The organism is Parabacteroides sp. AF19-14, assembly GCF_003635485.1.
GTDB classification, from domain to species: domain Bacteria; phylum Bacteroidota; class Bacteroidia; order Bacteroidales; family Tannerellaceae; genus Parabacteroides; species Parabacteroides distasonis.
Genome location: NZ_QTMJ01000012.1, coordinates 1 through 57,671, shown reverse-complemented (window position 1 = coordinate 57,671; position 57,671 = coordinate 1). Strand labels below are relative to the sequence as shown.

Sequence of the window (57,671 nt, the reverse complement as noted above, 5' to 3'; positions counted from 1 at the left end):
CATCTATGCCTCGCACTTTTTTTAGTAAAGATTTAAGTCTTTGGTTATATAGGTAGAGTTGGCAGGGGCAACTAGCAAGTACAATAAATAACAAAAATAGAAATATAATATGAAGAAATATTCCATGCGTTTTTTGAATGGACCTGCTTTTCATTTCAGCTCCTCTTATTGAGTAGATTTTATTGGATGTTGCTTACGAAAAAGGTATCTTAGGCTTATTGACCGGCAAAGTTAAGATACTTCGCCAATGAACCTAAGATACTTTACCAATGAGCCTAAGATACTTTTTATATTTGGAATAGCCGGAATCTGCGTACCCCCCAGATGCGGAAAAGGATAAGAAGCGTCTCTGACATGACTACCATCATGGCTACTGTAATGGGAGAAATGGCTCCGTAAATGTATAGAACCACTAATCCTGTGATGTGTACAACTGAGGTTGTCATGACAGTATAGTTCGTATATAGAGGGTGCCCCATGGCCGCAAGGAATGGATAGCCTAACAACATGGATGGGATGGTTACAAAGCAAGCGGTTACGAGTATACGGAATACTTCCAGTATATTAGGATCCGCTGTCCCATAAACGATATCCAGCACATAGGATGCTAATAGGAGTGCGGCTGCCACACAAAATAGGTTGGTGAACGTGATCCTATAGAATATCTTCTTGAAGAACAATACATCCCGACTTTTCGCTATATGAGGGAATAAAACCCCTGTGAATGGAGATAATAATTGATTGTAAGCTTGATATAGTTTCTCGGCTGCCGAATAATATCCGACCATCGTATTCCCACAAACAAGTCCTAATAGAAAAGAATTGCTTGTCGTGAATAAGGAAGTGGAAGCTCTGGCTAAAAAATAGGCTGAGCTGTCTTTTAAGGAACTGCTTATCTGACTGATCGAGGTGAAGTACCATTTCATCCCCATCTTGAAATAGACGATGAATAGGCTGACGATTCCTGCGAGAACAAAACCAATGCTATAAAAGATGGGTACATATATATAATCTTCTGGTTTTCGTATGAAAATAAAGAAGGGAATGAAGCTTAATGATTTCGCTACTATATTAAAAACCGTAATGTATTTCATGTTCTCCATCCCTTGAAAAAACCACATCGGAAACATCACATTTCCTAAGATTATGCCGAAATACAGCAAGTAAAAGATGGACTCTGTGCTGAATTTGTCAAAATAAGAAATCAAAGCCAATAGTATGGCTAAGCTGATACCACATAGGATAAAGCGACCTATCATGGCACTATTCAAGTAGGAATTGATTTTCTGTAAATCATTCCTATGTTCGGATATGTATTTCGTGGCAGAGAGATTAAAACCAAAATCTGTAAACATCACGAAATACTGCATCAGAGAGTAACCGAAAGTAACTAGTCCCCACCTCTCGACACCTAATACTCTAAATAGAAATGGAAAGGATAATAGAGGTAATAAATAATTAACTCCTTGGAGCAATGCCAAGGAGATAAAATTTATAGCCATAGGGCTTTTCAGCTTACTCTTGATTCTCATTTGTCGTTGTATTTAGAGATTATATAGATCTTCGATCGTATTTATACCAAAATTCTGAACGATACCTGATTCTCGGATATCTTTTCCTGTTAGTTTATTATCGTTTGCTAAATAGCATTTTCCCATCTTTTTTTGCATCCAGAGAATAACTCTGTCTATCATGGGAGTTTCTTCTTCAAGAAGAAGCCCTAAAGATTTAATGATTAATAAGCCGTATGGGACATCTTCCGTAAAATATCGGTTTGTATAATCTACCTTGAATTTATTTCCGTGAGCTACCATTGTCATTTTTATCCCTTTAAAAGCCTCAATTGAGCGAATCTTTCTTGTCAAGGAAACTGCGTCTGTTGACTCGTAATACTGAAGTAGTGAAGGAATCTCCTCTTGCTGAATGGCTAATCGGGATAATATATTTTGAAACTCTTGATCGCATTGGATTAGCACTTCGGAGCTTGTATTATCCCATTCCTCATAAAAAAGAAACTCTTTCTCGTATATATCTGCTTGGATAGATGATAGCATACCATAGATACGAGACGGGTGCAAAATAGGGTTGCTATTTGTCAATGTTGCTTCTAGATAATGCCCTAAGGTAACAGTGGGTGTGCTTAACGCTTTTGTGAAGAAAGCGGCGAGTCCTTCCAAGTCACTATCTTTGTTGCCTCCGATCTTGAGTTTTGATTTATATCCTTTTAGCTCGGCACTTTTGCCATATTCTTTCACTCTGCTGATATAAGGTACCCGTTGGAATCCAAACAACCGATGTTCCTTACCCAGCTCATGACGAGCCATCCAGAAAAAACCACCACTGCTAATGACTGTACCGATCTCAATATTGTTATTAACATATGGGGCGATTGCATGCAGAGTTTTTTGGATGAGATAACCGGGCACACATAATAATATAATATCAGAAAAGGGTATAACCTCTTCCGGATACTTTGATATTTTTGCGATTTCTCCAGTTATGATGGTGCCGTTACAATCTGTTACATGGATATGATTAGACCATTGCTCAGGATGTCCTGTCAGCAAATTTACTTGATAGCCATTATGATTCAGACTTGCGGCTATAGTATGTCCCAGACCTCCGCCTCCGCAGATACATATAGTACGATAATTATACATATTCTTACTTTCCTAATTGTAATAAAGCTTCTGTTAACTTGTCATTATCATCTCTGTCACGGATAGCGAGCCGAATATATTGCTTGCCATTAAATCCTGCCTTTGGCGAGCAATTCTTTATTAAGATATTACTTTGCGACAATAATGAGCTGCAAAGTTCCTCTGCCGTATATGTGTCAGTGACCTCGCATAAGAAATAATTGGCGGCCGAAGGTATAACCCTTAAAAAAGAAACTTGTCGCAAGTTAGAGAAAAAACGATCTCTTTCCCTCAAGAATTTGAGACAAGCTTTTTCGTAATCATCTTTATACTTTATAAAGATTTGCATATAAAACTCAGCGAAGGAGTTTATGTTCCAAATTGATATGTCTTTTTTCAATAAACGGATCAACTCTTTATTTCCGGACGCTAGGAATCCTAATCGCAATCCCGGTACTCCATATGATTTGGATATACTTTTAATCACGATTAAGTGTGGATTCAAGTTCAGAAGGTCTTCGTCCAATAAAGAGATACTATTGCCGGATTGGGCGAAATCAAGAAAAGACTCATCAACAACCAACTTGATCTCTTTTGATTTGCTCCATTCCAACAAAGACATCAATTCTGCTTTGGATAATAAATTTCCGGAAGGGTTGTCCGGGTTAATTATTAAAAGCTGTTTGATAGGCTTGTCCTTGAAATAAGCCATGATATCAGATCCGGTATAAGAGAAATCCGGATTGTCTGGGATAAAGTATTCCAATGCTTCTTGATTTAATCTATTGGGATATTCCTCGAAAGTGGGCAAAATAACCCCAGTCTTACAGGAAGGCAAGATTCGCATATAGCTATTGATAAGTTCCGCCGCTCCATTTCCTACAATGATCTGGTCTGCGGAAATCCCTGCGTATCGAGCGGCTAATTGGGCATTTACTTGCATTCCTGAAGGATATTCTGTTAAAAGCGTATCAAAATTGGCTTTCATCTCCTCTTTTAAGCGAGGATTTGGAAAATAAGGATTTACTAAATAGCAGAAATCCAGCAGCATAGGAAAACGCCAATATCCACCAAACCGTTTACCATAGAGAGACAATGCCTGCTTCTCTTCTGCGAATAATGCTTCCGCATTATTTAAGTCCTGCTGATCATCGATCTCATACCATTTTTCCGAGTCTATTTTTAATGCTTTAAGATCCGGTTTATTTAATAATGAGATTACTTTCAAGACTTGTTCGTAATATTCGTTGTTACCTAAGGCTTTGCAATAAGCCTCAAGGAAAGGAACGTATTTGTTCATTGAGAATTCCTTACTAAATTTATAAATATTCACAGTTTTATAATAGGAATCTTTAAGGCTGAACATGAATGCCTTCTTAGAAATAAAGTTTAAGATGTTGTTTTCCTCATCTAATGTCACGACTGTTCCATCCATCCAACTTTGGTATTTGGCGACTACGGCAAGGTTGGGGTTCGGATCTGCAATTAATTTTTGAAGAATTATGTCTGAGAATATTAGATCAGACTCTAGCAAAAGCGTCTCGTCCTCAACAAGGTACTTCTTGGCTAGGTATAAAGAGTATATGTTATTTGTTTTATCGTAAATAGAATTTTCGATATATAAAATGGGTATGTTGCCAATTTTATTGCCTATCAGTGATTTGACTTTATCTCCTTTATATCCGATAACAAGGATAATACGGTCCAGCTGTAAGTTTCCAAGCTGTTTGATCATACGCTCAATTAAAGTTTGTTGATGTACTTTAATCATGCACTTTGTATTCTCTCGGGTAAGTTCACCTAGACGTTTACCCATTCCTGCTGCTAATATAATCGCTTGCATAAAATCTTTTTTATTAATTATCTTGATGGACTTTTTTAAGTAAAAGCTGCAAGGGTGCATTTTTTATTTTGCCACAAGATGTTTTTTGTTAATAGAAACGATTAAACTATGGTTTCATTGTATAGGATATCGTTCTTTTGCTTTTTGTTTTTGAAAAAGCTTCCAAAGTTATGTATAATTCTTGAAATAGTCTTACTTTTGTATCTTTTTTAAATGCACTATAAACATAAGTAATAGATATATATGAAAATAGCGATTGTAGGTACAGGCTATGTCGGGCTGGTAACGGGTACTTGTTTTGCGGAAATGGGGACTGAGGTCTTTTGTGTGGACGTGGATAAGGTAAAGATTGAGAATCTAAAGAAAGGCATAGTTCCTATCTATGAACCGGGGCTAGACGATATGGTGGCACGCAATTCCCAAGCTGGTCGTCTTCATTTTATGACTGATTTAAAAGAATGTTTGAATGAGGTCGAGGTACTGTTTTGTGCGGTTGGTACACCTCCCGATGAGGATGGTAGCGCAGACTTGAAGTATGTGCTTGAGGTTGCCCGTACGGTAGGACGCTATATGAATAAATATATCTTGGTTGTTACGAAAAGTACGGTTCCGGTAGGCACTGCCCAGAAAATCAAGAAAGCGATCAAGGAGGAACAAGCCTTGCGAGATGTGAGTATTGAATTTGATATCGCTTCTAATCCTGAATTCTTGAAAGAAGGTGCGGCTATCAAGGATTTTATGAGTCCAGACCGGGTTGTTGTTGGGGTTGAGTCTGATCGTGCTCAGAAGTTGATGGCGAAATTGTATCGTCCTTTTTTGTTAAATAATTTCCGTGTAATCTTCATGGATGTACCATCTGCGGAGATGACAAAATATGCGGCGAACGCTATGTTGGCTACTCGCATCAGTTTTATGAATGATATTGCCAATTTGTGTGAGAAAGTTGGGGCGGATGTCAATATGGTACGTAAAGGAATCGGTACGGATGCCCGTATAGGTAGTCGTTTCTTATATGCGGGTTGTGGATACGGTGGGTCTTGTTTTCCTAAAGACGTTAAGGCGCTTGTGAAGACCGCAGCCAACAGTGGTTACCAAATGCGTATCCTAGAAGCGGTGGAAGCCGTAAACGAGGAGCAGAAATCGATATTGTTCCGTAAATTAATGAAACATTTTAGAGGAGATATACAAGGTAAGCGAATTGCTTTATGGGGATTGGCATTTAAGCCGGAAACGGATGATATGCGAGAGGCTCCTTCGCTAGTCTTAATCAAAAAGTTGAAAGAAGCCGGATGTGTAATTTCCGCCTATGATCCGGTTGCAATGCCCGAGGCTCAAAGACGTTTACCTGTGGGGGTGATTTCATATGGTAAAGATATTTATGAGACCGTGATAGATGCAGACGCTTTGTTGCTTGTTACGGAATGGAAAGAATTTCGTATGCCCTCTTGGTCTGTTATCAAGAAATTGATGTCTACGCCTTTAATTTTAGACGGACGTAATATTTATGACAAGACAGAGTTAGAGGAAGCCGGTTTTATCTATCATTGTATAGGTCGGTAAATTTTAATTATACGAGATTGTATGAATCTCCGGATAGTTACGATCATTAGAAGGTTTATAGGCACCGAAATAGGTGATGTAAATCTTCTTTTCTTTTGTATCTACAGCATAGATACAAAAACTGTTACTTGATAGGCTATCCTCTTCACGTATGACCCTGTTGTATACCACGCCTTTTTCACTTGGAGCTTGATTGGTACAAAGGATCATTTTTTGTGGAACGAGTTCCGTGCTTTCATTTTCTAATCCAGTCACGTCAAAATAGGCGTTGCAGTGGATATGTCCACCTAGATAGCAGACAAATTCTCCTTTGCGGTCACTGAAATCTGCTTTGACATTGATGGGGTCTAGGTTGAATTGATTTGGATATACTTTTTCTAATGAGGAACGAGTACGAAAGGCTTCAATGATTTCGGGAATCATATTCCACGAATGGACATAATCCCCATCACATAAATAGGTATCGTTATTTACACTACGGCGTTGAAATGGGTAATGAGTTAAGATAATGACGCTATGATGGTCTGTCATGCCATTTTTTAATGCGGTGTTTATAAGCCAGTCTATTTGTTTCTGGGAGAAATATGCGTAAGATAAAGTATTATATTGGGATGCTGGTTGGTCTAACATATCAAGGGCGATGAAACGGATCGTACCTCCTTGAGGGTTTGCTACATCCGAATAGTAATAATTCTCGGCACTATTTCGATTCTTCGAATAATTACTGTTGGCGAATAATATTTCGTTGATCTCGTTTTTATAAAAGAAGGTACTGCCTATCTCTTCCTCGGAATTGCTGTCATGATTTCCTGTACAAATAAAGGTGGGGACATGATTTTCATCATAAAGGTAATGAATAAATGAGTGCATATATTCTTTCGCCTTCTTTTTCTTATCAATAGAGATAAAATCACCCGTAGCGGTTATCGCATTGATCCGCAGTTCTTGTTGATTGGCGAATTGGATGGATTGTCGTAGATTTATAGGTAACTCGTAATTATTGCTCGGAGACCAAGAGGATAAATGAGAATCCGAAATATGGACGATCTTAAAACGTTCATAACTTCCACTATCTGTTTTATTGTACATGATTTTCGCTAGTCTCTGAGCTGCGAGCTTATTGTTTTCCCAATAAAAAGGTTCATTCTCTCCGCTACGCAAGTTGAGGTTTTTCCAATCATCTTTACAGCCCGCTGACAAGATCAGCAGGATAAAAAGAGCATATATTTGTAAGGCCGTGTTATTCATAACCTATGGTGTATTAGAATAACGCAAATATAAAAAATATTTTGTTATTCCTTCATTCTAAACTCTTTTTTCAACGAACACCCACTACACCCGCAGCAAGGATCACTGGATTTCGGTTTCGTAAGCATTCGATAAACCTTATATGCGATATATCCGATAACCGAGATACCAATAACGCAAACTGCTATATCTTGCCACATACCTATAAATTTACCTCCTATATATAACTAAATAAAACATAGGAAAGTTCTTGGCTGAATAAACCCACAAAGAAATTTCCCGTTTGATAAACAATGAAAGAAACGATCCATGCTAGGACACAAGTATAAATGATAACGAATATACCCCATTTCCATGAGCCAGACTCGTTGACAATAGCCGATATAGTTGCTATGCACGGAAAATAAATCAAGACGAAAAGCATTAAGCTAATCGCTATGAGCGGTGTGAATACCAAATTATCTTCTGCGTTACGGTCTTGCTTCAAACGCTCCGACAGGGCTTGGCTGTTATCATCGGCATTCCCCGTGTATAATACGCTTAACGTGCTGACAACAACTTCTTTCGCCGCCATACCGGTAAGTAAGCTTACACTCATTTTCCAGTCGAATCCTAAGGGAGCCAAGACCGGTTGAATCGTCTGGCCGATACGCCCGATGTACGAATTTTGTTGGTGGTCGATTGCCTTCAAGCGTTCTAACTCCTCTATCGTATCTGTTTTTTCTTGAGAATCCAACTCCGTATTTTCGATCTCCGCTATCTGGCGATCAAACTGATCTCCGCTCTCCGAATGTCTGGGGAAATACCCAAGGAACCAGATGACGATAGAAGCGACCAAGATGATACCTCCCATCTTGTGCAAGTATTGTTTCGCTTTCTCCCACATATGGATCATGATGGATTTGCCGGTAGGCATCCGGTAGGGGGGGAGTTCCATTACGAAAGGAACATCCTCCTCGTTAAACAGGAAGCGTTTGAAAAGACGGGCCATGATAACTGCCAGCAAGATTCCGGATACATATAAAGCTAATAACACAAAGCTGGCGTTCTTCGGGAAAAACGCCCCGGTCAGCAATACATAAACCGGCAGGCGGGCGCTACAGCTCATCAACGGATTTACCAACATCGTTATCATCCGGCTATTACGGCTCTCTATCGTACGGGAGGCCATGATAGCAGGAACGTTACAACCGAATCCCATCACTAAAGGGATGAACGACTTTCCATGCAGTCCCATCTTATGCATGATCTTATCCATGATAAAAGCCGCACGTGCCATATATCCGGAGTCTTCCATGAACGATATGAACATATACAGAATCAAGATATTCGGCAGGAACACGATAACACCTCCCACGCCACCGATGATACCATCCACGAGAAGATCCTTCAAAGGTCCTTCCGACATATGGCCGCGCACGAAATTACCGATCACCTCGACCAATGCCTCTATCCATTCCATCGGATAGCCTCCCAAACGGAAAGTGGCCTCGAACATGATCCACATGAATAGGATAAAGATAGGGAAGCCTAAGACTTTATGCGTGACGAATAGATCGATGATCTGCGTATTCGTTGCCTCTTTGATCGTATTTTGCTCGTAAGTCTCACGCAACGCTCCGGAAATAAAGCCATAGCGTGCGTTCGTGAATGCGGTCTCACAATCCTCTTGCAATAACTTTTCTATTAGGGCTGTATTACGGTCTCTTTCTTGGAAGATCGTTTCAGCACCGGGCAGCGTTTTTATAAATGTCTCTATCTCCCGGTCTCCCTCTAATAGCTTGATAGATAGATAGCGCTTTGACAAGCTTTTGGGTATATCCACGCTATTTTTCAAGGTCTTCCTAACATTGCTGATCCCTTTCTCTAAAGACTCTCCGTAATTAATATGGATATGACGGATGACAGGATCTTCTTCTTCGTATACCTTGATTACACGGTTGAACAAATCTTCTATGCCAAAGCCTGTTTTACTTACGGTCGGGATAATCGGTGCCCCGATCATTTTCGCTAAGGACTCATGATCGAATTTATTACCATGGCGTTCCAGCTCATCATACATGTTTAAGGCGATTACCATGCGAACGTCCATATCGATCAGTTGGGTGGTCAAATATAGGTTTCGCTCCAGATTGGATGCGTCGATAACATTGATCACCACGTCTGGTTGCTCTTCATTCAAATGCTTGCGCACGTATAATTCTTCCGGCGTGTAAGCGGATAGGGAGTAAGTACCCGGTAAATCTACGATGCGGAATGTATAGCCATTCTGTTGGAAGGTTCCTTCCTTGGCATCTACGGTCACGCCGCTATAATTACCCACATGCTCATGTGCTCCAGACGCAAAATTGAAAAGAGAGGTCTTTCCGCAGTTCGGATTACCAACCAAGGCTACGTTAATTGTTTTTCCTTTATGTAATGCGATGGCTTGCAATTCATTGCCGGAAGGCAGGATAAAAGAGTCTGCGCTCCTGTTCGTATCTTGTACCGAGGTAGCTTGTTCCTTTTCGAAATCCGCCGCGCTAACGACTTCGATCAATGCGGCGTCCGAGCGTCGCAATGAGACATCATATCCCATTACACGATAGTGAATAGGGTCTTTGAGCGGAGCGTTTTGTATAACGATCACTTCTTTCCCTCTGATAAATCCCATCTCGATAATGCGTTTGCGGAAAGCTCCGCGACCCATTACCTTTACTATAACACCTTTATCGCCTGTGCGAAGTTCTGATAATCTCATGTCCTATTAAATGTTACGCGAAGGTAGCTTGAAAACTTCGTACCACCAATACCAACTAATAGGTATTTTTTTATTTCTATGGGTTGTTTTTCGAGTATTTTATGTATGTTTGTGCCACAAATTTCAACTTTAGACAAATGAAACTACGAATTACTTTGTTCGCCACCTTATTGGTTCTTCTGTCTGCTTGTTTTACAGGCTGTAAAAAAGAATTGAAGGATTTCTCTTTTAGTTATAGTATGGAAAGTGTAGATAACTACAAACTAATGGTTCTGTTTGATAGTGACAAGACATTCCGTATCGAGGAGTATAATTATTATATGGATAATTTCGCCAAGAAACGAGATCCTAAAATTATGGAGGGGACATTGACTGACGAGGAGTTTGCTTCTTTAAAACCGATTCTGCAAAAATGTAATTTCTTTAAGATGAAAGACTCTTATGGCTTTGAGGAGGAGACGAACCGGGATTTAGGGGATATCATGTATCAGGTTTCATTTACCACGGAAGGTAAGGAGAAATTTATCTCTATCCGTAATAGCGATACCGGACAATTTTCCGCTTCTTTCGTGAAGTTGATCGGTTTTATCAATACATTCTTGAATAATCATAAGAATGACTAAACGCTTTTAGCCGGAGATGGAGAATAAACGAAACCGGGTTCTATTGTGCTTAGGCTCTAATTGGGATAAAGAGAAAAATATGGAGCGCGCGGCGGAGATGCTGCGTGCTCATTTTGTTTTTATACAGTTTTCTCAGCCAGTTTATACGGAACCGATCGATTGTCCATTATCAACTACATTTTTGAATCAAGTGGCTGTTTTGTATAGCGAGGAGAGTCCGGCGCGAATAAAGGATGTCTTGAAAGATATAGAATGCTGCATCGGCCGTAAGCCGGAAGATAAATCTTGTGGGCGTGTGCCGATAGATATTGATTTATTGCAGTGGAACGACCAAATCTTGAAAGCTGAGGACTTGACCCGTGAATATGTTCTAGATGGCATCTGCTCGCTCCTTGCCGCAGGAGAGAATGATGAATGGTGCCAATAGAAAACCAAAGGAGCCGCTGTTGCGGATCAATGCGTTGATACCTTTGCATATCAAGGAAAGAACTGGGTTGTTTCGGTCTGCGTTATAAAATCCTTTCTCTACTTTAAGCTTGAACTGGTAGGGTGCCAATAAGTCCTCATAAGTCTGTATGGGAAGGATTCGTTCGGCCCAATTACCTGTAGCCGGGTCGCAAGTATTGTATGGGTCTTCCGGGCTTGGTAAGCTCTTTTTCTCGATCGCTTTTTGAATATCGGGATAGGTCAAGCCTCTAGTCTGCCGGGCCCATGTCTCTACTTCTTTTGGGGAGAAATCCGGGCAAAGTTTCGTTATGAATTGCTCTCGTAATGTATAATAGTTGGGGGATTCCAAAGATCCACTTTCGCATCCGACCATCATCTTATGTAACCGTTGTTGGACATACGGGTTGAATGGTGTAGAGGCTGTCGTGAATAGTAGATACATGGAATCGTTTATATGGATTAAATCCTTGAAGAACAAAGATAAATCATAGACATGCTCTATCAGGTCCGTAGCGATTAAAAGTTGGGGGTAGACTTTGTTCCTTGCGCACCAGTCCGCAAGAACATCTGAATCTCCATGGAGTATGATATCGGGGCCTATTCCTATTATTTGTTTCAATAGCTGGATCGTCTCCACGGAAGATGGGTTAAGATCAATATAAATAACTTGTCCTATTCCTATGGATTTCGCCAGAATACTAAGGAAGCCGGTTCCTCCTCCATAATCGATTAGCGTGACATCGGAGATAGGGGTTTGTATCGCTTGAAGTCCTCTTTGTAGGCAATCTGCGTATATATGCATGAAATAGCTTAACGCCGGCTTTAAGTTGCCGATGTATCGCTTATTATAATCGCTGATCGGTAATTTATTATAGTCGATCGCTTTCAAACGTTCGGTTAATGTATGTAATAAATCACTTCTATTCTCTTTCATCATATATCATCTTGTATAAACGTATCCCCTGATCTTCATTAGAAAAAGCAGGGAACAATAATTGTTTTCGTTTATCTATCGCCTCTTTATCTATAGGTAGGGCTATTAATTGTTCGCAAGCCCGTATCATCTCATCCGGCGTATCGGCGATATGGCATAAAGGATCTAATCCGCTACCCGCTAGCATGAGATGATTGACAATCGTATGCCTTCCGGCGAATAAGCTGTTCAAAAGCTTTAGTTTTAGGCCGGTATCTTGAAATGTGATTAGCATATGAATTTGTGCGTTGTGGATCAATGCGTCCATACGTTCCTTACTGGGATTTGCTTCTACTTTTATATGTGGGTAAGGAGCGGCTGCCTCTCGTATCAAACGGGTCGGGTTCATGCCCGCTATTATGCAGGTATGTTTTAATTGGCTGAAAACATGCTTGGTGAGAAATAACACGGCTCGCTCATTCTCGATAACGGATAACTTGCCATGATATAAAATATAATCGGATTTTCCCGGTTCGGCCGTAATCCGGTTATTCTCGTGGAAACAAGGAACGAACTCGATCCTTTGATTGGGAAATTGTTTTCGTAAATAGTCTGCGTCTGTCGTGGATACGGCGATTATCAGATTTGCGCACCGTGCTATTTTTTGATAGGCTTGGAAACGCATGGCCTCGATCCTGAAAAAGGCATTGCGAACCAATCCTTTGCCCGACTTTGCCAAGTGGCGATAATAATCGTGCTCGATATTGCACTCCCGGAATATCTTCATCCGGTTTCTTAAACGGGGATCGTTCATATAATAACAGGAGTGGAGGCCCTCAAATAAGATCGGGTAATCATTTTGTAAAAGATTCTCGATCAAGCGATGATCTTTCCGGCTATATACATTGTAAGGGAGCCATGTTAAATTAGCGATTACCCCGGTACGGCGTTTATAATAGAAAACCTTGTCGCAAATGCTTTCTAATTCCGGTGCATGCGGACGTTCATATTCGAAACAATGTAATATGAGTTTCACGCCGCAAGCACGCAAGGCTTCCAGTTTATAATACACATCAATAACCCCTCCGTAATTGGCGGGATAAGGTATATTGAACGATACTATGTTGAGGTATTTATCCATCTGCTTAAATCTCCTCAAATATACGCGCAAATTGGCTAGCTTGCTCTTTCCGGGAATAATTCGATAGCTTATCCCGATTGACGGGCGAGGTCGTATATCCTTTTTCCTGCCATTCCTCATAGTAATGTTTCAAGAAATCGTACACCTCGTCTACCCGGGTTGCGGCCAGTCCGGAATGGGTCTCCTTGATGGCTTCGGCGAGGTAAGCCTCGTCACTCTGTACGCATAAGATGGGTTTTTCTACCGCAAGCGATTCAAAGAACTTAGTTGTCATGAAGCCTTTTGGACCAGACGTGTCAAACTTATTCGTCAAGGAAAGCAGCACCGAGCTTTTGTTCAAGATGAGGGGAATATCGGATGCCGGTACATACTCATGGTAATCCATGAAAGATTGCACCCCATGTCGTTCGGCCTCTTGGCGGATGATGGAGCGGGACTCTTGATCGGTATACCATACAACTCGAAAAGTTTCGGGGATAATGACCTTGTCCTCCGTAAGACGGGCGATGGCCGCAAATAATAACTCCGGATTTCGGATCGCTAAACTTAACAACCGTCCGGTATAGGTAATGATAAACCGGGAGGTCTTGATTTGTTGCGGATAGAACAACTCAGGATCGAATCCGTTATAAATCAGTCTTACGTTGGGATTATATTGTTTGAGTACCTCCACATGCCAAGGCGATACGGTCGTGACACAATCCGCTACCTCCAAAGCGTTATTTCGCTTTCTAAGTAACCGTTTGCGAAATCGCTTTGTGATGAATGCGTCTAACCATGAAAATGTATGGAATTTATGCGATATATATTCGTTGGAGGCGTATTGCTCGATAATATCTCGTAAATCCACGACGAAAGGGAGGTTGGTATGGATCGCTAACGTCTTGGCGGCGGTTAAAGGAAAGGTGCGGTATGTGCTACACAATATTCCTTTGTACTGGTTGGTCTTTATTAAGGGAATACATGCGTTGATTATTTTCATGTCTTTATAACCAAACAAGATGTCTAGAAACATGACCCACATCCATTCGATATGCTTTGAGATCTTTCCTGATGCTTTGTAGTAGCGGACGCAATACACGTCCGCATACCCCGTAAGGAATTCGAATGTATTGTCTTCTATGTATTCTGTCACTACGGTAACTTCCCATCCCATGCGTGTCAAATATTTGCATAGATATCCCATTCTGGGGGCGAAAGCGGGTGGGAACATATCACATATGATAAGGAGTTTATTCATGGATTCAATCAGTGTTATAAGAATAGACGAACGACTTCAAACGCTTCCGCATAGGTACATCCCGCTTGGACGCCCCGTGCTCTCGCTAATGAATAGATAAAGTCCTTGGATAGATAATCTCTCGCTCCTTGCGATTTATAGGCTTTCAATGATTCTACCTTTGCGTCGATATGGCGCTCTTCCAGCCTTACAAAACATTGTGTATTGAATGTCAAGTTGTTCCAGATTAACTCATAACCTAATATATTCGTGTTTTTGAACGCTCGTAGACCCTCTTGGGCGATCGTCGTATGATCTTGGTGGATGTCGTGCAAGCTAGGGATGAAGACTAGGTCAAAATCGGATACTTTTTTCAGGCGTATTAACTCCTCTAATATCTCTTGTCTTGCGTATCCTAGTTTTCTTACTTCGTAATTGTATATGATTAGGTTTTCCGGTTCTATACCTAAGGTCTGGGTCGCTTGCTTGACCTCTGTCTTCAAGATATCTTTCGGAAAACCCTCGGGAACCGATTGCTGTGCGGTGGAGAAAGCCACATAGGTCACTTTTTTACCATCTTCTATCAGGCGTGAGATAGTTCCCCCCAACCCAAGTTCCCCATCATCCGTATGAGGGGCGAGGACTAAAATATTTTTACAATTAGTAATCATTCTTTCTGATTTATTTGAATACAGGGATTTTATTGTTTTCACTGCTTCGCTAATTCTTTTAATAGCTGGGCGTATAATTTACGTAAATAACTTCCGGACCCTTCTTGTACGGAGTCATTATGCCATAGTAAAACCAATTCACCTCCTACATTATTTACTTGTTCCACTAAATTCCGGCAATAGGTTAAAGCCCTGTCAAAATCCAGTCCCATATATTTCTCCTCCTCTAGGGTACAATCCATTATAATAAGCGGATGTAGTCGGAGAGGAGATAGCCGGCGGGTGATCGGATTGATCCAACGAACCGGGTAGCAAGTCCCTAACCGGAATCCGGAGACATCGGCGTACCCCATGGTGAAATCGTCCGTAACCCCAGCAGCCTCTATTTGGTCCATATCTTCCGGTTCCCGGATTGCCAAGAAATGATGACGGTTGAACCGAACATTTTTACCGATATGATCTTCCAGACCGGTTTTCTCTTTCCGGATAAGGCTGGGAGTCGTACCCGCTTGGTAGCTACTATGCAAACCAATAGTTACATTATGCTCTAAAGCACTTTTTATCAATTTACGAATATCTTTATTCCTCAAATCGTAATGAGGTTTGTCGTGCTTGGCTTTCCCCCCGTTCCGGATAAATAGGATAGGGTGACATTGTTCCTTCCCGATCAAGTCCTGAAGGATACTATTCTGGCGGAAAAACCAAGGGAAGGTATAAAACGGGTCTTTCTCAAGGGAACCGAATTTACCTTGAAAGGATTTATATAAACCTCTTCTATCTCTAATAGACCGTATCAAACCTTTCCACGAACGATATAGAGTCGGAGAATCTACGTCGTGCGTGAGGTAGATCTTCCGGATTTGCTTTTTTACCTCGGGTACACGTAACCGGGATTGGCGCAGCCAACGATGAAGCAGCATGCGATATTCATCCACGATCGGACGATGCAGGAAACCGGCCCGGTAGGGCAAGGACTCTTTACCGGGAAATCTTCCATGCTCATCCCGAAGTCCACGCCGTACCATCTCCTCGTATCTGGAAATGAGAAAATAAGTACTTGCGATGATATCGGCATGAACCACCCATGTATCTCTTATCCATTCCTCTTTCGGCGAGCCGAATAACAAGGGGATACCTTGAACCTCTTGCAAGGGGAGTTCCGGTAAGGAAGCGGGAGTCCCGTATGTTTGTCCATCAAAGAAGCCGGATGGAATGATAACGACGTTATATCGGTCGAATTTATTGGGATCAGCCGTGTACCCGATCGTTTCCACCAGTTCGCTAGGGACATCATCTCCTACAAGAAAACGTATTATATAATGTAAAGTGCGATTTTTCATACCCATTTGCTTAGTTTAATGCGTGCTCTGTCTAATAAACTCAATTTCCCCCTAGATATTGTGAAAAATGGGGTTTGGATAGCTCCGAACTCGCGGAAGAAACGTTCTACTCCGGGTAGCATAGACCCTTCGAAATCAAATACCGTCGTAAATTGAGAAACGAAATGAAGACATTCCCACAGGACGTAGCTTTGCGCTCCGGAACCTCTATAGGCCGGATTTCCTCCTCCTGCGAGATAGTAAGCCGATCGATCTTGCCATACGATGAAAGCGGCCGCATGTAAATGGCCTTGCTCGTCATAACCTCCCCATAAATCACCTTGTCCTCTTTGCCGGCAAGTGGCGATCAAGTCTTTCAGTACATTCGTGTCTTCCTTGATTCGTACATGCTGGCGGTCAAATGTTTGGGTTTGTACAGCTAGGAACTCATTCAAAGGAATCCCTTTTTTTACGGATATATGGTATTTATTCTGCGCTTTCGTAATATTTCGCCGGATATTGGGGCTCATATTCTCCCATACCGCTTGATGATCCCGGATATTTTTTAATAAATAGGTATAACGTGTCGTTTGGTTATATCCCGCCCAATAAAACGGAAGCCAATCCGTAATGTCATAATTGAAATTTTGCAGGAAGTGCGGATAGCGTTTTAGTTCTTCCGTGAATTGTTTGCATAGTTCTTGACGTCGTCCTAACTCGGTCGTATATTTCGTGTCGGAGGAACTTGCGGCGAACCAAGGGCCCATCGTTTGGGTGTAAGAAGGCATTGAGACAATATCGGAATGGGGGACGTAAAGGGGGAGGGTTGCCTGTATCCTTCCCTTTTGTTCTATAAGCAAGACATCCCATTTTTTTTCTCCGCAAACCGTATCCAACCACCAGTCATGTGAGAAGATCGGTATATTTTTTTCAGTATTGCAAAGTAAACGATATTTGTCTTTATTACTCATTACAATTTCGTATAGGGGCGGGGTTTGCCCGCCCCCGCAAATTACTTGTTGGCTTTTAATGCCTCAAATATTAATTCGGATAATTCGTCTGCCAATTCGGGATTGTCCTCGACACATTGTTTTGCCGCATCACGACCCTGTCCCAATTTGGTATCGTTGTAGCTGTACCATGAACCGCTCTTCTTGATGATATTCAGTTCAGAACCAAGATCGATGATCTCTCCGGAACGGGAGATACCTTGACCGAACATGATATCGAACTCTGCCTTGCGGAATGGAGGAGCCACCTTGTTTTTTATAACTTTCACACGCACTTGGTTTCCCTTGATCTCGTCACCATCTTTCAGCTTTCCAATACTACGGATATCCAAACGGACAGAAGCATAGAATTTCAATGCGTTACCACCTGTCGTCGTTTCAGGGTTTCCGAACATTACACCGATCTTATCACGCAATTGGTTGATGAAGATACAGGTCGTATTCGTCTTATTGATCGCGGCCGTCAACTTACGAAGGGCTTGCGACATTAGACGAGCTTGCAGACCCATCTTGCTGTCTCCCATATCGCCCTCAATCTCGGCTTTAGGAGTCAATGCGGCTACGGAGTCGATAACAATGATATCTACGGCGGATGAACGGATCAATTGCTCGGCTATTTCCAAGGCCTGCTCACCGTTATCCGGCTGGGAGATCCATAGGTTCTCTACATCAACGCCTAGCTTCTCGGCATAGAAACGGTCAAAAGCATGCTCCGCATCGATAAATGCGGCGATACCTCCTTTTTTCTGAGCCTCGGCGATCGCATGGATCGCTATCGTTGTCTTACCGGAAGATTCCGGACCATAGATCTCGACGATACGTCCTTTCGGATATCCACCTACGCCCAGCGCTGCGTTTAAAGCGATAGAGCCTGTCGGTATCACCTCGATATCCTCGATGCTTTCATCGCCCAGTTTCATGATCGAACCTTTTCCGTAGTTCTTCTCGATTTTATCCATTGCCGCACGTAAAGCTTTTAGCTTATCCGTGTTAGCGGCTGGTTTACCACCTTCTTCTTTCGCTTTTTCTTCGAACAAATTTTCTTCTTTTGCCATATGTGTCCCTTATAAATTAAGGATTTGATTTGCATGGTCTTTTGTCTTCACCTCTTTCGGCCCGATGATATTGGTAACAATACCTTCCTCGTTAATGATAAAGGTGGTCCGGAGAGTCCCCATGTATGAACGTCCGTACATTTTTTTCTCAGCCCACACACCAAACAGTTCTTGTAAGGCCGTGTCTGTGTCCGCTATTAAACGGAAAGGTAAGTTTTGCTTTTGTATAAAGCCTTGATGCGATTTGGCGCTATCTTTGCTTACTCCGATGATTTCGAAGCCTTTCGCTTGTAAGGCTTGATAGCCGTCACGTAAACTGCATGCTTCCGCCGTGCAACCGCTTGTGTTATCTTTCGGGTAGAAATATAGAGCTACTTTCTTTCCTTGATAGTCACTCATCTTTACCTCTTTACCGTCTTGATCGGTTCCCAAAAACTCGGGAACCTTATCGCCTATTTGTATTGCCATATTACAATTCTAAGTCAATGTTAAACAATTCATGCCAAGGCAAACCTTGCTCATTTAGCTCTTTCATGAATGGGTCCGGATTGAATTCCTCCACATTCCATACACCCGGTTTCTTCCAAATGCCTTGCATAAATAATTTGGCGCCGATCATGGCGGGAACACCGGTGGTATAACTAACACCCTGCGCTCCTGTCTCTAGATAAGCGGCATGGTGGCTACAGTTGTTGTATACGTAATAAGTTAATTCCTTACCGTCCTTGATACCACGGATGCGGCAACCGATGGAAGTCTCGCCAGTATAATTCTCTCCCAGATCACCCGGGTTCGGCAGTACGGCTTTTAAGAATTGGATCGGAACGATTTCCTGCCCGTTGTAAAGGATCGGGTCGATACGAGCCATACCGATATTTTGGATGACACGTAGATGAGTCAAGTATTCCTGTCCGAAAGTCATCCAGAAACGAGCCCGTTTGAGGGTCGGGAAGTTTTTGGTCAAACTTTCCAATTCCTCGTGATACATCAAATACGATTCTTTCGGTCCTACATTCGGATAATTCAAGGCTTTATGTACGCTTAACGGATCGGTCTCCTTCCATTCCCCATCCTCGAAATATTTGCCACGTTGAGTAATCTCACGGATATTGATTTCCGGATTGAAATTGGTAGCGAATGCCTTATGGTGATCTCCTGCGTTGCAGTCTACGATATCCAGATAGTGTATCTCGTCGAAATGATGCTTTGCCGCATAGGCTGTATATACGCCGGTAACCCCCGGATCGAAACCACATCCCAAGATAGCGGTAAGACCGGCTTTCTCGAAACGATCTTTATAGGCCCATTGCCAGCTGTATTGATATTTGGCTTCATCAAGCGGTTCGTAGTTGGCCGTATCTAAATAGCTAACACCGTATTCCAGACAAGCATCCATGATATGCAAATCTTGATAAGGTAAGGCCAGATTTACCACCAAATCCGGTTTGAAGGCGTTAAACAAGGCAACAAGCTCTTGCACGTTGCCTGCGTCTACCTGTGCGGTTTGCACTTTCACGTTCTTGATATCGGCGGCGATCTTGTCGCATTTACTTTTCGTACGGCTAGCTACCATGATATCCGTGAAGACATCCGCATTCATCGCTATTTTCTTAACAGCAACGGTACTTACGCCCCCTGCACCAATAACTAATACTCTTCCCATTTACTAATAGAATTAATCTTGTTAATATACAGTTTACAAGGTTTTCAACCAATGGACAAATATACGGCTTTTCCTTGACAATCCCTATATATTTATTCATTTTAGAACGGAAGAGGGAAAAGAAAGATACAGCTAATGAATGTGAATAATGAAAATAGTCGTACTTTTGTCACATTTACTGTTTAAAGTTTGGACATGAGATTCTTAAATAATGTCGGGGGTGTTTTTATTCTGCTTTTATTAGCGTTGGGGTGTAAACCTGAGGCGAAGCGGAGCCGTGTGCTTGTGATCCAATCTTTTCGGTGGGATGATAAGAACTATCTGGAATTAAACTCAGATATCCGGAAAGAGCTGGGAAAAAATCGGGTGAATGCGGACATCCGTACGTTTTATCTCGACTGCGAGTGTTATATGGCTGAGGAGGAAGAGGAACGGATGTATAACTTTATCGATACGATCCGTCTTTGGAAGCCCGACATCATATTGGTGAATGATGATCAGGCTACCTATACGTTGATGAAATGCGGCCATCCTTTTGTAAAGAAAGTTCCGGTTGTTTTCTCTGGCGTCAATTTCCCTAATTGGGATTTGCTGGAAGAATATCCGAATGTAACAGGTAGCTGGGATAAGATTGATTATGAGGAGAACCTTCGTTTGATCGATCGGCAAATGGGAAAGTCTCGCATTTATATCAATTATGATAAGACCTCCTTAGGGCAGTTGGCTTTCCGGGAGTTGATAAAAGCGGTCGATACGAGCCGGTATGTGTTGGATTATAATCAATTGGCTTTCCAATTAAATGATCCGGACTTTAAGGTGGATTCCATGATGTTTAGAACCGAGATGAGAATGAAGGCGATACGTCCTTCGAAAAATATAATCCATTTCATGCCTTTTCGTAAAGCCAATGGGGAGTTTTTATTGAGTAATATTAATGGTACCTATCCTTATTGCGTATTTTTCAATATCCGTTATGACTATACATCCGCAGGCTTGTCTAAGATGTTCGTGACTCCTTCATTTACGGCAGTGCGGGAAATCTTTAATATAAACGTGGAAGTTCTGGGAGGCTATTTTTGCTCGAACCGCATACAAGCGGCGGAACAGGCTAGGTTGGCGGCTAAAATTCTTTCCGGTACGCCTGTCTCTTCCGTTCCGATCGTAGAGAGTCCCAAAGAGTATCTGTATGATTGGGTAGAGATGCAACGTTTAGGTATTTCAAAGGAAGAGGTCCCTACTAATGTTCATGTCATAAATATGCCTATTTCCGAACGGTATAAGATAGAGGTTTTTATCGCCTCTTCCTTGGGTGTGATCTTATTGTTGGCATTGATCGGTTATTTGTTTTATCTCTATTGGCGGGAAGCAAGACGAAGGAAAGAGGTGCTCGCTAATTTAAAGCAGGAGAAAGAGCATCTTTCTTTAGCGTTGGAAGGGGGGAATATATTCGCTTGGAAATTACAGTCTGGAACTTTCCGGTTTGACAACGAGTTCTTTAGCTATGTGAATACTTCTCCTCGGGAAATTCCTTTGGATGAGCTGTACGAGATGGTCCATCCGGACGACAGGCAGAGTTTGCGATCCTTAATTGATTTCATTTGTACGGGTACAATCTCTCATCATATCCTTCAATATCGTTGCGATTTTAACGGGAAAGGTTACCAATGGTGGGAATTTCGTTACGGAAGCTTAGAGGATGCGAATGATGGGTATGTAATCAATGGCTTATGTTTGAATATCCAAAATATCAAGGATACGGAGGAGGTATTGATCTCTGCGAGGGAAAAAGCCGAGGAGTCGGATCGGATGAAGTCGGCTTTCTTGGCGAATATGAGCCATGAGATCCGTACGCCGCTGAATGCGATTGTCGGTTTCTCGAATTTAATGAACTCGGAAGAGGTCTTGGAGCCGGAAGAGCGTGAGGAGTTCGTGAAGTTGATTAATACGAACTCCGACTTACTATTGAAACTGATCAATGATATTTTAGATCTTTCCCGTATGGAATCCGGAAAGATGAGTTTTGTTTTCGATCGCCATGATTTGAATGTCTTGATCAATGAAATCTATTGTACTTTCCAATTGATGATGCCCGAGGGGGTAGAGCTACGCATGCGTGTCCCCGAGATCCCGGTGGTTGTGGCGGTAGATCCTTATCGGCTGAAACAAGTATTGTCTAATTTTATCAATAATGCCATCAAGTTCACGACTTCGGGCTATATAGAAGTTGGATACTATTTCTGTACGAAAGGCGACTGCCTTCATATCTATGTAGAAGACACTGGTATCGGCATCCCTGAGGAGAAACAGAAGCAAGTCTTTGATCGTTTTTGCAAATTGGATGAGTTTGCGCAAGGCACCGGACTCGGACTGGCGATTTGCCAAGTGATAGCGCAGCGTTTCGGCGGTGAGATACAATTGAAGTCAGAATATGGTAAAGGTAGCCGTTTTACGCTAACTTTGCCTAAAGAACGTATAGGTTGACAAAGCATGGAACAAATAGAGGAACTTTCACGATTTATCAAGGAACATGCGTCGGATGATTTGAATCGTCTGTTGCTTTCCGCCTCTCGTTATCCGGGGATCGATATCCCTTTCGTGGTGGATCAATTAAAATCTCGGCGGCAGATCAAGGATAAACTACCTTCATGGTATCAAAACGATCGACTGGTTTTTCCGGCGAAGATAGCGGCGGAGCAATGTTCCTCGGAACAGACTGCCTTGTACAAACAGAGGTTGGTAGATCCACAGGCACATGTATGTGATTTGACTGGTGGATTGGGGATCGATAGCTATTTCTTCTCCCGGAAAGTACGGCAGGTTACCTATATCGAACGCTTTTCCGCTTATTGCGAGGCGGCTATCCATAATTTCAAGGTGCTAGACGTTGGTAACGTAACGGTATTGAATGGCGATTCTACGGAGTTAATAGATAAGATCGATGGAATAGATGTGTTTTATATCGATCCGGCTCGTAGGGGAGAGGGGAATAAGCGGGTTTTTGCGCTGCAAGATTGCGAGCCGGATTTGACAAAGTTGGTTCCTGTCTTGTTTGGTCATGCCTCTAAGGTGATCGCTAAATTATCTCCGATGGCGGATATTCATATGACGTTGGATTTGCTTCCGGATGTGACAGCCATACAGGTGCTTTCGGTGAAAAATGAATGTAAGGAGCTTTTGTTTGTGTTGGAGCGAGGCTCGAAAGGCGGGAGTCCTCAAATCTGTTGCGTGAATTTCACTTCGGAGGAAGAGCCGGAATTGTTTGTGTTCTCATTGGTGGAAGAACGGGAAGCTGTCGCTTCCATCCGTGGAGAAGTCAAGCGTTATTTATACGAACCGAACGCTTCCATCTTGAAGGCGGGTGCGTTTAAAGCGGTCGCCACTCGTTTTGGATTGAATAAATTGCATGTCAGCAGTCATTTATATACGTCGGATGAGGTTGTCCCTAGTTTTCCGGGACGTTCTTTTGTGGTAGACGAAGTGATCCCCTTTACGAATAAACAATGTAAGACCTTGTCGAGGCAGATTCCCCAAGCGAATATCACAGTCCGTAATTTCCCCCTCTCGGTGGATGAGTTACGTAAGCGAACTAAAATTGTGGATGGAGGAACTATCTATCTTTTCGCTACTACTCTGGAAAATGGGGATAGGGTACTTATCAAAACTCATAAGATATAGGATACTGCATGGGCGTTGCAGTGTTACTGCATAGGTGCTGCAGCATTATTGCATAAGGGTTGCAGTACTATTGCAAGGCCTGTTGCAGTGATATCCGAAGGGATATAAAAAAAGTGTATGATGTTATCACCATACACTTTTTATGATATGAGGTTTATATTACTTCAATAGATTCGCACGCATTTCCTCAATCTTAGCTTTTGACTCACGAGCCGTATTTATGGTTGCTACCATTCCGCTTAACGGAGCGATTGTAGTTCCTAATTGCTCCAAGTCTGGATAATATTTAGCTAAGTCGGCTGTGATCTGCTGGATGATACCGATACGTTTTTCCATATTCTCGCTCAAACCGGCGGAAATAGCGTCGCCTTTAACAACCAAGCCCGGGTTTGCGTATACAATGGCATATTCTACAGCCATGCCCCCTAACAACTCAAGCTCAACGTCAGCCTTATCATTTTCCATCATAGCGTCGATCAATTTGTTTTCTTGGTCTTTCATGAATTTGCTTAACTCCTCTTTGCTGGCGTTAGCGGGAGCGGACTCTTTCATGATGTCGATAGCGAATGGAATGTCCAGATCCGTAGTCAATTTAACCAATACGTTCTCGATATCTGTAGTCGGCTTTTTCATAGCCTTCAATACGTTCAAGTCTGCGAAGTAGATACCGCAAGCACGTGCTTTCTGGGCTTGTGTGTTCAATTCGGAAACCTTGCTGACCGGCAACATAAAATCAGTATTAGCGACAGAGATCGTAACCTCGCCGGTAGATACTTTGTAAGGCAACTCCGAATCCGGCATATCTTTCAAGAAACGAGTAACCTCGTCTTTCAACTCGGCAGTAAGCAGACCTTTAGATACTTCTCCTGCGATAGCTGCTTCTTCCTCTACTTTTTGCTCAGCGGCGTCTTGTTTTTTACTGCTGTTGCAAGATACCATTCCAAATGTAATCGCTGCTATGGTTAGCAGGCTAACAAAACTCTTTTTCATGTTATTCTTTATTTTTAGATTATATATTTTGTCATTAATCGCTCCCTTTGTTTAAATACTTGCCGGGAAACTCTGCGAAGATAGATATAATTACCAATAAAGCAAAGATTCCTAACATTAATAAATTAAATGTAAAAGTAGAAAATGTATAACCGGCGAATTTTTTCTCATGACTATAGAAAGGCGCACGTCCCCAATTATTGTCCGGTTCCAGATAAATCTGCCCGATTTTAGGATAGATCCGGTTGTGAGCCTCCTTATAGAATTGGGTACTGGTTGAGTTAAGTACCAGTTCCTCAATGGCCGAGTTATGGTGCTCTTTTTTCAAGGTGTTCAACCATTCGGAGCCATGTTCTTGAATGACCTCTTTCCGTTTTTTCTCTAATAACGCCGTGAAATTATCGCTACGGGTATGCAGGGCTTTTTCCACTTTATCCATATAGCTCTCGTAACTCTCTTTGGACGTATAGGGGGCGATACGGGCGGCACGGGATAGTACGGCCAGTTCGTTGTGGATCGTCCGGGTGTTTTCTTCCCGTTTATTCGGGATCAGGTTGAGGCTGTTTATGAGGCTGCGCACCTCGTCGGCATGGACATTCCGGTAATATTGCGCTAGGAACTTTTCTTTTTCGACCGTGAAAAATAGGCGGTTGTAGCTGTTGTTCCGGAATTGTTCCGTAACCAACGCCTCGAATGCCCAACGTGAGGGGATAACCTCACCGATAAGGGGCACTATGTTCCGGCTGGATGCGCTCCTGCTCAAATCGTCGAACTTGACAACTAAGCCGCAAAGTAAAATCTGCGGGATTAAAAGCAGCGGTATCGTTATATAGATCGCTACGATCGAGTTTAAAGATTGCGATAGTATCAAACCTGTCAGGTTGGCGAGGAATGAGGTTGCCCATAGCGTGATCCACCAAGTAAGGAACATCTCGCTTCCGATGCCTATCAATAAATTTCCTACCACTATGAATAGCAAACTTTGGATCGCTGAGATACAAAGCAGGTAGAACATCTTTGACGAGAGATAACTGCCTCGGCTCAATCGCAAGAATCGTTCTCGCTTTAGGAGCGTCCGGTCCTTGATGATCTCTTCGGCGCTGATGCTTAATCCCGTGAAAGTAGCGACAATCACCGCCATGAAAATGTAGGATACCAGATTTTTGTTCGCCAGCAAAGAATACCCGTCATCGGGTACGAAGCGGGTGAGCAGGGCCACGATCACCGCCAATAAAGGAGTCTCCAGTAAGGCGATGCACAAATACTGCTTATTGGTCAGCTTGGTTTTTATGTTTCTTTCCAAGAAGATACAGAATTGCTTCCAGATCGAGGGCTTCTGCTGATGATTCGGGGGCAGGGGGGTAGGCTTAACCTCTTGGAACTTCGGGCGGGAAGCTACATATAACTCATGCCATTCTTTTGAAGTTATCTTCCGGATGTTTGTCTGGTTTCCGCTATCGTCTATCTTTTTTGCGTCGATAATAGTTAGGATTAATTCTGGATTGATATTTCCACAAGTGCCGCACACGCTGATATCCTGATCGGTGTAATTGGCGATCCGTTTGAAATAAGTGATCGCCTCGATCGGGTTACCGTCGTAAATCGGGTAACCGCCGGTATCTAATAACCACAGGCGATCGAACAACTTATAGATCTCGGACGAAGGTTGATGGATATTGACAACCACGAGCCGTCCCCGGTGCGTTTGTTCCTTTAACAGCATGATGACCTTCTCGGAGTCGGTGGACGAGAGGCCGGAGGTTGGCTCGTCCAAATAAAGGATCGCCGGCTCACGGATAAGTTCCAGTGCTATATTTAAACGTTTACGCTGCCCTCCGCTGATCGTTTTCCGGATTGGAGACCCGACGGCCAAATCCCGGATCTTGCTCAGATCCAAATCCTCCAGTATCGTATTGACACGATCCTCGATCTCCTTTTCGGTCAGGTTCGCGAAACAAAGGCGGGCGGTATACCATAGATTTTGGAATACGGTCAGCTCCTCGATCAGCAAGTCATCCTGAGGCACGAAACCGATCAATTGCTTGCATTCCGGATCACTCAGCGGATGTCCGTTCAAGCATACACTTCCCTCACCGGGGATAATATTCCCATTTAAGATGCTTAACAAGGTAGACTTACCAACGCCGCTTCCTCCCATGATGGCTACCAACTGGCCGGATTCAAGGTTGAAAGAGAAATTGTGCATACCGTTCTCGCTATTTTTGAAGCTGAACTCGATATCCCTCCCGGTTAATAAAATACGTTCCTTATGCTCATTCTGATTGAATACATCGAGGACATCACTATAATAAACCGGCAAGAATAGCGGGCTTTTGATTACGCTGCTACGTTGCCAGCCATAGAAGATACCGGAAGTAAGCGGGATATCGTTCATGAATACCCGTCCGCTGCCTTGGTAGATAAAGACCATTCGGTCGAACCGGGTCAGTCTCAACACCCGTATCTCGCCCTCCAACCCCCTTCTGTAGATATGGTTGACGTCTTTATCGCTATCATCAGCGTTGATCGTAAGTATGGAGGGGGATTTTTTACCGACAACAAAGGCGTATAGATTGTCGAAGGTATCCGTGTCGATATTAAATATCGTAGCGATCTTATGGAAAATGGCTAAGTTCTCGTTCAATCCTTCATTGTTGCCATGGGCGAACTCCATGAAACGGAGAAGAAGCAATAGCTGGTCTTCCGCAATCAATTTGGGCTTGAGCTGGTTGCATACGTTGATAATAACACTCTCTCTATCGATATCGAAGTCCGGATCATCGTAAACACTTTGTATCTCATCAAATAGCTCCATATATTCTTTATGGGAGCGGATACCAAAGTGACTGGTTAAGTAAGAATTGACGGCCTGACGCGCTTGGTCACTTTCTATTTTTGCCAACGAAGCAAATATAGCGAACAAGTTCAGTAGCCCATTGAGTATAGTTTCATTCATTCATCAAAGTATTGTTTCAAATGTCTTGCAAAGATAAGGTAAGTGAAACAAAAAACAGGTCGAATGTTAGACTTTTTAAGCAGTCAAGTGAATAACATGATCAATAATTGGGCAGAAATCACCCGGATGAACATGGATAACGGGTAAACCGTAGCGTAAGATACGGAAGGCTCGTCACCCTCGACGGTCGTATTGGCATAACTCAAGGCCATCGGATTGGCCATGCTTCCGCATAGCATACCTATGTTGTGGGCGTAATCTAGCTTGAAGAATTGCGAGGCGATGAACCCGACGATCAAGACCGGTACGATCGTCAATAGGAAACCGAGGCCGATCCATAACAATCCTTCGGCACGGAAGACGGTCTCGAAGAAATGAGCTCCGGAGTCGATTCCCAGTCCCGCCAGATAGATCACTATACCAAACTGCCGCATCATCAGGTTCGCGCTCTGGGTGGTATAAGTCGTTAGGTGGAAACGGGGGCCGAACGCACCCATCAAGATTCCAACGATGATCGGTCCTCCGGCGATACCCAGCTTGATGGGGGTACTCATTCCCGGTATGGCAATTGGGATCGCCCCGATTAATACGCCCAGCGTAAGTCCTACGAATATGGCAAGCAGGTTGGGGTTATCCAGCCGTTTCAGCTCGTCTCCCAAGATCTTACCCACGTTATTCACGGAATTGGCCTCGCCTACGATCGTTAGTTTATCCCCGATCTGTAGACGGAGGTCACGGGAGGCCACCAGATCGATACCCGCACGGTTCACCCGGGTGATGTTGATCCCGTATAGGTTGCGGAGCCGGAGCGAGCCTAGCTTTACCCCGTTTACCCGGTTGCGGGTTACGACGATACGGCGGGAGATCAATTGGCTGTCGATAGCGTTCCAGTCAATATCTTCCTTATTCCAGTCCGTAGTCTCTTGTTCTCCGAAAAGTACCTTGATGGATTCGACATCCGCCTTTACGGATATGATAAGCAAATGGTCTTTTTCCTTTAAGATGGTTTCAGAGGTAGGGATCGTCACCTTTCCGTTTCTCCAGAGGCGGGAGATCACGAAATGTTTCTCTGTCAATTTCATGACTTGCTGGATGCTCTTATTGTAAATAGAGGGGTTTAATACCTGAAATTCCGCTACGTTTGTTGTCGTGTCTTGCTCCTTATGCGTGTTCTGTGTCTTTTTAGCGAATAAGGACCTCAAGATGATAATAGCGAGAATTACGCCTACGACACCTAATGGATAAGCTACGGCACAGGCCAGAGCCATATCCGTTACGTTCCTCGTATTTTCCGGATCCATCTGTAAGAGCGCTTGCTGGGCGGCACCTAGGGCCGGGGTATTCGTTACGGCACCGGATAGCAACCCTACCATAACGGGGACGGAGATTCCTGTTATCCAATGAAACACCAACGTCAAAATCAGTCCTAAAGCGATCACCCCTAATCCCATCGTATTCATTTCCACCCCGCCTTTTTTTAGGGAAGAGAAGAAACCGGGACCTACCTGCAATCCCAAGGTATATACGAAAACGATAAGCCCGAAATTCTGGGCGAAGTTCAGCATGTCCTTATTTACGGTAATGCCCAGATGCCCTGCCATAATACCGGCGAAGAATACAAAAGTAATGCCTAATGAAATGCCGAATATCTTTAGCCGCCCTAAATACACACCAACCGCCGCCACGATAGAAATGACAGCCACGGCCTGTATCATCGAGGGTTCTGCAAGCGTCTCAAGTAACCAATTCATAAGAGTTTCTTTTTTGCTTTAGAAGCGCGAAAATACATAAAACAAAGCAATTAAAAAAATTGTAGTATCTTTGCCCACGAAATAACGATGATACAGGGTGAGGGAAACGATGGTTAAATATATAAAGTGGTTGCTGCCGGTACTTTTTATCGCATATTATAGCAGCGTCTCGCTTTTTACGCACGTCCATGTGGAGCATGGTACGACCATCGTGCATGCGCACCCTTTCAAGAAGACGGCGGACGGTACTTGCCATCATCATGCCTCTCTGGCGGAGATACAGTTGTTTCATATGCTCTCGTCTATTCACGTGATGGACGGGGCGATTCACCCGTTACGTTTACAATTCTATTCTTTAAAAGTATCTAATCTTTCCGAGTCTCCGGTCTATCCGGATCATGTCACTTCCGTTGAGGGACTGCGATACCTGCGGGCTCCCCCAGTTGTTTGATTACATATCCAGAAATCAATATCCGTTTGTAGAGACGGGGCATGCCCCGTCTCCTCGGTAATTCGTAATCATTAATATTCAAACAACTATTAATCAAGCAATGAATAAGTTTATTACACTTATACTATGCCTGTGCTGTATCTTTACGTCAGCGTGGGCAGAGGGAGACGATCATGTTTCCCTAAATCCTTCCGACGCTAATATCGTAGGTCATATCCTCGATAAGAAAACAGGAGAGCATCTCTCTTTTATCAATGTCTACCTCCACGGTACGACGATCGGTACGACTACCGACGCGACCGGTCATTATTATATGAAAAATCTTCCTGAGGGGAAATATACCTTGGTCATGAAGTCTATCGGATATAAAACCGAGGAGAAGACGGTGAACCTTAAGAAAGGGAAGACATTGGAGATTAATTTCAATGCCGAGGAAGACGCTGTCTCCTTGGACGGAGTTGTCGTATCAGCAAACCGTAACGAGACGACCCGCCGTATGGCTCCTTCCTTGGTAAACGTGCTCGACTCCAAGGTGTTCGAGACCACACACGCCACTTCCTTGGCCGACGGCTTGAATTTCCAGCCCGGCGTGCGTGTGGAGAATAACTGCCAGAATTGCGGTTTCCAACAAGTGCGTATCAATGGTCTGGAAGGCCCTTATACCCAGATCTTGGTGGATAGCCGGCCGATCTTCAGCGCCCTGACTGGCGTATATGGCTTGGAGCAGATCCCGGCGAATATGATCGAGCGGGTGGAGGTGATGCGCGGAGGAGGCTCGGCCTTGTTCGGTTCGTCCGCTATCGCCGGTACGATCAATATCATCACGAAGGAGCCGATGCGCAACTCTGCCCAGATCGCCCATTCGTTGACGATGATCGGGGGAAGCCGTCCGGATAACAATACCACCGTGAACGCCTCGTTGGTGACGGACGATCATAAGGCGGGTATCTACCTCTTCGGGCAGGGCCGCCACCGTGCCTCTTACGACCATGATGGCGACGGCTACTCAGAGCTTGGTAAGTTGGAGGCGAAGACCCTCGGATTCCGTTCCTACCTAAAGACCAGCAATTACTCCAAGCTCACTTTCGAGTACCATAACATCAGCGAGTTCCGCCGGGGCGGTAATTTATTGGATCTTCCGCCTCACGAGACGGATATCACCGAGCAGACCGACCACCAGATCAACGGGGGAGGCCTGAAATTCGATCTTTTCTCTCGTGACTATCATCATCGGCTGAATGTGTACACCTCCGCCCAGCATACGAAACGCCAGAGTTATTACGGCGCCGGAAAAGACCCGAACGCCTATGGTAACACGACGGACATGACCTTTATCGGTGGCGCCCAATACTCCTACGAATGGGACAAATGCCTTTTTATGCCCGCTACCTTTACGGGAGGTGCCGAGTATAGCTACGATGATTTGCAGGACGAGATGCTTGGTTATAACCGTACGATCGCCCAGACCGTGCATATCGGTAGTGCTTTTGCCCAGAACGAGTGGAAGAATGATCGTTGGAGTTTCTTGATCGGTGGCCGTTTGGATAAGCATAATATGATGGATCACGTGATCTTTAGCCCTCGTGCGAACGTGCGTTTCAATCCGACGAAGGATATCAACCTGCGTATGTCGTACTCCAGCGGTTTCCGGGCTCCTCAAGCGTTCGACGAGGATTTGCATATCACCGCCGTGGGTGGCGACGTGGCGATCATCCAGATCTCCCCGGACTTGAAGGAGGAGAATTCGCAGAGCGTGAGTGCTTCCGTAGATTTCTATCATCGCTTCGGCCCGGTTCAGGTGAATTTCTTGGTGGAAGGTTTCTATACGGATTTGCGGAACGTGTTTATCTTGGAGGAGATCGGCCGTGACGAGGATAATAACCTGCTGATGGAACGCCGTAACGGAAAGGGTGCCCGTGTGATGGGTATCAATCTGGAGGGTAAGATGGCCTATTCTTGGATGCAGATACAGGCGGGCGCTACCTTGCAACGGAGCCGTTACAAGGAGGCGGAGCAATGGAGCGAGAATCCGAATATCACTCCGCAGAAGAAGATGTTCCGCTCTCCGGACGTATATGGTTATTTCACTTCTACCTTCACGCCGGTCAAGCGTTTCTCCGCTTCCTTGACGGGTACATATACGGGTAGTATGTTGGTGCAGCACTTGGCGGGTTATATCCCGGAAGATCGTGAGGAGAAGACTCGTGATTTCTTCGACTTGAATCTCAAGCTGGCTTATGACTTCCCGATCTTCAAGTCCGTGACTTTACAGGTAAATGCTGGAGTCCAGAATATCTTCGACTCCTATCAAGATGATTTCGACAAGGGAGCGCACCGGGATGCCGGGTATATCTATGGCCCGGGGATTCCCAGAAGTTATTTCGTGGGGTGTAAGATCAGTTATTAAATACTCGGCGAGCCTCCGCGGGGCTATTCCTCCACTATTCTCTCTATATAATTTGGCGGCAGGGTGGTGCGTGGTACTTTCATGCCGCCGAACCATTTATGCAAGGGCAAGTCGAAACCTGTTCCATTCATGTAATTGTAGAGGGAAACGCGAAGCCCCTCGCTGAAAAGCTCCGGATCGCAGCCGGATAGCGCCTCGAACTGTACGTCATTACGGGCGAATCCGCCAAAGGGAGGCTCCGTGACACGGCAACTGTACTCGGCGGGGTGCAACCCCACAGGGCTATGCGCTGTCATGGCGAAACGATGCCAAAATCCGGATTGAATCAGCCCAAGCTCAAACATTTGCCGGACCGTTTCTAAGGAATCTATGGTTTCTTGAGCGGTTTGGGTCGGGAAACCATACATCAAATAGGCATGGACCATGATGCCTGCCCCGGTAAAGTTGTTGGCGACCCGTGCCACTTGAGCCACTGTCACCCCTTTATTTATCAGCTTGAGGAGTCGGGGAGAGGCTACTTCCAGACCTCCCGACACGGCGATGCAGCCACTTCGTTGAAGAAGGTCGCATAGTTCCTCGGTATAGCTTTTCTCAAAACGAATATTTCCCCACCACACGACGGTTATCCCACGGCGGATAATCTCCTGCGCCATTTCCCGTAGCAAGGCGGGTGGAGCGGCCTCGTCCACGAAATGGAAGCCGATCTCGCCGGTTTGCTCGATCAAGCGCTCCATACGGTCTACCAAAGTCTTGGCTGTATTCGGCTCATATCGTTTGATGTAATCCAATGAGCCGTCGCAGAAGGCGCATTTCCCCCAGTAGCAACCGTGCGCCAAGGTCAGTTTATTCCAGCGACCATCGCTCCAAAGCTTGTGCATCGGGTTGGCCATTTCCATGACAGAGATGTATTTGTCCAGTGGCAAGCCCTCGTAATCCGGGAATCCGGTCTCGTTTTGCCGGCAAGCGGGATAAGCGGGGTTGTCTTGATAAACGACCCGGCTGCCGCTCTCGTCCAAGGAGAAGGTGCGTACCAGTTCCTCTTTGGGGATCGCCCCGTCCAGATAGCGCAACGTTTGGTAAAGCGGGTCCTCTCCATCATCCAGCAAGAGGTAATCGATATATTTGAAAAAGCGTGTATCTGTGATGGAACGAAGTTCCGTATTCACAAAACCACCTCCCATAAGGATCGGGATATCGGGATGTGCCTGCCGCAGCCACTGGGCGAGCCGGAGGGAACTGAATAAATTCCCCGGGAAAGGTACGCTGAATGCGATCACCTTGGGCTTGCTCTCGGCTATGTGCTTTTCTAATAGCGGCTGCGTCATGCGATCGATAAAGCTGAAAGGCTTTTGGAGGGCTTCCTCGATCTCGTCGAAGGAGGAGGCGCAGCGGCCTAGATGCTCGGCATATCGGCTGAAACCGAAATCCGGGTCGATCGTTTCCCGGATCAAGTCGCAGAGATCCTCCAGATACAAGGTTGCCAGATAACGGGCTTTATCCCGTAATCCCGAAGTACCGAACGCCCATTCCAGCTCCTCCTCGTTTTGGCTCCCGTGATCGCTTTCTGGAAGGTAATCTTGATTACAGATGCGATAAGCGAGAGGATCGTTCTTTCCTTGAAGGAAAGCGACAACGGCGGTTATCGTGTCGATATACCGTTGCTTATTAGCTAGCATCCCCCGGACTTTAGCCGGATATTTACCTTTCCGTCGCTCGATCTCGGCGAATAACTCCCCGAGACCCTGCGTGGAAAACAAAGCCAAGATTGTCTCGATACCCAGATCGGTCTGCCCGACATGTACACCCTTTGCCTCCAAATAACCTTTTAGGTAAGCCGTGGAAGGATAAGGCGTATTGATCTGCGTAAACGGAGATAAAACCAGAAGAACCGAAGCTAATCCCATATCAACTCAACTAATTTTCAATTATTCAAGCTATTGTTGATAGACTCGATATAGTCAAGGATCTCATCCCGTCCCTCTTTCTTCTCCGAGGAAGAGACGAAGATTGGAGGAAGCTCTTCCCAAGTCTCCAGTAATTTATCCGTGTAGGCTTTTAGGTTCTCTTTCAAGCGTCCCTTGCTGATCTTGTCGATCTTCGTGAAGATGATAGAGAAAGGAACCCCGCTCTCACCCAGCCATTCCATAAACTCCAGATCGATCTTTTGCGCCTCGTGACGGCAGTCCAAAAGGACAAATAGGTTGGTCAGTTGCTCTCGATCGAGGATATAGTTCTCGATGATACGTTTCAATTGTTCCCGGTTCTCCTTGCCTCGTTGGGCGAAGCCATACCCCGGAAGATCTACCAGATACCACTCGTTATTGATAAGAAAATGATTGATAAGTAAAGTCTTACCCGGTGTTTGCGAAGTCATCGCCAAGCCCTTCTTGTTGGTAAGCATATTGATCAAAGAGGATTTGCCTACATTGCTTCGTCCGATGAAGGCATACTCCGGCTTATTACCCTCGGGGCATTTCCTTACGTCTGTGTTGCTGATAACAAATTCTGCGCTTTTAATTTCCATAAAATATAAATTAATGAATAATGAGTATTGAATAATGGCTAGGCTTAATTCTCAATTTTCAAATTTCCATTTTCAATTGCCGAAAGCCACAGCCCGGCGAACGTGATGCCTCCGTTTACCATAAGCATCTCGTAGCCGAACGTATAGCCTGCGTATTGTTTCACCAAGAAATCCGTGGCGAGGCAAATCAACGGGGAGGCTATACAGATATAGGGCACGTATTTGTCACGGGGTTTCCGCTTCGTGAAAAGCCCGAAAACAAACAGCCCCAATAGAGGACCATACGTGTACGACGCTATCATGTAGATTGCGTCGATAACACTCCGGTTATTTACGGCCTTGAACGCCAAGATGATCAAGACGAACAAGACGGATATCATCATGTGTACCTTCAGGCGGGTACGTTTCGCCCTTTTCGCTTCCTCTTTCTGCACACCGAGGATATCTACGCAAAAAGAGGTGGTGAGCGCTGTCAACGCCGAGTCGGCGCTACTGAAAGCCGCCGCTATGATACCGATCGTAAAGAAGATCAAGATACTCCCGCCCAAGATCCCCGAGGTACAAAACATCGGGAGGATATCGTCGTTGAGGGTTGGCAACTGGATGTTCTGCTGTGCCGCCAATGTCAGTAGCAGTACCCCCAGCGCGAGAAACAAGAAGTTGACCGGCGTGAAGGCGAATCCATATGTGTACATATTCTTCTGGGCATCCTTCAAGCTCTTGCAGGAGAGGTTCTTTTGCATCATGTCCTGATCTAGCCCGGTCATGACGATCGTGATAAAGATACCACTGAAGAACTGCTTGAAGAAGTTCTGCGTACTATGCCAATCGCCGAACTCGAAGATCCGGAAATGAGGGCTTTCCACCAAGGTCTGCGCCATATCCCCGAAATCCAGTCCCATCTTGTCCTTCACCTGCCAGATGATCACGACCAACATTGCCACGAGACAAAGGGCCTGCAACGTATCTGTCCAGATGATCGTCTTGATACCGCTCCGGAACGTATATAGCCATACCAGCAGGATACTGAGGATAGCGGTCACGGCGAATGGGATGTTCCAAGCGTTGAACACGTAGGTTTGCAAGATCAAGACCACCAGATATAAGCGTGCGGCCGCCCCTACGATCTTCGAGAGCAGGAAGAATGAGGCCCCTGTCTTGTACCCCCTTCTCCCGATCCGGTCCTCCAGATACGAGTAGATGGAGGTAAGTCGCAACTTATAGTATAGCGGTAGCAATACCTTGGCTATAATGATATATCCCACGAAGAAGCCTAATACCGTCTGCATATACGTCATATCGATAGCCCGCACCATGCCGGGTACCGATACGAACGTCACCCCCGATAAGGATGTCCCTACCATGCCGATAGAAACAATATACCAAGGTGATTTCCTGTTCCCGAGGAAGAATGCCTCGTTGCTGTTATTACGTCCCGTGATCCATGCTATTAGCAGCAAGACGGCGAAATAGGCAGCGATAATAAAAAGGATGATATAGCTGTTCATGTATTGCTAACTTCTTTCTTCTTCTCCGCAAAGATACGGCTTTACTTTGAAATAACGGGCATATGCGTGGATTCTACCGTGATGGGTTTCTTGATGCCCTTTAGGTAGTCCATGAAAGCGTCGGTCGATATGATACCTAAATTATCGAATTCCGGGATCTCGTAGCCTTTGAATAAAGAGGCGTCGTACCCGTCTCCGCCATCGGTGATGAAAGCGTCTAGGGTCACCACGCAAGGGGTATTGTCCTCGATCTCGGTCTTTTGCCCATCTCTCGTATAGACTATTTTCTCGATCTTATTTCCGCTTAGGGTAAGCGTGAGGTCGGAGGATTGAAGGAAACCGTTCGGATTCTTCCGTCCATCCTCCAATAGTTTCTTCAACCGCTTGCCGTCGAAACGATAGGCAACGATAGCGGAGCCGAAAGGCAGGATGTTGCCGGCACGCAGTCGGGTGATATCCCCTTTCGGGAGGGCCGCACGGATACCTCCGTAATGGTTTACGCCGATCACCGGCTGATCCTTGTAAGCGGGCATCTCTTTTTGGAAACGCTGGGCGTATGCGGCCGTGACCAACGCCCCGATAGGCGTATAGTCGAACTTATTGATGGTACGGTCGTGGATCAAGGCCTCTTTTGCCGTGGCAAGTTTCTCGTTCAGCCGATATTTATCCATGATCTTCTCCACGGCCTCTCGCATCTCCGGGTTCTCCTCGCAGGCTACACGCACGGTATCCCCTTGGATGAAAGAGATATCCCGGTGTCCGTTGAAATCTTGTATATGGAACAGCAGTTTCCCGATATGGGTACCGTTTACGCCGGCTTGGATGATGGGGATGTTATTGATTTTATCGAGCACCAGCTCATGCGAGTGGGCGGATATGATGGCGTCTACCTTATCGATGAACGGCAGTCCTTGGGCGTTCTCCTCGGTGATGCGGTAAGGCATTTTCATATCCGTGCCGATGTGCATCAAGAGGATAATCATATCGATCTGGCCCTCTTTCTTTAACTGGTAGACGGTTTGTATGCAGGCCGCTCCCAGCGGATGCGTGAACTGAAGCCCTTTCAGGTTCTCCGGCTTGGTCTTGACGTAGGTGTCCGTCGTGGTCAGTCCGATGAAGGCTATGCGCAGGGAGGAGCCATCTTTCAACTTACGCTCTACGATACGGTAGGGACTCAACCAGTCGGGGTGAGTATATCTCTTCTCTTCGGTGATATTGGCGGCCACATGGGGGATATTCAAAGCGGCGGTGTCCACTAGGTAAGGAAGCCCCCAGTCGAACTCGTGGTTACCGATGGCGGACATTTCCACGTCCATCGCCTCGTACATCTCTTTGATAGGCTCGCCTTTCGTGATCTTGGAGAAATAGCTTCCGCTGAAATTATCTCCGCCTGAGACAACGATGGAATGCGGATAGCGTTGCTTCTCGTTTTGTGTCATTTGTACCAACCGGGCGGCTCCCGGCGTGATCCCGTCGGAGGCGAAAGCCCCATGGAAATCGTTGAATGAGAAAATGGCTAAAGTGTCTATCGAGCTAGACGGAGTGGCGATATCTTGAGCGAATAGGGGAGCGGTTAGCGCACTGCCTAGCAAAATCGCCGATACGAATTGTTTTTTCAGTCCCATGGTTGTATGTATTAATAGGGACAAAAGTAGGAAAAATAACGGGATTCACCGAGGAAAACGCCCGATTCGTCGAATTCTTTTTGATCGTTTTAAACCTTCGGCCTACCTTTGTGTCATAGTAATAGCTCGTGAGAGTGAAAGCGAACCGGTTGTTCATCATAACCGGGAAATAGGTAAACATTAAGTCAAAGGGCCGCCGTCTGGATAAGATGCGGCCCTTTTGATTTATTCGGACTTGAGGTTGTTTACGGGATTGTCGTGGGTGGTACGGAATACGTTATATCCGGAAACCGCCAGTATGACGGTGAGTACCAATACGCCTCCTCCCACGAATAGATACCAGGATAGCTGGATCTTTTCCGAGAATTGCTCTTGCCATTTCTGGGAGATATAGAAAGCGATACCGCAACCAAGTAAGATGGCTGGCAATGCCATGGTGATGATATCTTTCAAGAAAATATGGAGTATGTCTTTTACCGTGGCTCCGTTAATCTTGCGGATCGCCATTTCTTTCCGGCGACGGTTCACCTCGTCGTTCGTGTATCCGATCAATCCGATGAAGACGATCAGCAAGGTGACGATACCACCGATCATGACGGAGTCACGGAATTTCCGGGAGGAGGTGTATCCTTCCAGCATCTCGCTCTTGAAGGAGATCACGTTGAGTTCTTTATCCGGGATGAGTTGCCCCATTAGATCCTGCGTCTTGCGTAGGGCCTCGGAAGAAAGGCTATGGTATCGAATGACCATATGTTGGGCCGCCCCTTTCGTATAGAACATGATCTTGGCTCGCGGATCTTCTCCCGCTATGGAGCCTAGGCGGAAATCCTCGAACACGCCCCGGATCGTGAAGAGAGGCATCGACTCGGACTTGGTATCGTGTCCGGTTATTTGTACCGTCTTGCCCACGGCTCCATCCTTCCAGTCGGCGAAAGGTTTCATGTATTCAATGAAATTGCGGCTCACCAGTATCTCTTGCGAGGAGGTGGTATTCTCTGTGAAGTATTGTCCTTCTACGATCGGGATTTCCAATACGTTCAGGTAATCGTTTCCTACGTCGTAGAGGTCGGCGATGTTGAATAGTTCCCGGTCGTCTCCCGGAAGATAGACGTTATTGCCCGAGGCTCCCCAGAAAGGAAGGTTATAGCAAGTCGTGATGGCGTCTACCTCGGGCAATCTCTGGGTTTCCTCGATCAGTTTGGCACGCCCCGTGGAGTCTACGGCGCCGATATACACATAGGCGAGGTTCTCGGGATTGTATCCCGGATGATCATTTACCATATGGTCGTATTGCTTGCCTACCACTAGCAATAAGGAGGCGAGGAAGCTGATTGCCGTGAACTGGAAGAACAAGAGTCCCAGTTTCCAAAGGCGGCGTGCTTCACGAATACTCCGGAAAACAGCCGCTACAGGAATGCGTCCTAAGAACCAGCCGGTAGCTATGCCCGTAGAGATAAGTACGACTATGACCGTGAGGCATATCGCCCACATACCCGTGGATAGGAATAACGATCGGACTCCCGTGCCGATCAGCTCCTTTATAATTCCTTGAAATCCTAGGATCAGAAGTACGACCAGCGCTAGCGCGACGGTGACGTGGGTCCCTACCTCGGACAACGCCATACCTTGGATATCCTTACCGCTCGCCCCGTAACATTTGCGTACGGCCATCTCTTTCGTGCGGTTCACGATGGAGGAGATCACGATCAATATATAGTTCATTACGGCGGTGAAGATCAATACGAAGGCGATGAACGAGAGGATCAAGGCCATACGTTTGGCCATGTCGTCCTCCATATGTACGTTGAGTAGTTTGTGGAAGGTGAAGGTCAGTTCCACGCCGGCTTTCTTAAGGTCGTTTACGGGGAAATGCTTGTCGATCATCTGTCTCATTCCCGCTTCCAACTGGGCCTCTGTCGTACCCGGCGATACCTTGACATAACTTTGGTAGCGGTCGTTTCCGGTTAACATATGGGTTCCGTCCCACATGAACTTGCTGATGGAGGAAAGGGATACGATAATGTCATAACTCTGTTCGGTGTTGTCCGGTAGTTTCTTGAATACGCCGCCTATCGTGAGGGCTTGTCCCGGCGCGTCGTCAATCTCGAAGCGTTTTCCCATCACGTTACCGCCGATACGTTCGGCGATCTCGTCGGATACGAGCACGTACATGGGTTGGGAGAGAACTTGCTTAGGGTCTCCGATGAGCATGGGGCGGGGCAATACGTCGAAAAGACAACTGTCCGCTAGGATGAAGGTCGCTTTGAGCCGATGCTTGTTGTCGGACATCGTAAAAGGGGAGTTTCCCCGGAAGTACGTATAGCGTGTGGCGGCCTCGATCTCCGGTGTCTCTTGTTTCAAGAGGGGGATTACTCCGGCGGGCGTTTGCCCGTGGTCGCCCACTTCCCCGTTCATGAAAAATTTCTCATATACTCGATAGATCCGGTCTCCGTCCGGATAGAAGTTATCGTAGGTGTTCTCGAAGTGGACTTTAGCGATCAGCACCAAGCCGATGGTCAGTCCTATACCCAAGGAGATAATCTTCATTACATTGTGTTGCCCTCTCTTAAAAAGGGAGCGAATTGCGATCCCGATGTTTTTCATATTGTTATTGTATTATTTTCCGGTAAGATAAAATCAAATACCGTGCCATTGTGTTTATGTGGTTGAAAAACAGAGGGGTGAGTAGCGTATGATTATTTATGAGTGTCCAATAATTGGACAAGGGTGTCCAGATTTTGGACACCTTTGTTTAATACCTTTTCTCAATAGAGGCTCCGGGGAAATAATGCGTGAGGATTTTCCGGTACGAATACCCTTTGGCTCCCATCACGGCGGCTCCGATCTGGCAAAGCCCCACGCCATGTCCCCATCCGGCTCCCGTCAAGATGAAGCGGGAGGGGATATCGAGGCGGATATCCTTTTTGTCGACAACAAAGGCCGAGCTGTATAGATGCGTCTCGGACAATGTCCGGCGTATCTCAAGCTCTTTGCCGATGGTGAACGAACGGCGTACCCCTACGATCTTGAGTTTCGTGATACGTCCGGACGAACCTCTTTCCAACGGTACGAGATCGATGATCGGCCCGAAATCCATACCCGTTTTCCGGTGGATCAACCCCGATAGTTCCTCTTGCGTGTATTCTACTTTCCAACGGTAGAAATCCGTGGTCTCTTGATCGTAGTTGTTTAGCACTTGGCTAAGGATCTCCTTGTCCGTCGTATTACAGAAGGCTTCGGGTGAGGTACGTATCCATTGTTCCGCTTCCCGCTCGTCCGTCAAGTCGGGATAGGCGGGAGTCTCGCCGTCCCTCAATGCGGTAAGATAGGAGTGGGGAATCGGTTCCCAGCAATTCTCGAATTTCTCGGTCACGCCTCCGCAGCATTTCGAGAAGCGGGCGTCGCAGATCGTATCGTTATCCATCAATACCTCTCCACGGGTCTCTTTGATCACCTCCCTGACTATCGGGTTCGATGCCCGGGTAATACCTTGGTAACGCTGGCAATGGTCGTCGGCACAGACATCGAACAACTCATGGTCCTCCCGGTCGTACCAGCGGATCAAGGTCTCGTTGTCGCGGTAACAACTTTTATAGGGCGTAACCGATCCGTTCAAGTTGAAATTCTTCTCGACCTGTGCCAAGAGCCAGCTTCGCGAGATCACGGCATGGGCTTTCAGCAACTCTTTGGAAGCGTTGGCGCTCATCTCCGAGGAGATTACGCTGGTAAGGTATTCCTCCACGTCCACTTGGTTGATCGTGACGATTCCTTTATCGGTCGCCACGAGGTTCAACGCTCCCTTGAAGCGTTGATCCTCCTGCCGTTGCCAGTGAAAATCCACGCCGATCGTGACCGCCTTCAAGTCGAAAGAGGATTGCGGGCTGGTCGGCTCGAAGAATAGCTCCTGATAAAGCTTCCCATTGTACACGATCTTGCCGTTTACCCAGAGGGCACGTTGCTCGCCTATGGTGAACGTACCGGTTTCCGTATGTACATACTCTTCGTTAAAAACAAATGAGACCGCTTTGTGGGTCATGATTCCCACATTGATTACAGGTGCTTCCATATCCTTATTCCTTTATTCTATTCTTTTTTTGCGTTCAGGGAATTAAATGTGAGGTAAGCGATCATGACAAGGTACATGACAACCGCTAGTATCTCGGCGGCATTGCTAGATGCCCATTCCTCGTTCATCAAGTTGATTCCGCCGAAGCGTAAGGCCGCGCTGACCACCCCCATCAAGGCACCGCCGGCGATAAAGCCGGAAGCCAGTAACGTACCTTTCTCCAAGCGGGCTGAGTTCAAGCTTTGGTCTTTGCTACGGCTTCCTACGTACCAACTGATCGCTCCACCGATCAAAAGCGGCGTATTCAGGTCCAAAGGGATAAACATACCCAAGGCGAATGCCAACGCCGGTATCTTGCAGAAATTCAATACGACGGCGAGGACGGCTCCAATCGCATATAAAGCCCAAGGTGCCCCCGAGCCACTCATCAACGGCTCGATAACGGCGGCCATAGCGTTCGCTTGCGGAGCGGCCAATTGTCCGGTCGTGAAACCGTACGTCTGGTTCAATATCAAGATCACGCCTCCTACCGTAGCGGCAGAAACTAGTGTGCCTAAGAATTTCCAAGTCTCTTGCTTGGCGGGTGTGCTCCCCAGCCAATAGCCGATCTTTAAGTCGGTAATGAAACCTCCCGCCATGGAAAGCGCCGTACAAACCACGCCTCCGATAATCAGGGCGGATACCATGCCGGCCGGCCCTTTCAACCCTACGGCGACTAAGATGATGGAGGCGAGGATCAACGTCATGAGCGTCATGCCCGATACCGGGTTCGTCCCTACGATAGCGATAGCGTTTGCCGCTACGGTCGTAAACAGGAAAGCGATCACCCCGACCAGCAATAAGCCGATGGCGGCATGGAACCAATTATGAAGTACGCCGAACTGGAAGAACAGGAAGGTGACGATCAGCGATACGATGATACCGATCGTTATCATTTTCATCGACAAATCCTTTTGCGTACGTATGGTATTACTCTCCACAGCGTCTCCTTTTCCTTTCAACTCGTTCGCCGCCAAGCCTACGGCTCCCTTGATGATTCCCCAAGAGTTGATGATGCCGATCACCCCGGCGGTAGCGATACCTCCGATACCGATGTGGCGGGCGTAGGTGGTGAAGATTTGCTCGGCGCTCATGCTTCCGACGGTCGCCGTGATAGCGTCATTGCCGAACGTAAGTACGTCGGCGCTGAAAATGGCGGACATGGCGGGGATGATCACCAACCATACCAAGAATGAACCGGCGCAGATGATCAAGGAGTATTTTAATCCGATGATGTAACCCAGACCTAGCACGGCAGCGCCCGTATTGACTTTCAATACGATCTTGGCCTTCTCTGCCAGCATCTCACCGGCTCCTACGATACGGGTACTGATCGTCTCGCCCCACCAACCGAAGGTAGCGATGATGAAGTCGTACAAACCACCGATTAATCCGGCGAAGATCAAGGGTTTCGCTTGGCTTCCGCCTTTCTCGCCGGAGACGAGTACTTGCGTGGTAGCCGTAGCTTCCGGGAAGGGATACTTACCGTGCATATCGGATACGAAATATTTACGGAACGGGATCAAGAGCAAGATCCCGATGATACCTCCTAACAAGGAACTCATGAAAACCTCGAAGAAATTGACCGTGATCTCCGGATATTTGTCTTGCAGGATATAAAGGGCGGGCAAGGTGAAAATGGCCCCCGCCACGATCACGCCGCTACTGGCCCCGATAGACTGGATGATGACGTTCTCTCCCAAGGCGTTCTTCCGCTTGAATCCGCTGGACAACCCTACGGCGATGATAGCGATCGGGATGGCGGCCTCGAATACTTGACCGACCTTCAGGCCCAGATAAGCGGCCGCCGCGCTGAATATCACTGCCATGACCAATCCCCAAAGGACGGACCAAGGCGTAACCTCCGGATAGTGTTTGTTGGGAGACATAAGAGGCTTGTAGCTTTCCCCTTCTTTTAATTCTCGGTAGGCGTTTTCTGGCAGCCCGGTTACCTTTTCTTCATTTTCTGGTTTCACGATATTAAAATGTTAGATTATAAGTTCGTAATAGCTCCACCAAACGGGTGTTGGGTGACAAATTTATGTTTTCTGGCTGAGACATGCAAGGATTCTTTAGAATAGTTAGGGCAACCGTACCCAAATTATCTATATGAATTCTTGCCCAGTAGCGTATGAATTCTTGTTCTCATGCTGTATAATTCTACAAACCACGGCGTGATCTGTACAGACCAAGTCGTGGAATATACAAATCACGTCGTGGTCTGTACATCCCACGGCGATCATTTGGAAATAGATCAAGTAGTAAGTATGTTTGTATATGGCAAAAAGAATGTTTATTACTTGAGGACATGAACAATTATACCTAGAGCAGTTATAGTTGTACATATCAAGCAAGAGATGTGCGACTAGAATAGGATGGGGGAGAAGCCGAGTAAATAATTTGAGGTTTATCGTTAATTCGTAAATTCTTTCTATTTTTGTAGTCAAATACAGAAAGTAGATGAATCAAAGATATCCTTCAGCCTTGTTGGAAAATGCCGTGAATGAATTGGCTTCCTTGCCGGGGGTGGGGAGGAAGACAGCGCTCCGGCTAGCGCTTTATATGTTGCGCCGGGACGTCGGCTATACGGAAAACTTCGCCGCGGCCTTGGTTGCCCTCCGTCGAGACGTGAAGTACTGCAAGGTCTGCCATAATATATGTGATGATGAGGTTTGCTCTATTTGCGCCAACCCCAGCCGTGACCATTCCTTGGTTTGCGTGGTAGAGAATATCAAGGAGGTGATGGCGATAGAGAATACCGGGCAATTCCGTGGCGTATACCATGTGTTGGGCGGGATAATCTCGCCAATGGATGGCATCGGACCGGGAGACTTGCGTATCGACAGTCTGGTGCGACGTGTGGCCGAAGGTGAGGTGAAAGAGATCATCTTGGCGTTGAGCACTACCATGGAAGGCGATACGACTAACTTTTTTATTTACCGGAAGCTATCCGGTTACGATGTGAGGATCAGTGTCATCGCACGTGGCGTATCTATCGGTGATGAGATCGAGTATGCCGACGAGATCACCTTAGGACGATCCATTATCAATCGTACTGAGTTCAATCTCACCTCTTCTAATTCATAATCATAACTCATAATTAATATCCGGAATGACCTACGAAGAAACCAAGTTGTCCGTTATCATCGTTAACTATAACGTGAAGTATTTTCTGGAGCAATGCCTCTATTCTGTCCGTGCCGCCGTAACGGGGATGGATGCCGAGGTGTTCGTGGTGGATAATAACTCGACGGATGGATCTGTCGAATATCTCCGGCCTAAGTTCCCGGAAGTGGTTTTCATCGAGAATAAAGATAATCCCGGTTTCGCCAAGGCCAATAATCAGGCGATCCGTCAGTGCACCGGGGAATACGTGTTATTGCTGAATCCCGATACCGTGGTGGGAGAGGAGAGCCTCCGCAGCCTGTGCTTCCAGATGGATGAGGATCCGGAGATCGGGGCTATCGGTGTGAAGATGCTGAATGGGCACGGGGTATTCTTGCCGGAGAGCAAACGGGCTTTCCCTTCGCCTTGGGTGTCGTTCTGCAAGATATTCGGCCTTTCAAAGCTGTTTCCTAACTCTCCGGCATTCGCACGTTATAGCCTGCCGTATCTGGATAAAGAGCAGACGCATAAGGTGGAGGTGCTGGCGGGTGCGTTCATGTTGCTTCGCCATGAGGCGTTGGATAAGGTTGGCTTGTTGGATGAGTCGTTCTTCATGTATGGGGAGGATATCGATTTGTCTTATCGGATCGTGTTGGGAGGCTATAAGAACTTGTACGTGCCGGAACGGATCCTGCATTATAAGGGGGAGAGTACGAAGCATGGTGACTTGAGGTACATAAGGGCTTTTTACGGCGCCATGTTGATTTTCTATAAGAAATATTATCCGGGGTCCGGTTGGTTGATGCGGATACTGATCCGGTTGGCTGTCCTGCTGAAAGCTTGCTGGGCGACGATTTCAGCCCCTCTACGCAAGAAGGCTAAAGCGGTTAAGCATCGCCGCCTTTTGATCTTGTGTAGGGAGGATCATTTTGAGGAGGTAAAGGCCGTTTGCCTGAAAGCTATGCCGGATCTGGAATTCGTGAATCTCTGGGATTTGGACGTGGAGCGTGTGATGGATGCTATCTGTCGCAAGAACCAGATGAAAGGCTTTACGGACTACGCTTTCTGCTTCCCCGATGCCCGTTACGAGCAGATGCTCTTGTTTATGGACAAGCTCGTGAACAAGAAAGCGGTTTACCATATATATACGAAGAAGAGTGGTCGGCTTGTTTAAGTAATCCTTGGGTAAATATGTTATTGTCGAATGATAGAGTCCGTTTGAGGGCATTGGAACCAGAGGATCTGGAGTTGTTGTATCGTTGGGAGAATGATCCGGAGTTATGGGAAGTAGGGAATACCTTGGCTCCCTATTCCCGTTATATATTGAAGGAATATATAGCGGGTAGCGACCGGAGTATCTATGAGTCTCGCCAACTTCGCTTCATGATCGAGGAATGCGATACGGGGACTTGCGTGGGGATCGTGGACTTATTCGATTTCGAGCCGCACCCGAACCGGGCGGCTTGCGGTATTATGCTGGACCGTAGGTATCAAGGACGTGGCTTTGCTACGGAAGCGTTAAGACTATTGATGGAATACGCTTATACGTTTTTGAAGCTTCATCAACTTTATGTGCATATTCCCGTGGCGAACGAGCCTAGCAAGAAATTATTTACCCGTCTGGGATTTGTCGAGGCGGGGACGCTTAAGGACTGGATCAGGACACCGGATGGTTATTCCGATGTCTGCATAATGCAGTTAATTTAAATACGGGTCCTTCGGATATTTTGTCCAAGTTTTATAATCATTGCCTAATAATTCTACGGAATCTTTCCAATAGCCTTCCCCATCGGCAGACAGGATATTATCGGTGGTGATATGGCTTACGGCCCACGAGTTCCGTTTGATTTCATGGTTTAATTGCCCTTCGGTCCATCCGGAGTATCCCAAGAAAAACTTCACTTTCCCATCGATTGGGTGCCCGTTGAGGATGTATCGTTTCAATGCGTTGAAATCCCCGTCGAAATATAAATAATCATTGATCTTTAATGCGTCCGGAATGATATTATCCCCTAAGGAATGAATAAAGAACAAACGGTTGGGGCTGACCGGTCCCCCCAGATAAATCGGTATCTCCGGAAATTCGGCAAACTCCTTGAAAAAAGAGTTTACGATAAGATCCGTTTTTTTATTCAAGACAAATCCCATCGATCCGTGTTCCGTATGCTCTATTAATAATACGACGGAACGTTGGAAATAGGCATCTTGTAAAAAAGGCTCGGCAATCAGAATACTTCCTTGAATAGGAAGGACATCGTTATGTGTTATTTTAAATATATTTTTATAAGATGCCATGATCGTGAATGTTAGGTTGTTACTAATTCACCGACAATATAAGGCGTTTTTTAATAAGAAGCAAATGAAAAGCCCGGGATTCAAGTTAATAAACGTGAACCGACCGGGCTTATTGTTAATTTATGCTTGATGATTTTCCTCGAATAATCTCAGTCTTTCGTCCAGCAAATCATATTGGTGATCTTTTATGAAAGAGGTACAAGCCCGTAGTCCTTGTTGGTTACTGCCTGTGGTACTTAATGATATGGCGCTTACTCCGTAATAAACCAGCTCTTCCATCAATTGTCCGCCGGTCATTCCCGGGTAACCGATCGTGAAATAGAAACCGTCGGCTATCGGTTGGTCCAGATCGTGATCATAAACGATTGTGAAACCATGATCCGTAAAAATCTTCTTTAGTTTCTCCGCTCGACGTCCGTATTCTTTCACTTGCGAGACAAAGTCGAACGTACCGTCTGCGGCGGCCTTGAACATGGCGGCTAAGGCGAATTGGGCCGAGTGGCTGGTTCCGGAAGATAGGGCGTATAAGACACGGTGGATATATACCGTACCGAACGTACCGCCTCCATAACGCTGAGTCAATCCCGGATAGGAGCGATGGTAAAGTTTATTGGAGATCGCTGTCACGCCGATACGCTGTCCGGCATAGCTGAACGCTTTGGAACCGGATATCTGCATGATATAATTATCGGTATAACGGGCTACGCTCGCTTGGTAAGGAGGCTCGAAAGGACATCCGAGGTCCTTGCGGAAATCCATGGCGAAATAGGCGAGGTCCTCTATGACAATCACGTCGTATTTGTTGGCCATCTCGCCGATGATCTTCAACTCCTCGTCGGTGAGGCAAAACCAAGCCGGATTGTTCGGGTTAGAATAGATCATTGCGGCAATATTGCCTTTGGAAAGATGCGCTTCCAAGGCCTCACGCAATCGCTCGCCACGGTATTCGTATACGTCGAACGACTCATATTTATAGCCCATAACGGCTATTTGCTGTTTCTGCACGGGGAATCCGGGGTCGATAAACAAGATGGTGTCTTTTCCCGGCGTACATTGTCCGGCCGTAAGGAAAGAGGCGTATGTGCCCTGCATGGAACCGGTTACGGGTACGCAACACTCCGGGTCTATATCTATATTTATAAACGCCTTGATAAAGCGGGAAGCTTGCTTTTTCACTTCGGGAGTTCCGTTGATGTTCGGGTAGATGGACGCTATACCGCTACGAAGGGCTTCGATCTCAGCGTCTACACCTACTTGGGCGGCTTTCAAGCCCGGTACGCCCATTTCCATATGGATGAACTCGGTTCCCGTTTCTTGTTCCAATTGCGTGGATATGGCAACTACCTCCCGGATAGTCGCTTTCCCAAAATCGGGAAGTCCAAAGCCATCGATAATCCGTCTGGCTGTCTGATAGTCTACAGGAGTATTTTTCATGCTAGTGTTAATTATATATGGGGGACAAAAGTATGAAATTTATCGATTTGTTCTAATTTTTTCATCCTAAACTATTGCGAATTCAAAAAAAGCACCTATCTTTGCACCGCAATTCAACGGAATAGCGATAAAGAATAACATTTTGGTCTGGTAGTTCAGCTGGTTAGAATACATGCCTGTCACGCATGGGGTCGCGGGTTCGAGTCCCGTCCAGACCGCTTTTTATTTCTCCTTCCTCTTTTTAAATTTTCCTTTCATACATATTTTTCAATACGATATCATTCGGTTCGGTGGATTTTGCTTGATGGCATGAGGCTGTTATATTTGGAATGTTTATCTTTGAGACCAATAAAACAGATAGCCTTATGGAGAATCTAATAAAGATCGATACCGTCGATCAATACAACAAGATGTTTGGCTTGGAGACGTTGCACCCTTTGGTGAGCGTGGTAGATTTATCCAAGTCCGAGACATGGCCTACTAATTTCCGGGCTAATTATGGTATATACGGACTTTTCCTGAAAGATACGAAATGCGGGGATATTCGGTATGGGAGGCAATATTATGACTATCAAGAAGGAACCGTAGTAGGATTCGCTCCCGGGCAGGTGACGGGTATTGAGCTTAAGGACGGGACCCGGCCTTTGGCGCATGGGTTGCTTTTCCATCCGGACTTGATCCGTGGTACGGCTTTGGGACGGGACATCAAGCGTTATTCTTTCTTCTCCTATGAATCAAACGAGGCGTTACATCTCTCTGAGGAAGAGAAGGGGATCTTCGTGGATTGCCTGAGGAAAATCCAGATCGAGTTGGAGCACTCCATCGACAAGCATAGCAAACGGCTGATCGCAATGAATATCGAGTTGCTGCTCGATTATTGCCTGCGTTTTTATGACCGTCAGTTTACGACCCGTGCGGAGACGAATAAGGATGTGTTGGTGAGGTTCGAACGATTGCTGGATGAATACCTGCAAAGCGATCTGTTAAGACAGGAAGGGCTACCTACTGTACGGTATTTCGCCGAGAAGATTTGTTTGTCCCCAAACTATTTCGGTGATCTGATCAAGAAAGAGACAGGGAAAACTGCCCAAGAAAATATACAAGACCGGATTATTTCCTTAGCGAAAGAATGGATAGTAGGGACAAACAAGACCGTCAGCCAAATCGCTTACGACCTAGGATTCCAATACTCCCAGCATTTCAGTCGCATATTCAAGAAGACCGTGGGGTGTACCCCGAATGAATATCGGAAATCCCAGATGTCGTAATCGGTGTTACGGGTTATTGGATGTATTTTATGACCTTGGCGGGAACACCTCCCACGATGGCATTGTCCGGTACATCTTTAGTAACTACCGAGCCGGCTCCGACTATAGCGTTCTCCCCAATGGTTACGCCGGATAGGATCGTTGCGTTCGAGCCTACCCAGACATTCTTTTTCAGAACGATCGGGGCAGGGTAGGTAGTGCTCCGGTCTTCGGGGGCGAAGCCGTGGTTGAGGGTGGCAAAGACCACGTTATGCCCGATCTGGCAACCGTCGTCCAGTGTCACCCCGCCATGATCTTGAAAATGACAGCAAGCATTGATGAAAACGTTCTTACCTACCGTGATATTCTTCCCAAAATCCGTATAGAACGGGGGGAATACACGAAAAGACGGATCGACCGGCTTATTAAACAAGCGGGATAACAGCTCACGGATTTCCTCGGGATCGTGATATGAGCCGTTTAACTCGAATGTCATGCGTCTGGCCTCATCGCTCATCTCGTTCATAAACTGATGGATCTCGTCTCCTTTAAGAGGCTTTCTTGTCTCTACATACTTCAAGAATTCGTTTAGTGTCATAATTGCTATTTTAATAAGTTCTACTTCTTGGTTTGTTTATTCCTTTTCGATTGCAACGGCAAAGATCGATGAAATCCGGAGAAACTTTTGTAGATGGATTACAGGAATTATGACCTAAATTACATTCACCGATTCTCCAAGGTCTTATATTTCTCGATTAGTTTCTTGACCGTGACAGCGTCCGAGACTTCTTGCTTATAGGTTGTCGGGTTATAATAGGCCTCAAGGAAACTGTCTGCACCGGACCAGACTGTCTCGATAATTCCTTGGAAATGGCGAGACATTTCCGGATTTGAATGCTGGCGGAAATGGATCATATCATCTACCTGTTGAAGCGCTATCTGAGGTTTACGCCAAGGGCAAGTAGCAACGTCGAAGCCTTTCATGGCAAAGTAAACAGCGGTTTGCTCGGCACGCTCATAATGCCAGTCGCAGATAAAAACATCTTTCGGGATCAAGTCGATCGCACGGTAGGTATTGTTCATGCTGGCTTCCCAAGCGCCAATCCCGGTAGTCTTGCCATCGATCAGGCGGTCTCCCCATATCATCAATCGTTTGCCTTGTGAGGCTAAGTGGTTTTGTATTTTAGTGACCTCACCGGCATATAACTCAGCCTTGTCATGTCCGCCGCAACGGACGCAACTATCATGTCCGATATAAAAGACCTCATCCATCCCGGCATGGAATAATTGAGTCTCGAAAACATCCGTCAACTCGTCTACTAAAGCGAATACGATTTTATGTACTTCCGGATGGAGCGGGCAGTAACTTTTACAATAAAGCCCGTCTGAGTTGGGCCAACCCGTATAGTTCTTGGTATCCACGTGTGGCGTCTCGTCGAACTCCGGATACTCACGTAATAAAGCGTAGGTAGTCTCAGCCCATGATTGATGCCCCAAGAGATTGATCTGGGGAGCGATACGTATTCCGTTATCCCGGCAAACCTTTACGATCTTTTTCACATCCTCTCGTGTGAGTGGGGTCGGATCCCTCAGTTCTGGATGGGACTCATAGGCATAATTCCAGTCTACCCGTAGAATCAACAAGTTGAAATGACTGGGAGCCAGTTCCTCTTGGACGAACTTCAAGAATAGATCCAACTTCTGCGCGGATGGAGCGGCGATGGCCAAGCCTCGTACGGGCATGATACTATCTAAACGGTTTGTCTCTGATTGGGCGGAAACTTGGGCCGAACCTATGGCCCATATAAGCAAGAATAGTCCGATAATCTTTTTCATATAGCGATATGTTTTAAAGTTTAAATTTTTAATTTGATGTACGCTTTCGAAGATCATCACGCATATCGTGACGGCCCGGAGGATGTCGATGGCTATGTTACGTTGCGTAAAATCTATTGGTTGATCGCTCATAATATATTTAGACTAAAGGTGAATTTAATACAAGACAAATATAATCAATAAGAGACATATCATTACATTTGTGCCTTATAAATATGAATAATAATTAAAAATGATAGACATGATAAGACGATTGATTTATTGGGTTCTCCTGCTTTTTGTTTGTATGGGTGCCCATGCCCAATTCCGGGTGACAGCCCATCAAGAGGGTTGGGACCGGATTCCTCCGCAAGCGCAAAAAGACGGCTTTTGGTTTCAACAATCCGTTTTAGCGAATATGGATGATGATGCCGCTATGGAGGAGGTCATGCTTTTCGGGCGGGATAATGGGCATTACCCTACTTTTGACCTGTTTAAGTTTTATTACGTGATCGTGGATAATTATACGAGAGAGATCCAATATATATCGGATGAGATCTATGTGACAGATAAATATGCGCTTACGGTGGAGGATCGTAATAATGACGGGATCTCCGAGTTATATATCGATTATTTCAAGGATGGGAAGTTTACGGTTGATGAGCGAGGATATAATTTGCGAACCACCCGTTGCTACGACCGTATCGAATGGAGCCCCGAGAGTGAAAAATTTAACCCCCAACAACCATGAGAAAGTATATCTATTTTATAGCGCTTATCTGTTGCGCCTTATCAGCCTCAACCTCTTACGCCCAGAAAAAGGTGATAAAAACGATGATGATCGCCGGGCAAGATGGCAGTCATTATTGGCGAGGTGCTTGCGAGGCCATGAAGCAGATCTTAGAGAACAGTGGAATGTTTAAGGTGGATTTCGTCTTTACCCCGGATTTCGGAGGAGATATAAATACCTTTAAGCCCGATTTCGCTAAATATAACTTGGTTGTTGTTAATTACGGAGGTGAAGTCTGGCCCGAGCCTGTCCAAAAAGCTTTCGAGAACTATGTAGCGGATGGTGGTGGGGTCGTGATTATCCATTCCTCCGTGGTACCTATGGCCGGTTGGAAAGCGTACAACGAGATAATCGGCATGGGAGCTTGGGAGGGGCGAAACGAGAAAGACGGTCCTTACCTGTATTGGAAAGAGGGTAAATATGTATACGATTATACACCCGGTTATGCGGGTTATCATGGCTTGCAGCATGAGACGATCCTAGAGCATCGTGCGCCGGAGCACCCTATTTTGAAAGGTCTGCCTATAAGATGGAAACATTTTAAGGACGAGATTTATACCCGCTTGCGTGGTCCGGTACGGAATGTGGAGATATTGGCTACCGCTTATGAGCGTGGACGCCATGAACCGTTGATGTGGACGGTGAAATGGGGGAAGGGGCGTGTCTTTGTCGATCTGTTGGGGCATTGCGGCAATGACCCGAATATGATTTACTCGATGGAGTGTACGGGTTTTCAGGTAACCTTACTAAGAGGAGCTGAATGGGCAGCCACCGGGGAAGTGACGCAAGAGGCCCCTCGGGATTTCCCATTGGAAGATACCTGTACGCTCCGTCCGGAATTCAAGGCTCCTTTCCATGCGACGAATTAAATGCCTTAATAAGATGGTGTCTTTCGACAGAATAATCAAATTGACAAATTGTAAAGTTAAGTCCCGGAGAATCGATTTTTCCGGGACAAAGTACGGCTCGCTCCTAAATACGCAAGAAAAAATCAGTAATCGTCTGTTAAATAGATAGATGTCAAAAAACAGCCTTTCATTCTAGCGAAATTAGTTCATCGTAATTCATATCTTATGGGTTGTTTGGGCTATCTCATAGGGTTACGATGGGGAAATGATAGGGTTATGATGCCTATTCATGACAGTTCATGACCCTATTCATGACTGCTTTCGATGCCCAACGTGACTATTGGCGTTGCCTAACACGACTAGTTGCGTAGGCTTTCATGACCTATCGTGTATAAAAAGCGGCCTTTTTGAGTAAAAAGCGCCATATATAGCTATCCTCTTTCCTCTACTTGGCAATCTCTCTCAAAAGGTTGTGTTACAAGATACGCCTTATATCTATTAAAAAGACAGGATTAGATCGTATATTTGTCATTCGTTCATTAAAGTCATTGGTTATGTCAAATCAAGAATATATCAAGATCGAGGGAGCTTATGAGAATAACTTGAAACATATCTCTCTGGATATTCCGAAGAAGCAAATCACTATATTCACCGGGGTCTCGAGTTCTGGGAAATCGTCGTTGGTATTGGATACCATCGCCGTCAGTTCACGCCGGGAGTTGAATGAGACGTTCCCCAGTTTCGTGCAGCAATACCTGCCCAAATATGGCCGTCCGCATGTAGACCGGATCGGGAATCTGCCGGTCGCTATCGTGATAGACCAGCGGAAGCCTGCTCCCAACGCCCGTTCTACGGTGGGGACTTATACGGATATCTATTCTCGCTTACTCGTCATACGAGATATTCCCTAATTCCTTGATCTTCGAATCTCCGACTTGATGCGTGAATAACTCGATCAATTGAGCGGGCGTTAATGTCATCTGAGGCGAGAACTCGGAGGAATCCATATAACTTAATAAGCTATGGTATAATTGACGGGCTTCCGGGTATTCTTGTTGGGTTTCCAAGTCTGTCATACAGATTAATAACTTACCCGGGCCGACATTGAATTCTTGGATCATCCCTAATTTATGGTTACGCTCCACGTTATCGATCACTTGTACGATCGGCCTGTAATTATCCGGAAGCTGGTCCAGTATCAACGGATGGCTATTCTTTATCATCGTGAACCATTGCCAGTTTGTATGGAAATCCGTCGGGAAATGAGTGAAAGCCGGATGAGAGGGATTCATTAATAATCCGAGGGTACCCGGAGAGACCGGTTTCTTTACCCATTCGCAGATGGACTTAAACATCCGGTAATTCCAGTAATCGGTCTGGAATAATCCGTCTACCGTCACGTTCTTGTAAGTCTTGGCATCCGGGAACCACAATACTTTCGCCCCGTTCGCCAATAAGTTCTCGGCCTGTTTATCCCATTTCTTAATAACATTGATATCCGTAGGGATTTGCACGTTATTATGTTTCGGATAAATCCATAACGGATAATGATTGTGATACTCCGTGCCCTCGATCGCCAGCCGTAAAGTATAGGTCTCAGCCTCTTGAATGGCAGGTAAAGCGATATTTAATGGGCCTACCTCGGCCAACGTCCCTTGATTGATTTGCAGCGGTATGTTGTTTTGGGCGATTACTTGATCTTGACCATTCGTCAAGGTCCAAGTTAGATGTTTCCCTTTTAAAGCGGTAGGTGTATAGTTCGCTACCTTGATGGAGCCTTTGAGCGCCTCATTCCCGGAGTAACAGAATTTAGGCAGGAGAGCCAATAATACGACATCATCGCAAGACTCTTTCCATTCCTCGGCGGTTATCAAGCCCTTATTATCCATAAAAGCGTCCAAGATACCGACTAACGCCGTGCCCTGTCCCGGATAATCCTGTAAATCCAGTAATTGGAAGCCGGCCATTCCCGGAGTACGGAACGCCATTTCCATCTCGGCCCGGTAAAGTTGCGCCATCCATTTACCGGAAGCCTTGAAGAAATCATCCGCTTGTCCGGCCATACCGGACTCGCCCAGCCGTTTGCGGAATATCTCCAGATTCCAAGGTTTTAGTGCCCCGGTATATTTCTTGATTTCCTCATAATTCGGATAACATTGGAATTGCCCGGTTTCGTGTCCGATGATAGGCAATGAACATTGTTCGATAGCGGATTCGAAATTCATGACCGAGTTTGGATAGGTATGGTTGATATAACCGCCGTCCTCTGCGTCTGCGAAAGAGAAGGAACCCCGGGTATGGTTGCTGAATACGTTAGCGCCGGGGACTCGACAGGTCGTGAAGTAATCGTCACCCGCCGCAGGGCCGTTGAAGCCTAGATAGTCATTCGATCCAGATGCGTATAAATGCCGTCCGTCCTCACTACGGAAACGGGCGATCATGTCTACCATCGCGTCTTGATCCCCGGAAAGCTCGTTGCCGATCGCCATCATGACGAAAGAGGCGTGATTCCCATAAGCCTCCTGTATTTGTAATCCTTCTTTGGTGAGGAAATGGATCAAAGTGGTATCGCCCTTTTCCATCTTTCCCCAAAAAGGCAGTTCCGGTTGGAGGTAAAAACCTTCGATATCGGCCGCCTCGAAACAAGCTTTAGGAGGACACCATGAATGGAAACGGCAGTGATTGATACCGTATTCCTTGGCGATCCGGAAATAGCGTCTCCATGCTGCGGTATCCATCGGTACATGGCCTGTAAGCGGGAATACGCAAGCATCGTGTTTTCCACGAAGGAAGGTGGTCAATCCGTTGATGTTGAATTGTGTTCCTTCTGCTTTGAAATCTCTTAACCCGAAAGTAGTACTTTGGCTATCTTGGATATTCTCTCCTTGGATGTTCGCGGTCAAGCGATACAGGGTAGGGGAGAACTCGCTCCATTCCAAGGCGTCATCACCCATTGGTATTTGGAATACGATCTCATCTTGTTGAACTACGATATTCTTATTGAAGTTGATATGGTGCTCTAAGCCTGTGTTGAAAGCCTCCATCTCTATTTGAACGGCGGCTACTATCATTTGCTCGAATGGATTTGAAAGCTTTATTTTTACGTCCACCGTTTTTTGATCCGCATGTGGATATACTTGTATCCGGCGGATATGGAATTGCGGACGGGCTTCCAATTTTAGGTCTCCGATAATACCGTTCCAGTTTGTCTGCGTGGATTCCGTATAAGCGTGTGAATTGTCCAATAATTGGGGCGGTACGCTCAAACCGTTATCGACAAGAATAGTCAAGTGATGCTTCCCAGCCCGGAGATATGCGGACAGATCGTATTCTTGAGGGGTGGAAATATGGTCGGATGAACCGACATATATGCTATCTACCCATATTTGGGTCGGTTTTGTTCGCTCCAAGATTAACCAAATGCTCTTGCCTTCCCAGTTCTCCGGAATCGTGATCTCTTTCTGATACCAAGCCTTACCTTGATAGCGGAAGGGCCTAGACAAATGAGTTGTCTCCTCCTTGTCATTGTTAGGGTATCCTTTTTGGTTGGTGTCCGTGGTACCCGGTAATTGAACTTGCTCGGTGACATCTGTTGAATCCAATCGTAATTCCCAGCAACCGGCAAGCGATAATTCCTCTCTACTCTCTTTGGGAGTTTGGCATGCGAATAGCATGAGCATAAGTGGAATACTCCAAAATCTCTTCATGGTAATGTTTTTACTCTAAATATGGTTTACTTAATTAATAGTGGGCAAAGGTAGTATTTTTGGCCTTTTTATTAAGGAGAAGATATGAAAAAAGAAGAAGATTTTGTTATGGGCCTGTTAGTCTACATAGCTCGTCTGCGTGAAAAAAAGCATTATTCCACGGCGAAGAGTTATCAAGATGCCTTGAACTCGTTCAAGTGTTTCTGCGGTATGGAGAAGATACCTTATTCCTATATTAATAGGGATACGCTCTTGTGCTATCAGTCATGGTTGTTGGGTGGGGGCCGTTCGTTGAATACGGTGTCCACCTATATGCGTCGGATTCGTCACATTTATAACTTAGCCGT

General features: G+C 45.6%; 44 protein-coding genes, 1 tRNA gene and 1 pseudogene. 16 read left to right on the top strand and 30 right to left on the bottom strand.

Annotated features, from left to right (window positions below; all coding sequences use genetic code 11):
- Nucleotides 1-287: 287 nt before the first annotated feature.
- The 3 genes from DWX33_RS13095 to DWX33_RS13085 are packed head-to-tail and all read right to left on the bottom strand — an operon-like array spanning nt 288 to nt 4,482.
- Nucleotides 288-1,532, bottom strand: coding sequence for an oligosaccharide flippase family protein (locus tag DWX33_RS13095; RefSeq protein WP_122369086.1), 1,245 nt, complete (start codon nt 1,530-1,532; stop codon nt 288-290).
- A 12-nt stretch (nt 1,533-1,544) separates the two neighbouring features.
- Nucleotides 1,545-2,660 carry an NAD/NADP octopine/nopaline dehydrogenase family protein gene (locus DWX33_RS13090; protein ID WP_122369085.1) on the bottom strand — a complete coding sequence of 372 codons (1,116 nt, stop codon included), beginning with the start codon at nt 2,658-2,660 and terminating at the stop codon, nt 1,545-1,547.
- A 4-nt stretch (nt 2,661-2,664) separates the two neighbouring features.
- Nucleotides 2,665-4,482, bottom strand: a complete 1,818-nt coding sequence (locus DWX33_RS13085; protein WP_122369179.1) for an aminotransferase class I/II-fold pyridoxal phosphate-dependent enzyme — start codon at nt 4,480-4,482, stop codon at nt 2,665-2,667.
- A 243-nt stretch (nt 4,483-4,725) separates the two neighbouring features.
- Here DWX33_RS13085 and DWX33_RS13080 point away from each other — a divergent pair, with 243 nt between their 5' ends.
- Nucleotides 4,726-6,042 carry a UDP-glucose/GDP-mannose dehydrogenase family protein gene (locus tag DWX33_RS13080; protein WP_122380532.1) on the top strand — a complete coding sequence of 439 codons (1,317 nt, stop codon included), beginning with the start codon at nt 4,726-4,728 and terminating at the stop codon, nt 6,040-6,042.
- Nucleotides 6,043-6,045: 3 nt separating this feature from the next.
- On the opposite strand, the gene DWX33_RS13075 is transcribed toward DWX33_RS13080, so the two are convergent.
- From DWX33_RS13075 to feoB, 3 genes are read right to left on the bottom strand one after another with little or no spacing between them, the layout of a single operon-like run.
- Nucleotides 6,046-7,290 (bottom strand): metallophosphoesterase, encoded by a 1,245-nt coding sequence (locus tag DWX33_RS13075; protein WP_122380531.1) that lies wholly within the window; start codon nt 7,288-7,290, stop codon nt 6,046-6,048.
- Between the two features lie 44 nt (nt 7,291-7,334).
- The gene (locus DWX33_RS23080) at nt 7,335-7,490 is read right to left on the bottom strand and encodes a FeoB-associated Cys-rich membrane protein (protein ID WP_085931154.1); all 156 of its coding nucleotides are present in this window, start codon (nt 7,488-7,490) and stop codon (nt 7,335-7,337) included.
- Nucleotides 7,491-7,507: 17 nt separating this feature from the next.
- Entirely contained in the window at nt 7,508-10,030 is a 2,523-nt protein-coding gene (gene feoB, locus DWX33_RS13065; RefSeq protein ID WP_122369083.1) for a ferrous iron transport protein B, read from the bottom strand.
- 137 nt (nt 10,031-10,167) lie between these two features.
- On the opposite strand from feoB, the gene DWX33_RS13060 reads away from it, so the two are divergent.
- The gene (locus DWX33_RS13060) at nt 10,168-10,653 is read left to right on the top strand and encodes a hypothetical protein (RefSeq protein ID WP_008771835.1); all 486 of its coding nucleotides are present in this window, start codon (nt 10,168-10,170) and stop codon (nt 10,651-10,653) included.
- 16 nt (nt 10,654-10,669) lie between these two features.
- Nucleotides 10,670-11,080: a 2-amino-4-hydroxy-6-hydroxymethyldihydropteridine diphosphokinase gene (locus tag DWX33_RS13055; RefSeq protein ID WP_122380530.1), complete on the top strand. Its 411-nt coding sequence runs from the start codon at nt 10,670-10,672 to the stop codon at nt 11,078-11,080.
- On the opposite strand, the gene DWX33_RS13050 is transcribed toward DWX33_RS13055, so the two are convergent.
- The 9 genes from DWX33_RS13050 to DWX33_RS13010 are packed head-to-tail and all read right to left on the bottom strand — an operon-like array spanning nt 11,024 to nt 20,091.
- A complete protein-coding gene (locus DWX33_RS13050; protein WP_122380529.1) occupies nt 11,024-12,037 on the bottom strand; it encodes a class I SAM-dependent methyltransferase in 1,014 nt (337 codons plus the stop codon). The two genes, DWX33_RS13055 and DWX33_RS13050, sit on opposite strands and share 57 nt — an antisense overlap.
- Nucleotides 12,021-13,154, bottom strand: a complete 1,134-nt coding sequence (locus DWX33_RS13045) for a glycosyltransferase family 1 protein (RefSeq protein ID WP_122369178.1) — start codon at nt 13,152-13,154, stop codon at nt 12,021-12,023. Before DWX33_RS13045 ends, DWX33_RS13050 begins: the two co-directional genes overlap by 17 nt.
- 4 nt (nt 13,155-13,158) lie before the next feature.
- A complete protein-coding gene (locus tag DWX33_RS13040) occupies nt 13,159-14,394 on the bottom strand; it encodes a glycosyltransferase (protein ID WP_036616560.1) in 1,236 nt (411 codons plus the stop codon).
- A 14-nt stretch (nt 14,395-14,408) separates the two neighbouring features.
- Nucleotides 14,409-15,044: a PIG-L deacetylase family protein gene (locus DWX33_RS13035; protein ID WP_005868139.1), complete on the bottom strand. Its 636-nt coding sequence runs from the start codon at nt 15,042-15,044 to the stop codon at nt 14,409-14,411.
- 38 nt (nt 15,045-15,082) lie between these two features.
- The gene (locus DWX33_RS13030; protein ID WP_008771839.1) at nt 15,083-16,390 is read right to left on the bottom strand and encodes a polysaccharide deacetylase family protein; all 1,308 of its coding nucleotides are present in this window, start codon (nt 16,388-16,390) and stop codon (nt 15,083-15,085) included.
- Nucleotides 16,381-17,334 carry a GNAT family N-acetyltransferase gene (locus DWX33_RS13025; RefSeq protein ID WP_008771840.1) on the bottom strand — a complete coding sequence of 318 codons (954 nt, stop codon included), beginning with the start codon at nt 17,332-17,334 and terminating at the stop codon, nt 16,381-16,383. Before DWX33_RS13025 ends, DWX33_RS13030 begins: the two co-directional genes overlap by 10 nt.
- 41 nt (nt 17,335-17,375) lie before the next feature.
- Nucleotides 17,376-18,428 (bottom strand): recombinase RecA, encoded by a 1,053-nt coding sequence (recA, locus tag DWX33_RS13020; RefSeq protein ID WP_008771841.1) that lies wholly within the window; start codon nt 18,426-18,428, stop codon nt 17,376-17,378.
- A gap of 9 nt (nt 18,429-18,437) precedes the next feature.
- Nucleotides 18,438-18,896: a thioredoxin-dependent thiol peroxidase gene (gene bcp, locus DWX33_RS13015; RefSeq protein WP_005868146.1), complete on the bottom strand. Its 459-nt coding sequence runs from the start codon at nt 18,894-18,896 to the stop codon at nt 18,438-18,440.
- A gap of 1 nt (nt 18,897) precedes the next feature.
- Entirely contained in the window at nt 18,898-20,091 is a 1,194-nt protein-coding gene (locus DWX33_RS13010; RefSeq protein ID WP_122380528.1) for a saccharopine dehydrogenase family protein, read from the bottom strand.
- A gap of 195 nt (nt 20,092-20,286) precedes the next feature.
- Here DWX33_RS13010 and DWX33_RS13005 point away from each other — a divergent pair, with 195 nt between their 5' ends.
- Nucleotides 20,287-22,572, top strand: coding sequence for a HAMP domain-containing sensor histidine kinase (locus DWX33_RS13005; RefSeq protein ID WP_122380540.1), 2,286 nt, complete (start codon nt 20,287-20,289; stop codon nt 22,570-22,572).
- A 6-nt stretch (nt 22,573-22,578) separates the two neighbouring features.
- A complete protein-coding gene (locus DWX33_RS13000) occupies nt 22,579-23,766 on the top strand; it encodes a class I SAM-dependent methyltransferase (RefSeq protein WP_122380527.1) in 1,188 nt (395 codons plus the stop codon).
- 159 nt (nt 23,767-23,925) lie between these two features.
- Here DWX33_RS13000 and DWX33_RS12995 read toward each other — a convergent pair whose 3' ends face one another.
- The 3 genes from DWX33_RS12995 to DWX33_RS12985 all read right to left on the bottom strand — a co-directional run bounded on the left by DWX33_RS12995 (nt 23,926) and on the right by DWX33_RS12985 (nt 29,463).
- The gene (locus DWX33_RS12995) at nt 23,926-24,756 is read right to left on the bottom strand and encodes a hypothetical protein (RefSeq protein WP_005868153.1); all 831 of its coding nucleotides are present in this window, start codon (nt 24,754-24,756) and stop codon (nt 23,926-23,928) included.
- Between the two features lie 34 nt (nt 24,757-24,790).
- Nucleotides 24,791-27,712, bottom strand: a complete 2,922-nt coding sequence (locus tag DWX33_RS12990) for an ATP-binding cassette domain-containing protein (RefSeq protein ID WP_122143721.1) — start codon at nt 27,710-27,712, stop codon at nt 24,791-24,793.
- 83 nt (nt 27,713-27,795) lie between these two features.
- On the bottom strand, nt 27,796-29,463 hold the full coding sequence (locus DWX33_RS12985) for a putative transporter (RefSeq protein WP_008771847.1): 1,668 nt from the start codon (nt 29,461-29,463) through the stop codon (nt 27,796-27,798).
- Nucleotides 29,464-29,560: 97 nt separating this feature from the next.
- Between DWX33_RS12985 and DWX33_RS12980 the strand changes: the two genes are divergently transcribed.
- Entirely contained in the window at nt 29,561-29,914 is a 354-nt protein-coding gene (locus DWX33_RS12980; RefSeq protein WP_008771848.1) for a hypothetical protein, read from the top strand.
- Nucleotides 29,915-30,014: 100 nt separating this feature from the next.
- The gene (locus DWX33_RS12975; protein ID WP_087343872.1) at nt 30,015-32,321 is read left to right on the top strand and encodes a TonB-dependent receptor; all 2,307 of its coding nucleotides are present in this window, start codon (nt 30,015-30,017) and stop codon (nt 32,319-32,321) included.
- A 23-nt stretch (nt 32,322-32,344) separates the two neighbouring features.
- On the opposite strand, the gene DWX33_RS12970 is transcribed toward DWX33_RS12975, so the two are convergent.
- From DWX33_RS12970 to DWX33_RS12940, 7 genes are all read right to left on the bottom strand, one after another.
- Nucleotides 32,345-34,225, bottom strand: coding sequence for a radical SAM protein (locus DWX33_RS12970; protein WP_122380526.1), 1,881 nt, complete (start codon nt 34,223-34,225; stop codon nt 32,345-32,347).
- Between the two features lie 17 nt (nt 34,226-34,242).
- Nucleotides 34,243-34,845, bottom strand: coding sequence for a ribosome biogenesis GTP-binding protein YihA/YsxC (yihA, locus tag DWX33_RS12965; RefSeq protein ID WP_121772524.1), 603 nt, complete (start codon nt 34,843-34,845; stop codon nt 34,243-34,245).
- A gap of 44 nt (nt 34,846-34,889) precedes the next feature.
- A complete protein-coding gene (locus tag DWX33_RS12960) occupies nt 34,890-36,353 on the bottom strand; it encodes a sodium:solute symporter (protein WP_122380525.1) in 1,464 nt (487 codons plus the stop codon).
- Between the two features lie 41 nt (nt 36,354-36,394).
- Nucleotides 36,395-37,978 carry a bifunctional UDP-sugar hydrolase/5'-nucleotidase gene (locus DWX33_RS12955; protein ID WP_122380524.1) on the bottom strand — a complete coding sequence of 528 codons (1,584 nt, stop codon included), beginning with the start codon at nt 37,976-37,978 and terminating at the stop codon, nt 36,395-36,397.
- Nucleotides 37,979-38,203: 225 nt separating this feature from the next.
- A complete protein-coding gene (locus tag DWX33_RS12950; protein WP_087343885.1) occupies nt 38,204-40,582 on the bottom strand; it encodes an FtsX-like permease family protein in 2,379 nt (792 codons plus the stop codon).
- Between the two features lie 148 nt (nt 40,583-40,730).
- On the bottom strand, nt 40,731-42,044 hold the full coding sequence (locus DWX33_RS12945) for a SpoIID/LytB domain-containing protein (protein WP_122380523.1): 1,314 nt from the start codon (nt 42,042-42,044) through the stop codon (nt 40,731-40,733).
- Between the two features lie 17 nt (nt 42,045-42,061).
- Nucleotides 42,062-44,059, bottom strand: a complete 1,998-nt coding sequence (locus tag DWX33_RS12940; RefSeq protein WP_057328543.1) for an OPT family oligopeptide transporter — start codon at nt 44,057-44,059, stop codon at nt 42,062-42,064.
- 484 nt (nt 44,060-44,543) lie between these two features.
- Here DWX33_RS12940 and recR point away from each other — a divergent pair, with 484 nt between their 5' ends.
- The 3 genes from recR to DWX33_RS12925 are packed head-to-tail and all read left to right on the top strand — an operon-like array spanning nt 44,544 to nt 46,895.
- Entirely contained in the window at nt 44,544-45,170 is a 627-nt protein-coding gene (recR, locus tag DWX33_RS12935; RefSeq protein ID WP_005868175.1) for a recombination mediator RecR, read from the top strand.
- A 25-nt stretch (nt 45,171-45,195) separates the two neighbouring features.
- Nucleotides 45,196-46,362 carry a glycosyltransferase family 2 protein gene (locus tag DWX33_RS12930; protein ID WP_005868176.1) on the top strand — a complete coding sequence of 389 codons (1,167 nt, stop codon included), beginning with the start codon at nt 45,196-45,198 and terminating at the stop codon, nt 46,360-46,362.
- Between the two features lie 17 nt (nt 46,363-46,379).
- The gene (locus tag DWX33_RS12925; RefSeq protein ID WP_122143728.1) at nt 46,380-46,895 is read left to right on the top strand and encodes a GNAT family N-acetyltransferase; all 516 of its coding nucleotides are present in this window, start codon (nt 46,380-46,382) and stop codon (nt 46,893-46,895) included.
- On the opposite strand, the gene DWX33_RS12920 is transcribed toward DWX33_RS12925, so the two are convergent.
- Nucleotides 46,887-47,483, bottom strand: coding sequence for a YqgE/AlgH family protein (locus tag DWX33_RS12920; protein WP_005856219.1), 597 nt, complete (start codon nt 47,481-47,483; stop codon nt 46,887-46,889). The genes DWX33_RS12925 and DWX33_RS12920 overlap by 9 nt on opposite strands.
- A 120-nt stretch (nt 47,484-47,603) precedes the next feature.
- The gene (locus tag DWX33_RS12915) at nt 47,604-48,917 is read right to left on the bottom strand and encodes a pyridoxal phosphate-dependent aminotransferase (RefSeq protein WP_044544905.1); all 1,314 of its coding nucleotides are present in this window, start codon (nt 48,915-48,917) and stop codon (nt 47,604-47,606) included.
- Between the two features lie 144 nt (nt 48,918-49,061).
- Here DWX33_RS12915 and DWX33_RS12910 point away from each other — a divergent pair.
- Both DWX33_RS12910 and DWX33_RS12905 read left to right on the top strand, forming a co-directional pair.
- Nucleotides 49,062-49,135: transfer RNA gene (locus DWX33_RS12910), tRNA-Asp, on the top strand.
- Nucleotides 49,136-49,282: 147 nt separating this feature from the next.
- Nucleotides 49,283-50,185, top strand: coding sequence for an AraC family transcriptional regulator (locus tag DWX33_RS12905; RefSeq protein ID WP_122380522.1), 903 nt, complete (start codon nt 49,283-49,285; stop codon nt 50,183-50,185).
- Nucleotides 50,186-50,198: 13 nt separating this feature from the next.
- Here DWX33_RS12905 and DWX33_RS12900 read toward each other — a convergent pair whose 3' ends face one another.
- Together DWX33_RS12900 and DWX33_RS12895 are read right to left on the bottom strand one after the other, a co-directional pair.
- Nucleotides 50,199-50,762 carry a sugar O-acetyltransferase gene (locus DWX33_RS12900; RefSeq protein ID WP_122380521.1) on the bottom strand — a complete coding sequence of 188 codons (564 nt, stop codon included), beginning with the start codon at nt 50,760-50,762 and terminating at the stop codon, nt 50,199-50,201.
- 125 nt (nt 50,763-50,887) lie between these two features.
- The gene (locus tag DWX33_RS12895; RefSeq protein ID WP_233570182.1) at nt 50,888-52,132 is read right to left on the bottom strand and encodes a family 20 glycosylhydrolase; all 1,245 of its coding nucleotides are present in this window, start codon (nt 52,130-52,132) and stop codon (nt 50,888-50,890) included.
- A gap of 100 nt (nt 52,133-52,232) precedes the next feature.
- Between DWX33_RS12895 and DWX33_RS12890 the strand changes: the two genes are divergently transcribed.
- From DWX33_RS12890 to DWX33_RS12880, 3 genes and pseudogenes are all read left to right on the top strand, one after another.
- The gene (locus tag DWX33_RS12890; RefSeq protein ID WP_121961278.1) at nt 52,233-52,730 is read left to right on the top strand and encodes a hypothetical protein; all 498 of its coding nucleotides are present in this window, start codon (nt 52,233-52,235) and stop codon (nt 52,728-52,730) included.
- Entirely contained in the window at nt 52,727-53,638 is a 912-nt protein-coding gene (locus DWX33_RS12885) for a ThuA domain-containing protein (protein ID WP_005856231.1), read from the top strand. Before DWX33_RS12890 ends, DWX33_RS12885 begins: the two co-directional genes overlap by 4 nt.
- Before the next feature lie 533 nt (nt 53,639-54,171).
- Nucleotides 54,172-54,513 (top strand): annotated as a pseudogene (locus tag DWX33_RS12880) (excinuclease ABC subunit UvrA); the annotation flags it as partial.
- On the opposite strand, the gene DWX33_RS12875 reads toward DWX33_RS12880, so the two are convergent.
- Complete coding sequence (locus tag DWX33_RS12875; protein ID WP_122380520.1) at nt 54,502-57,324, bottom strand: sugar-binding domain-containing protein; 2,823 nt, start codon at nt 57,322-57,324, stop codon at nt 54,502-54,504. The pseudogene DWX33_RS12880 and the gene DWX33_RS12875 sit on opposite strands and share 12 nt — an antisense overlap.
- 84 nt (nt 57,325-57,408) lie before the next feature.
- Between DWX33_RS12875 and DWX33_RS12870 the strand changes: the two genes are divergently transcribed.
- Nucleotides 57,409-57,671, top strand: a 263-nt coding sequence (locus DWX33_RS12870; protein WP_199713297.1) for a phage integrase SAM-like domain-containing protein, incomplete at its 3' end; no start/stop codon positions are given.

Excerpts from the sequence above, each read along its gene's own strand:
- DWX33_RS12985 (WP_008771847.1), bottom strand. The coding sequence starts at position 29,463 with ATGAATTGGTTACTTGAGACGCTTGCAGAACCCTCGATGATACAGGCC.
- DWX33_RS12925 (WP_122143728.1), top strand. The coding sequence starts at position 46,380 with ATGTTATTGTCGAATGATAGAGTCCGTTTGAGGGCATTGGAACCAGAG.
- DWX33_RS12915 (WP_044544905.1), bottom strand. The coding sequence starts at position 48,917 with ATGAAAAATACTCCTGTAGACTATCAGACAGCCAGACGGATTATCGAT.
- DWX33_RS12905 (WP_122380522.1), top strand. The coding sequence starts at position 49,283 with ATGGAGAATCTAATAAAGATCGATACCGTCGATCAATACAACAAGATG.
- DWX33_RS13060 (WP_008771835.1), top strand. The coding sequence starts at position 10,168 with ATGAAACTACGAATTACTTTGTTCGCCACCTTATTGGTTCTTCTGTCT.
- DWX33_RS13090 (WP_122369085.1), bottom strand. The coding sequence starts at position 2,660 with ATGTATAATTATCGTACTATATGTATCTGCGGAGGCGGAGGTCTGGGA.
- DWX33_RS13030 (WP_008771839.1), bottom strand. The coding sequence starts at position 16,390 with ATGGGTATGAAAAATCGCACTTTACATTATATAATACGTTTTCTTGTA.
- recR (WP_005868175.1), top strand. The coding sequence starts at position 44,544 with ATGAATCAAAGATATCCTTCAGCCTTGTTGGAAAATGCCGTGAATGAA.
- DWX33_RS13075 (WP_122380531.1), bottom strand. The coding sequence starts at position 7,290 with ATGAATAACACGGCCTTACAAATATATGCTCTTTTTATCCTGCTGATC.
- DWX33_RS12930 (WP_005868176.1), top strand. The coding sequence starts at position 45,196 with ATGACCTACGAAGAAACCAAGTTGTCCGTTATCATCGTTAACTATAAC.
- DWX33_RS12975 (WP_087343872.1), top strand. The coding sequence starts at position 30,015 with ATGAATAAGTTTATTACACTTATACTATGCCTGTGCTGTATCTTTACG.
- DWX33_RS12885 (WP_005856231.1), top strand. The coding sequence starts at position 52,727 with ATGAGAAAGTATATCTATTTTATAGCGCTTATCTGTTGCGCCTTATCA.
- DWX33_RS12945 (WP_122380523.1), bottom strand. The coding sequence starts at position 42,044 with ATGGAAGCACCTGTAATCAATGTGGGAATCATGACCCACAAAGCGGTC.
- DWX33_RS12955 (WP_122380524.1), bottom strand. The coding sequence starts at position 37,978 with ATGGGACTGAAAAAACAATTCGTATCGGCGATTTTGCTAGGCAGTGCG.
- DWX33_RS12950 (WP_087343885.1), bottom strand. The coding sequence starts at position 40,582 with ATGAAAAACATCGGGATCGCAATTCGCTCCCTTTTTAAGAGAGGGCAA.
- DWX33_RS12970 (WP_122380526.1), bottom strand. The coding sequence starts at position 34,225 with ATGGGATTAGCTTCGGTTCTTCTGGTTTTATCTCCGTTTACGCAGATC.
- DWX33_RS12900 (WP_122380521.1), bottom strand. The coding sequence starts at position 50,762 with ATGACACTAAACGAATTCTTGAAGTATGTAGAGACAAGAAAGCCTCTT.
- DWX33_RS12890 (WP_121961278.1), top strand. The coding sequence starts at position 52,233 with ATGATAGACATGATAAGACGATTGATTTATTGGGTTCTCCTGCTTTTT.
- DWX33_RS12995 (WP_005868153.1), bottom strand. The coding sequence starts at position 24,756 with ATGAAAAAGAGTTTTGTTAGCCTGCTAACCATAGCAGCGATTACATTT.
- feoB (WP_122369083.1), bottom strand. The coding sequence starts at position 10,030 with ATGAGATTATCAGAACTTCGCACAGGCGATAAAGGTGTTATAGTAAAG.
- DWX33_RS13055 (WP_122380530.1), top strand. The coding sequence starts at position 10,670 with ATGGAGAATAAACGAAACCGGGTTCTATTGTGCTTAGGCTCTAATTGG.
- DWX33_RS13085 (WP_122369179.1), bottom strand. The coding sequence starts at position 4,482 with ATGCAAGCGATTATATTAGCAGCAGGAATGGGTAAACGTCTAGGTGAA.
- DWX33_RS13095 (WP_122369086.1), bottom strand. The coding sequence starts at position 1,532 with ATGAGAATCAAGAGTAAGCTGAAAAGCCCTATGGCTATAAATTTTATC.
- DWX33_RS13045 (WP_122369178.1), bottom strand. The coding sequence starts at position 13,154 with ATGGATAAATACCTCAACATAGTATCGTTCAATATACCTTATCCCGCC.
- DWX33_RS13000 (WP_122380527.1), top strand. The coding sequence starts at position 22,579 with ATGGAACAAATAGAGGAACTTTCACGATTTATCAAGGAACATGCGTCG.
- DWX33_RS13005 (WP_122380540.1), top strand. The coding sequence starts at position 20,287 with ATGAGATTCTTAAATAATGTCGGGGGTGTTTTTATTCTGCTTTTATTA.
- DWX33_RS12920 (WP_005856219.1), bottom strand. The coding sequence starts at position 47,483 with ATGGCATCTTATAAAAATATATTTAAAATAACACATAACGATGTCCTT.
- DWX33_RS13025 (WP_008771840.1), bottom strand. The coding sequence starts at position 17,334 with ATGAGTAATAAAGACAAATATCGTTTACTTTGCAATACTGAAAAAAAT.
- DWX33_RS13080 (WP_122380532.1), top strand. The coding sequence starts at position 4,726 with ATGAAAATAGCGATTGTAGGTACAGGCTATGTCGGGCTGGTAACGGGT.
- DWX33_RS12960 (WP_122380525.1), bottom strand. The coding sequence starts at position 36,353 with ATGAACAGCTATATCATCCTTTTTATTATCGCTGCCTATTTCGCCGTC.
- recA (WP_008771841.1), bottom strand. The coding sequence starts at position 18,428 with ATGGCAAAAGAAGAAAATTTGTTCGAAGAAAAAGCGAAAGAAGAAGGT.
- DWX33_RS13010 (WP_122380528.1), bottom strand. The coding sequence starts at position 20,091 with ATGGGAAGAGTATTAGTTATTGGTGCAGGGGGCGTAAGTACCGTTGCT.
- DWX33_RS13035 (WP_005868139.1), bottom strand. The coding sequence starts at position 15,044 with ATGATTACTAATTGTAAAAATATTTTAGTCCTCGCCCCTCATACGGAT.
- DWX33_RS12875 (WP_122380520.1), bottom strand. The coding sequence starts at position 57,324 with ATGAAGAGATTTTGGAGTATTCCACTTATGCTCATGCTATTCGCATGC.
- yihA (WP_121772524.1), bottom strand. The coding sequence starts at position 34,845 with ATGGAAATTAAAAGCGCAGAATTTGTTATCAGCAACACAGACGTAAGG.
- DWX33_RS13040 (WP_036616560.1), bottom strand. The coding sequence starts at position 14,394 with ATGAATAAACTCCTTATCATATGTGATATGTTCCCACCCGCTTTCGCC.
- DWX33_RS23080 (WP_085931154.1), bottom strand. The coding sequence starts at position 7,490 with ATGTGGCAAGATATAGCAGTTTGCGTTATTGGTATCTCGGTTATCGGA.
- DWX33_RS12990 (WP_122143721.1), bottom strand. The coding sequence starts at position 27,712 with ATGAATGAAACTATACTCAATGGGCTACTGAACTTGTTCGCTATATTT.
- bcp (WP_005868146.1), bottom strand. The coding sequence starts at position 18,896 with ATGGCAATACAAATAGGCGATAAGGTTCCCGAGTTTTTGGGAACCGAT.
- DWX33_RS12895 (WP_233570182.1), bottom strand. The coding sequence starts at position 52,132 with ATGAGCGATCAACCAATAGATTTTACGCAACGTAACATAGCCATCGAC.
- DWX33_RS13050 (WP_122380529.1), bottom strand. The coding sequence starts at position 12,037 with ATGATGAAAGAGAATAGAAGTGATTTATTACATACATTAACCGAACGT.